At 63.1% G+C, this 56718-nt stretch carries 53 protein-coding genes, 1 pseudogene and 1 riboswitch (1 of these 55 only partly in view); of the genes and pseudogenes, 20 read left to right on the forward strand and 34 right to left on the reverse strand.

Annotated elements, in window-relative coordinates; translation table 11 throughout:
- Positions 1-363: 363 nt before the first annotated feature.
- A complete protein-coding gene (locus MHY08_RS08355) occupies positions 364-678 on the reverse strand; it encodes a multidrug efflux SMR transporter (RefSeq protein WP_005327239.1) in 315 nt (104 codons plus the stop codon).
- A gap of 8 nt (positions 679-686) precedes the next feature.
- Positions 687-752: riboswitch (guanidine-III (ykkC-III) riboswitch) on the reverse strand.
- Positions 753-783: 31 nt separating this feature from the next.
- On the opposite strand from MHY08_RS08355, the gene MHY08_RS08360 reads away from it, so the two are divergent.
- Together MHY08_RS08360 and MHY08_RS08365 are read left to right on the forward strand one after the other, a co-directional pair.
- The gene (locus tag MHY08_RS08360; protein WP_239236243.1) at positions 784-1632 is read left to right on the forward strand and encodes an NAD(P)-dependent oxidoreductase; all 849 of its coding nucleotides are present in this window, start codon (positions 784-786) and stop codon (positions 1630-1632) included.
- 116 nt (positions 1633-1748) lie between these two features.
- A complete protein-coding gene (locus MHY08_RS08365; RefSeq protein WP_239236246.1) occupies positions 1749-2786 on the forward strand; it encodes an HNH endonuclease signature motif containing protein in 1038 nt (345 codons plus the stop codon).
- A 70-nt stretch (positions 2787-2856) separates the two neighbouring features.
- Here the strand turns inward: MHY08_RS08365 and MHY08_RS08370 are convergent, their stop codons facing one another.
- From MHY08_RS08370 to MHY08_RS08410, 9 genes are all read right to left on the reverse strand, one after another.
- Positions 2857-4236 (reverse strand): protoporphyrinogen oxidase, encoded by a 1380-nt coding sequence (locus MHY08_RS08370; RefSeq protein ID WP_239193837.1) that lies wholly within the window; start codon positions 4234-4236, stop codon positions 2857-2859.
- Positions 4237-5271 (reverse strand): uroporphyrinogen decarboxylase, encoded by a 1035-nt coding sequence (gene hemE / locus MHY08_RS08375; protein WP_239236248.1) that lies wholly within the window; start codon positions 5269-5271, stop codon positions 4237-4239.
- A gap of 37 nt (positions 5272-5308) precedes the next feature.
- Complete coding sequence (locus tag MHY08_RS08380; protein ID WP_239193833.1) at positions 5309-5800, reverse strand: tellurium resistance protein TerC; 492 nt, start codon at positions 5798-5800, stop codon at positions 5309-5311.
- Positions 5797-6549, reverse strand: coding sequence for a hypothetical protein (locus tag MHY08_RS08385; protein ID WP_239236250.1), 753 nt, complete (start codon positions 6547-6549; stop codon positions 5797-5799). The genes MHY08_RS08380 and MHY08_RS08385 overlap by 4 nt, the downstream gene beginning before the upstream one ends.
- A gap of 9 nt (positions 6550-6558) precedes the next feature.
- Positions 6559-7542, reverse strand: a complete 984-nt coding sequence (gene hemB, locus MHY08_RS08390) for a porphobilinogen synthase (protein WP_239236252.1) — start codon at positions 7540-7542, stop codon at positions 6559-6561.
- A gap of 28 nt (positions 7543-7570) precedes the next feature.
- Positions 7571-9247: a uroporphyrinogen-III synthase gene (locus tag MHY08_RS08395; RefSeq protein WP_239236253.1), complete on the reverse strand. Its 1677-nt coding sequence runs from the start codon at positions 9245-9247 to the stop codon at positions 7571-7573.
- Between the two features lie 208 nt (positions 9248-9455).
- The gene (gene hemC, locus MHY08_RS08400) at positions 9456-10343 is read right to left on the reverse strand and encodes a hydroxymethylbilane synthase (RefSeq protein ID WP_204610347.1); all 888 of its coding nucleotides are present in this window, start codon (positions 10341-10343) and stop codon (positions 9456-9458) included.
- Positions 10344-11678, reverse strand: coding sequence for a glutamyl-tRNA reductase (locus MHY08_RS08405; protein ID WP_239236254.1), 1335 nt, complete (start codon positions 11676-11678; stop codon positions 10344-10346). It lies immediately after the preceding gene.
- A 73-nt stretch (positions 11679-11751) separates the two neighbouring features.
- Positions 11752-11994: a glutaredoxin family protein gene (locus MHY08_RS08410; RefSeq protein ID WP_150851354.1), complete on the reverse strand. Its 243-nt coding sequence runs from the start codon at positions 11992-11994 to the stop codon at positions 11752-11754.
- Positions 11995-12082: 88 nt separating this feature from the next.
- Here MHY08_RS08410 and MHY08_RS08415 point away from each other — a divergent pair, with 88 nt between their 5' ends.
- A complete protein-coding gene (locus MHY08_RS08415) occupies positions 12083-13120 on the forward strand; it encodes an HAD family phosphatase (protein WP_204610349.1) in 1038 nt (345 codons plus the stop codon).
- 86 nt (positions 13121-13206) lie between these two features.
- Here MHY08_RS08415 and MHY08_RS08420 read toward each other — a convergent pair whose 3' ends face one another.
- From MHY08_RS08420 to MHY08_RS08440, 5 genes are all read right to left on the reverse strand, one after another.
- Positions 13207-13308 (reverse strand): 30S ribosomal protein bS22, encoded by a 102-nt coding sequence (locus tag MHY08_RS08420; RefSeq protein ID WP_003855542.1) that lies wholly within the window; start codon positions 13306-13308, stop codon positions 13207-13209.
- A gap of 250 nt (positions 13309-13558) precedes the next feature.
- The gene (locus MHY08_RS08425; RefSeq protein WP_005276651.1) at positions 13559-13747 is read right to left on the reverse strand and encodes a helix-turn-helix domain-containing protein; all 189 of its coding nucleotides are present in this window, start codon (positions 13745-13747) and stop codon (positions 13559-13561) included.
- Between the two features lie 225 nt (positions 13748-13972).
- Entirely contained in the window at positions 13973-14764 is a 792-nt protein-coding gene (gene proC / locus MHY08_RS08430; protein WP_005327218.1) for a pyrroline-5-carboxylate reductase, read from the reverse strand.
- A gap of 73 nt (positions 14765-14837) precedes the next feature.
- Entirely contained in the window at positions 14838-15944 is a 1107-nt protein-coding gene (locus MHY08_RS08435; RefSeq protein ID WP_239236255.1) for a tripartite tricarboxylate transporter TctB family protein, read from the reverse strand.
- A 9-nt stretch (positions 15945-15953) separates the two neighbouring features.
- Positions 15954-16883 carry a Ppx/GppA phosphatase family protein gene (locus tag MHY08_RS08440; protein ID WP_239193825.1) on the reverse strand — a complete coding sequence of 310 codons (930 nt, stop codon included), beginning with the start codon at positions 16881-16883 and terminating at the stop codon, positions 15954-15956.
- A gap of 33 nt (positions 16884-16916) precedes the next feature.
- Between MHY08_RS08440 and MHY08_RS08445 the strand changes: the two genes are divergently transcribed.
- Entirely contained in the window at positions 16917-17843 is a 927-nt protein-coding gene (locus tag MHY08_RS08445; RefSeq protein WP_239236256.1) for a hypothetical protein, read from the forward strand.
- On the opposite strand, the gene MHY08_RS08450 is transcribed toward MHY08_RS08445, so the two are convergent.
- From MHY08_RS08450 to mshA, 4 genes are all read right to left on the reverse strand, one after another.
- Positions 17840-18547 carry a response regulator transcription factor gene (locus MHY08_RS08450; protein WP_204610356.1) on the reverse strand — a complete coding sequence of 236 codons (708 nt, stop codon included), beginning with the start codon at positions 18545-18547 and terminating at the stop codon, positions 17840-17842. The two genes, MHY08_RS08445 and MHY08_RS08450, sit on opposite strands and share 4 nt — an antisense overlap.
- Entirely contained in the window at positions 18544-19806 is a 1263-nt protein-coding gene (locus MHY08_RS08455) for a cell wall metabolism sensor histidine kinase WalK (RefSeq protein WP_204610358.1), read from the reverse strand. The genes MHY08_RS08450 and MHY08_RS08455 overlap by 4 nt, the downstream gene beginning before the upstream one ends.
- A gap of 63 nt (positions 19807-19869) precedes the next feature.
- Entirely contained in the window at positions 19870-20616 is a 747-nt protein-coding gene (locus tag MHY08_RS08460; protein WP_239230466.1) for a phosphoglyceromutase, read from the reverse strand.
- Positions 20617-20655: 39 nt separating this feature from the next.
- Positions 20656-21921 carry a D-inositol-3-phosphate glycosyltransferase gene (gene mshA / locus MHY08_RS08465; RefSeq protein ID WP_239236258.1) on the reverse strand — a complete coding sequence of 422 codons (1266 nt, stop codon included), beginning with the start codon at positions 21919-21921 and terminating at the stop codon, positions 20656-20658.
- A 66-nt stretch (positions 21922-21987) separates the two neighbouring features.
- Here mshA and MHY08_RS08470 point away from each other — a divergent pair, with 66 nt between their 5' ends.
- The 4 genes from MHY08_RS08470 (at position 21988) to MHY08_RS08485 (ending at position 27521) form a co-directional block, all read left to right on the forward strand.
- Positions 21988-23703 carry a long-chain-fatty-acid--CoA ligase gene (locus tag MHY08_RS08470; protein WP_239193821.1) on the forward strand — a complete coding sequence of 572 codons (1716 nt, stop codon included), beginning with the start codon at positions 21988-21990 and terminating at the stop codon, positions 23701-23703.
- 1 nt (position 23704) lies between these two features.
- Positions 23705-24190, forward strand: coding sequence for a methylated-DNA--[protein]-cysteine S-methyltransferase (locus MHY08_RS08475; RefSeq protein ID WP_204610366.1), 486 nt, complete (start codon positions 23705-23707; stop codon positions 24188-24190).
- Between the two features lie 71 nt (positions 24191-24261).
- Positions 24262-25971: a long-chain-fatty-acid--CoA ligase gene (locus tag MHY08_RS08480; protein WP_239236260.1), complete on the forward strand. Its 1710-nt coding sequence runs from the start codon at positions 24262-24264 to the stop codon at positions 25969-25971.
- Positions 25972-25982: 11 nt separating this feature from the next.
- Complete coding sequence (locus MHY08_RS08485; RefSeq protein ID WP_239236262.1) at positions 25983-27521, forward strand: AMP-binding protein; 1539 nt, start codon at positions 25983-25985, stop codon at positions 27519-27521.
- Here MHY08_RS08485 and MHY08_RS08490 read toward each other — a convergent pair.
- Positions 27518-28816: a YihY/virulence factor BrkB family protein gene (locus tag MHY08_RS08490; protein WP_239236264.1), complete on the reverse strand. Its 1299-nt coding sequence runs from the start codon at positions 28814-28816 to the stop codon at positions 27518-27520. The genes MHY08_RS08485 and MHY08_RS08490 overlap by 4 nt on opposite strands.
- 71 nt (positions 28817-28887) lie before the next feature.
- Here MHY08_RS08490 and MHY08_RS08495 point away from each other — a divergent pair, with 71 nt between their 5' ends.
- On the forward strand, positions 28888-29364 hold the full coding sequence (locus MHY08_RS08495) for an S-ribosylhomocysteine lyase (protein ID WP_239230480.1): 477 nt from the start codon (positions 28888-28890) through the stop codon (positions 29362-29364).
- Positions 29365-29501: 137 nt separating this feature from the next.
- On the opposite strand, the gene MHY08_RS08500 is transcribed toward MHY08_RS08495, so the two are convergent.
- Positions 29502-30608: a UDP-N-acetylmuramate dehydrogenase gene (locus MHY08_RS08500; protein ID WP_239236266.1), complete on the reverse strand. Its 1107-nt coding sequence runs from the start codon at positions 30606-30608 to the stop codon at positions 29502-29504.
- A gap of 24 nt (positions 30609-30632) precedes the next feature.
- Between MHY08_RS08500 and MHY08_RS08505 the strand changes: the two genes are divergently transcribed.
- The 3 genes from MHY08_RS08505 to MHY08_RS08515 all read left to right on the forward strand — a co-directional run bounded on the left by MHY08_RS08505 (position 30633) and on the right by MHY08_RS08515 (position 32870).
- Positions 30633-31124 (forward strand): DUF2505 domain-containing protein, encoded by a 492-nt coding sequence (locus MHY08_RS08505; protein WP_179387320.1) that lies wholly within the window; start codon positions 30633-30635, stop codon positions 31122-31124.
- Positions 31125-31144: 20 nt separating this feature from the next.
- On the forward strand, positions 31145-31957 hold the full coding sequence (locus MHY08_RS08510; protein WP_239236268.1) for a class I SAM-dependent methyltransferase: 813 nt from the start codon (positions 31145-31147) through the stop codon (positions 31955-31957).
- A 64-nt stretch (positions 31958-32021) separates the two neighbouring features.
- Complete coding sequence (locus MHY08_RS08515; protein ID WP_239236270.1) at positions 32022-32870, forward strand: DUF2993 domain-containing protein; 849 nt, start codon at positions 32022-32024, stop codon at positions 32868-32870.
- Here the strand turns inward: MHY08_RS08515 and MHY08_RS08520 are convergent.
- The 10 genes and pseudogenes from MHY08_RS08520 to MHY08_RS08560 form a co-directional block, all read right to left on the reverse strand.
- Positions 32867-33394, reverse strand: a complete 528-nt coding sequence (locus tag MHY08_RS08520; RefSeq protein WP_239236272.1) for a deoxyribose-phosphate aldolase — start codon at positions 33392-33394, stop codon at positions 32867-32869. The two genes, MHY08_RS08515 and MHY08_RS08520, sit on opposite strands and share 4 nt — an antisense overlap.
- Complete coding sequence (locus MHY08_RS08525; protein ID WP_239236274.1) at positions 33394-33684, reverse strand: DUF2516 family protein; 291 nt, start codon at positions 33682-33684, stop codon at positions 33394-33396. The genes MHY08_RS08520 and MHY08_RS08525 overlap by 1 nt, the downstream gene beginning before the upstream one ends.
- 5 nt (positions 33685-33689) lie before the next feature.
- Entirely contained in the window at positions 33690-34127 is a 438-nt protein-coding gene (locus tag MHY08_RS08530; RefSeq protein ID WP_239236276.1) for a CGLAU_01105 family protein, read from the reverse strand.
- A 19-nt stretch (positions 34128-34146) separates the two neighbouring features.
- Positions 34147-35481 carry a DUF445 domain-containing protein gene (locus MHY08_RS08535; RefSeq protein ID WP_239236277.1) on the reverse strand — a complete coding sequence of 445 codons (1335 nt, stop codon included), beginning with the start codon at positions 35479-35481 and terminating at the stop codon, positions 34147-34149.
- 795 nt (positions 35482-36276) lie between these two features.
- Positions 36277-36621: a pentapeptide repeat-containing protein gene (locus MHY08_RS11805; protein ID WP_370658794.1), complete on the reverse strand. Its 345-nt coding sequence runs from the start codon at positions 36619-36621 to the stop codon at positions 36277-36279.
- 666 nt (positions 36622-37287) lie between these two features.
- Positions 37288-37999: pseudogene (locus MHY08_RS08540) on the reverse strand (IS6 family transposase).
- Between the two features lie 286 nt (positions 38000-38285).
- Positions 38286-38660 carry a hypothetical protein gene (locus tag MHY08_RS08545; RefSeq protein WP_239236278.1) on the reverse strand — a complete coding sequence of 125 codons (375 nt, stop codon included), beginning with the start codon at positions 38658-38660 and terminating at the stop codon, positions 38286-38288.
- A gap of 56 nt (positions 38661-38716) precedes the next feature.
- On the reverse strand, positions 38717-39466 hold the full coding sequence (locus MHY08_RS08550; RefSeq protein WP_005327185.1) for a succinate dehydrogenase/fumarate reductase iron-sulfur subunit: 750 nt from the start codon (positions 39464-39466) through the stop codon (positions 38717-38719).
- On the reverse strand, positions 39466-41481 hold the full coding sequence (locus MHY08_RS08555) for a fumarate reductase/succinate dehydrogenase flavoprotein subunit (RefSeq protein WP_201802305.1): 2016 nt from the start codon (positions 41479-41481) through the stop codon (positions 39466-39468). The genes MHY08_RS08550 and MHY08_RS08555 overlap by 1 nt, the downstream gene beginning before the upstream one ends.
- 15 nt (positions 41482-41496) lie before the next feature.
- Positions 41497-42252 (reverse strand): succinate dehydrogenase cytochrome b subunit, encoded by a 756-nt coding sequence (locus tag MHY08_RS08560; RefSeq protein WP_204610397.1) that lies wholly within the window; start codon positions 42250-42252, stop codon positions 41497-41499.
- 369 nt (positions 42253-42621) lie between these two features.
- On the opposite strand from MHY08_RS08560, the gene ramB reads away from it, so the two are divergent.
- A complete protein-coding gene (gene ramB, locus MHY08_RS08565; RefSeq protein ID WP_239236279.1) occupies positions 42622-44031 on the forward strand; it encodes an acetate metabolism transcriptional regulator RamB in 1410 nt (469 codons plus the stop codon).
- Positions 44032-44377: 346 nt separating this feature from the next.
- On the opposite strand, the gene lpdA is transcribed toward ramB, so the two are convergent.
- Positions 44378-45790 carry a dihydrolipoyl dehydrogenase gene (gene lpdA, locus MHY08_RS08570; protein ID WP_005327177.1) on the reverse strand — a complete coding sequence of 471 codons (1413 nt, stop codon included), beginning with the start codon at positions 45788-45790 and terminating at the stop codon, positions 44378-44380.
- Between the two features lie 534 nt (positions 45791-46324).
- On the opposite strand from lpdA, the gene MHY08_RS08575 reads away from it, so the two are divergent.
- The 7 genes from MHY08_RS08575 to rfbA all read left to right on the forward strand — a co-directional run bounded on the left by MHY08_RS08575 (position 46325) and on the right by rfbA (position 55108).
- Entirely contained in the window at positions 46325-47737 is a 1413-nt protein-coding gene (locus MHY08_RS08575; RefSeq protein ID WP_239236280.1) for an alpha/beta hydrolase family protein, read from the forward strand.
- A gap of 33 nt (positions 47738-47770) precedes the next feature.
- A complete protein-coding gene (locus MHY08_RS08580; RefSeq protein WP_239236281.1) occupies positions 47771-48850 on the forward strand; it encodes an alpha/beta hydrolase family protein in 1080 nt (359 codons plus the stop codon).
- A 45-nt stretch (positions 48851-48895) separates the two neighbouring features.
- On the forward strand, positions 48896-50221 hold the full coding sequence (locus MHY08_RS08585) for a M1 family metallopeptidase (protein WP_239193779.1): 1326 nt from the start codon (positions 48896-48898) through the stop codon (positions 50219-50221).
- Positions 50222-50362: 141 nt separating this feature from the next.
- Positions 50363-51841, forward strand: coding sequence for an HNH endonuclease signature motif containing protein (locus MHY08_RS08590; protein ID WP_239236282.1), 1479 nt, complete (start codon positions 50363-50365; stop codon positions 51839-51841).
- A 55-nt stretch (positions 51842-51896) separates the two neighbouring features.
- Positions 51897-52901, forward strand: a complete 1005-nt coding sequence (rfbB, locus tag MHY08_RS08595) for a dTDP-glucose 4,6-dehydratase (RefSeq protein WP_239236284.1) — start codon at positions 51897-51899, stop codon at positions 52899-52901.
- A gap of 2 nt (positions 52902-52903) precedes the next feature.
- Positions 52904-54259 (forward strand): dTDP-4-dehydrorhamnose reductase, encoded by a 1356-nt coding sequence (gene rfbD / locus MHY08_RS08600; RefSeq protein ID WP_239236286.1) that lies wholly within the window; start codon positions 52904-52906, stop codon positions 54257-54259.
- On the forward strand, positions 54260-55108 hold the full coding sequence (rfbA, locus tag MHY08_RS08605) for a glucose-1-phosphate thymidylyltransferase RfbA (protein ID WP_239236287.1): 849 nt from the start codon (positions 54260-54262) through the stop codon (positions 55106-55108). It begins immediately after the preceding gene.
- Between the two features lie 3 nt (positions 55109-55111).
- Here rfbA and MHY08_RS08610 read toward each other — a convergent pair whose 3' ends face one another.
- Both MHY08_RS08610 and MHY08_RS08615 read right to left on the reverse strand, forming a co-directional pair.
- Positions 55112-55726 (reverse strand): MBL fold metallo-hydrolase, encoded by a 615-nt coding sequence (locus tag MHY08_RS08610; RefSeq protein WP_005323087.1) that lies wholly within the window; start codon positions 55724-55726, stop codon positions 55112-55114.
- Positions 55726-56718 carry the 3' portion of an S-(hydroxymethyl)mycothiol dehydrogenase gene (locus tag MHY08_RS08615; protein WP_005327163.1) on the reverse strand. Its footprint extends 93 nt past the window's final position, so the window shows 993 of its 1086 coding nt (coding positions 94-1086); its start codon lies off the right edge, out of view — the gene reads right to left on this strand; the stop codon is at positions 55726-55728. The genes MHY08_RS08610 and MHY08_RS08615 overlap by 1 nt, the downstream gene beginning before the upstream one ends.

Here is a 56718-nt window from a genome sequence, read left to right on the forward strand (position 1 = left end):
GCCTCGGGAGGACGCCCCGGTTCCCTCGCCGCCGACCGAGCCGCCTTCGCCATCGACCGCGGCGCCTTCGCCTGCGGACGCGGCACCCACTCCTTCGTTTAGGCCAGCACCCAGTCCGGCTCTGGGCTCGGCTCGTGCTCCCCAGCAACAGCCCGCGCCAGCACCCCGCCCGCAACCTGCGGCGCCGGCCCCACGCCCACCCGCGCGGGACAAAATCGGCCTGCCGAACCTCAATATTCCGCCGCACGAGGTGCGCGGCCGCATCGAGGACGCGGTGCCTGATATGCCGGCAGTGCCCGCCGTGCCTGCGCCCGCCCCGCCGCCTGCGCCGCCGCTGCCTCCCGCGCCGCGGATTCCGGGCCTCTAACTCACCGCTTTCAACCCCACGATGCCGCCGATGATCATGGCGAGGAATAGCACCTTCCACACGGTGGCGGCCTCGTGGCCGGCGGCGAAGGAATAGATAACTGCCACCGACGCGCCAACGCCCGCCCACACCGCATAGGCCGTGCCCACCGGGATGCTGCGCATCGCCCACGCCAGCCCGCCCATGGAAATCGCGCAGGCCACGAGGAAAATAAGCGAGGGCCACAGGCGCGTAAAACCTGCGGACTTATCCAGCGCCGCCGCCCACACGGCTTCGAATGCGCCGGAGAAAATCAAGATGAACCACGCCATAACTGCTTCCTGGCCGTCTTGTCGCGTTGCCGGGTACGGCTCCCTCGTCCGGGGCTCGCGCAAGACGCGGCGAACCTGCACCCAATGATGGCACACTAGAAAACCATGAAGATTGCATTTCTTGGAACTGGCCGCATGGGAACCGAACTAGCCCGCCGCCTGCTCAAAGAGCAGGACGGCATCGAGTTGACCGTCTGGAACCGCACCGCCGAGCGCGCCCAGCCGCTGGTGGAGGAAGGCGCCGAGCTTGCCGCCTCGCCCACCGAGGCCGTGGCGAACGCCGAGGTCATTATCACCTCTCTCTTCGGGCCTGACGATGTCCGCGAGGTCGTCATCGAGCCGCAGCTCATCCCCGCCGGCGTGACCTGGATCGACACCACCACCGTCTCGCCCAACGATGCCCGCGAATTCGCCGCCGCCGTGGACACCTACGTCCACGCCCCGGTCGTCGGCACGCTCGGCCCGGCCCGCGAGGGCAAGCTCGGCGTCTATGTGGGCACGCCTGACGACGCCCGCCGCGAGCAAGCCATGTCCCTCGCCGAGTCCTGGGCGGGCGAAGACAAGCTCATCGGAGTGGAAGCGGCGGCTACGGCGGCCATCGGAAAGCTGCTGGCGAACCTCGCGCTCGCCGTCACCGCCGAGGGCCTGCTCGAAGCCCTGCAGCTCGGCGAGTCCGAGGGTCTGGACTCCGAGGTGGTGCTGCAGATGCTCGATATCACCGGCCTGTCCTTCATCGCCAATATGAAGGCGCCGTTTATCACCGGCGAGCGCAATACCGACCCGGGCGATTTCACCGTCGACGCCCTAGCCAAGGACGCCAAGCTCATGGAGATGACCTCCACCAAGCCGCTGCCCGCCCTGACCGCAGCCATCGGCCGCTTCGAGGAAATGCAGGCCATGGGCCACGGCGATCAGGACTTCTCCTCCATCTTCGTCTTCCGCAATAAGGGCTAGTTATCCACAGGCCCGCCGGGCGTGCGGGCCAAAATTCGCCCTGTGAGCCCTAGTTATCCACAGGTTCGCGCGCTCGCCCTCGCACAGGTTGCGCGCCGTGGCTTAGGCTGCGGGGCATGACAGCTCTTCAGACCTATCTCGCGGCCCTGGCGCCCGGCATCGACATCGTTGCCGGGTGCGCCGGCATGTCTGAAGACCAGCTGCGCGCTGCCGGTGCGCCCAATAAAACAGCCCGCACTTTGCTCACGCTTGCCGACGCCCTCTTTGCCCCCACCTCCTTTGCCCGCCTGCAGCGCCAGGCGGTTACCGCAGCCCGCGACCGCGCCCACCCGCTGCCCACGCTGGAGGTAATCGAGCGCTACGCATCCCGCGCCAAGACCAAGCGCGACGCCTGGCGCCTGCGCGTGGAGCTGTGCCGCACCGCCGCCGATACCGATGAGATGGAAAAGCTGGCGCGCAAGAAACTGCGCGAGCTCAATCCCCCGGCCCCGCCGCGCCCCGGCGTGCGCATCCGCCGCCGCAAGGACGCGCCGTGGACCCTCGCGATTACCGGGCCTTCCTCACTCATCGCGGACTTGGAATCCAGCTTGGACGAGGACGCGCCTCTCGATTCCGTTGCGGAGCTCTTCTCCCCTTCCGGCGCCGCCCCAGCCACCCGTCCAACCATTACAACCAATGCAATTATCACGCTCGACGAACTCGACCGCATCATCGATGGCGACGGCGAGGAAATCACCATCCAGCTCACCAACGGCGCCCGCCTCACCGGCGCGGAACTCGTCTCGCGCACGCTGGCAGAGCGCGGCCTTATCACCCTCGTTCACCCCTTCGAGGGCGCGGTCAACCTCTACCGCACGGAACGCATGGCCAACGAGAAGCAGCGGCTCATGGCTGCTGCGGAAAATCCGGTATGCCCCTGGGACGAATGCAACTATCCGGCGGATAAATGCCAGGTGCACCACTTGCAGGCGTGGCGGCACGGCGGCGATACCAATATGGCAAACCTCGCCACCTGTTGCCCGTACCACAACGGCGTCAACGACGATGACCCGAATGCCCCACCGGTGCGCGGGCGCCTCGTTCGGCGCCGAGGCCGCGTGGTGTGGCAGCCACCCTGGGCTGACACCGCGCCAGCACCGCCATCGGCCCACTAGCCTCTAAACCGCCAGGCAGCAGGATGCCCTGCTGCCGCATTGGCATGCCCGCAGCTAGCGAGCCCCGCAGCTAGCGAGCGATACGAGCCGCAGCGGCGCGGGCGTCCGCGATGACATTGGGTACGCCAACCCCGCCGGCCCAAGCGCCGGTGGCATCGATGCCCGGCGTCGCCGCGAGGGCGCCGCGCGCGCCGGCCACGGTTTCCAGGTGGCCGGCATCAAAGCGTGGCAGGCCGCCGAACCAGCGCTGGGTGAAAATCTCGGCGACGCCCGCGGCGCGGCCGTCGAAGCCGGTGAGGCGCTGGAGGTCGTCGAGGGCATAGTCGACGAGGTCATCTTCCTCGGCGCGGACGATGGCGTCGTCGCCAAAGCGGCCGAAAGAGGCGCGCACCAAGGCACCGCCGCGCTCGGCCAAGTGCGGCCACTTGCGCGAGGACAGCGTGAATGCCTTGGCGTGAACGTCGTCTTGGTCGGTGGCAACGAGGATGCCGGAGTTCTGTGGCAACGCGTTGCCGGACGGGTCCGTGTCAGACTCGAACTTCAGGCCCACGACTGCCGACGCCGCCAGCTTCACGCTCTTCAACCGCTCCGCCGCCCGCGGGGACACCTTGGGGAGCAGGCGCGCTGCGGTCGGGGCCGGGGTGGCCACCAGCACGCGGTCGAAGGGGACGGTATCGCCGGGTGCGCCGGCCAGGCGGAATTTCTCGCCCTCGCGAGTGATGCCGGAGATGAAGGTATCGAGGTAGATCTTGGCGCGGGATTTATCGGCCAGCGTCTCGTAGAGTTCTGCGTAGCCGCCGCGGAAGGTCTGAAAGACGGGTCCGCCGCTGCTCGGCTTGGCCGCGCGCGCTTCTTCCAACGAGCGGACCGCGGCCGAGAGGGTGACCGGGCCGCGCGCGGAGAGCGCGTCGAGCGTCTCGGCCAGCGCCGGGATGGTCGCGCGCACACCCAGGTCATCGGCCGAGCAGGAGTACACGCCGCCGAGGAGGGCGGAGATGACGTGGTCAACGAGGTCGTCGCCAAACTGCTGGCGCACTAGGCGGCCGACGGAGACGTCGCTGCCGGCCGTCCACTCGAAAGGCTCCTCGTTATCGATGCGGCGGGCAGTCTCGGCCGAGACCAGGTGTGCAACCGGCTCCGAGTGCGAAGGAATGCCCATCATCCCGCCGCGCGGCAGCGGCTTAAGCTCCCCGGAGTACACCAACGAATGCAGGCCGGAGGGCTCAACCAGGCTGTCACCCAAGCCGAGGGATTCGATAAACTCCACGGCGTCGTGGCGGCGGGCGAGGAAAGCCTCGGCACCCATATCGGTGGGTCCGCCATTAAACGGCACGGAGTACAGCTTGCCGCCGATACGGCCGGCGGCCTCGAAAACCTCTACGTCGTGGTCGCGCAGCTCGTAGGCGGCCGTCAAGCCCGCCAGGCCGGCGCCAATAATGGCAATACGCATTTAGCCCTCCTCGTGGATGATGGATACGGCGCGGGTGATTGCCTCCGCGTCGGTAGTTGGCAGGACCCCGTGGCCGAGGTTCCAGATATGGCCGTCGATATCGCCGCGCTCGCGGGCCCGGTCGACCTCGCCGCGGATGGTGCGCACGGCCTGGCGCACGGCGTCGTCGCCGGCAAAAAGCATGGCCGGGTCGAGGTTGCCCTGCAACACGCGGGCGCTTACGCGCTCGGCCGCGGCGTCCATGGGCACGCGATAATCGACGCCCATAACTTCCGACCCCGCCTCCGACATAGCCGGCAAGAGCTCGCCGGTGCCGACGCCGAAATGGATGCGCGGGATAGTCACGCCGGCCAGGATCTCCCGGGAGTACGGCAGCACGAATTCGCGGTAGTCACGCTCGTTGAGGTAGCCGGCCCAGGAATCGAAAAGCTGCATGGCGTCAATGCCGGCGTCGACCTGCACCTGCAGGAAGCGGGTGATGGTCGGCACCAGACGGCGCATGAGCATGTGCCAAGTCTCCGGATCGGCGTGCATGAGGGCCTTGGTGCGCTCGTGGTTCTTGGATGGCCCGCCCTCAACGAGGTAGCTGGCCAGCGTGAACGGCGCGCCAACAAAGCCGATGAGTGCTTGGGTTTCGGTGAGCTCGGCCAGGATGCGGGCGATGCCCTCGGTGACCTCGGGGACGTCGGTATCCAGCAGCGGCAGCTTGCCGACGTCCTCCCTACTCCGCACCGCCTGCTCCATCACCGGCCCACGGCCCGGCACAATATCGACTTTGACGCCCGCGGCCTTGAGCGGGACGACGATATCGGAGAACAAGATGGCGGCATCGACGTCGTGGCGGCGCACCGGCTGCAGGGTGATTTCTGCCAGCAGTTCCGGCATGAAGCAAGAATCGAGCATGCTAATCCCCTCGCGGGCGGCGCGGTACTCCGGCAGTGAGCGGCCGGCCTGGCGCATGAACCAGACTGGAGGGCGGGAGGGGGTGCGGCCGAGGGCGGCGTCGATAAGCGGGGCACGATTGAGTCGAGACATGCCCCAATTATGAATCAACAGTTGGAGTGAGGGCTAATTAGCCACGCAAGCTGCGGTCCTTGATGAAGCGGTTAGACTGCGGCTGGAAAAGCAGCGCGAGGGCGACGATCAAGGTGATGGGGATAATCAGCAACCCGAGCCCACCGATGCCGAGCGCGAGGGCGGCGATATTGGTAAAAAGCGCGAACGCGATGACCACGGTAATGATGCGGCGCGCCCACTTGGACCCGCCGGCCAGCTGCGCTGCGAAGAGCGCAAGCAGGATGGCGCCGACGGCATTGGTCACCGCGACAAACAGGCGATTGGAATGGAGGTACTCCGCGACCTGCGCATTCTGCGGCTCCACCTGTGGCCCGCCCGAGCCGAAGATGCCCACCATGCCGCTGACCAGCATGATCACGGCGCTGACGACGAGCACCCAATATGCCCAGCGCAGCGGTCGCGGCCACGCGTCGAGGTTCTCCTTGGCGGAGGTGTTTCGGGCCGCGCGGTTATAGTCGCGGGGTCCGGGCCGCTCGGTGTTATTCATCGCTTGTCCTCCCTGTCGGCACGGTCGGCGCGGTCGGCACGGTTGGTGCGGTCGGGGTGTTCGCGCTTGCTGTCGTCACGCTTGCCGCGCTGGTCGTCCTTGGAGCGCGTGCGCTCTTCCTCGGCGCGCTTCTTCTCGCGCTGCGCTTGCTCGAGTTCTTTTTCCAGCTCGCGCATCTGTTCGAGTTCGCCGGTGTAGTCCAAGGTCTCGGCCCGCACGGAGAAAATCAGGCCGAGCACCGCCGCGACGCCGACGAGAATTTGCACCATGCCATCGGCGGCAAAGAGCCAATCGGGCACGTCCGCGCCGGCTGGGGTGACCATGAAGGTCAGCAGGATGCGGAATCCGAAGTAGATCGAGAAGGCGAACCACACGCGGCGCGAGGTGCCGGCCCGCTTGCTGCGGTTAGCAAGGGACCGCAACAGGAAGGCCAACAGCACGATAATCGCCAGGGATATGGCCGCTGAGAGTGCGACGGAGCCGTAGGCGGCGGTGCGGAGGAAGGCGTCGGAAAGCTGGGCTTCATCCACGCCAGCCGGTGCGGACTTAGCCATCTCCTTGGCCTGTGACATGAGTACGTCGTGGTTGAGCAGCGTGAGCACCACGTTGAGCACCTGGTGCACGGCCTCGCCGCATAGCGCGCCCAGCCACAGCCACAGCATGTACGTCACGGACTCCGGCCGCTGCTGCTGCCGCGGCGGGCGTTGCGTGCGAGGGGCAGGGGCGGGCGACGGGGGCGTAGCAGTCACAGGGATCCTTTACTTGAGCAGGCGGGCGGCTTCGGTAGCGAAGTAGGTCAGAATCTGGCCGGCGCCGGCGCGCTTGAATGCGGTCAGCGACTCGAGCATGATGGCTTCGCCGTCGATCCATCCGTTGGCGGCCGCGGCCTTGACCATCGCGTACTCACCAGAGACCTGGTAGACCGCGACCGGCACGGGAGAAGTCTCCGCCACGGCCGAGAGCACGTCCAAGTAGGGCAGACCGGGCTTGACCATGACGAAGTCCGCGCCCTCTTCGATGTCGAGCTCGGCTTCGAGCAGGGATTCGCGGAAGTTGCGCGGATCCTGCTGGTAGGTGCGGCGGTCGCCTTCCAGGGAGGAACCGACGGCATCGCGGAACGGGCCGAAGAAGGCGGAGGCGTACTTGGCGGAATAAGCCATGATGGCCACGTCCTGGTGGCCGGCCTCGTCGAGATCGGCACGGATGGCGCCGACCTGGCCGTCCATCATGCCGGACGGGGAGACGATTTGGGCGCCGGCGCGGGCTTGGGAGCGGGCCATGTCTTGGTAGAGCTTGACGGATTCGTCGTTAAGCACGCGGCCTTTGTCATCCAGCACGCCGCAGTGGCCGTGGGAGGTGAACTCGTCGAGGCAAGTATCGGCCATAACGATAAGGTCGTCGCCGAATTCCTCGTGCAGGCAGGAAATGCCGCGGTTCAAAATGCCCTGCGGGTCCCAGGCGACGGAACCGGTATCGTCCTTGTCCTCATCGAGCGGCACACCGAAAAGGTCGATGCACGGCACGCCGGCCTCCAACGCCTCCTCGGCCGCGCGGCGCAGGGAGTCGAAGGTGTGCTGGTAGACGCCCGGCATGGAGGGAATCTCGCGCGGGGCGTCGAGTCCGTCCACGATGAACATGGGCAGAATCAGGTCCGAGGGGCGGACCTCGGTTTCGGCCACGAGGTTGCGCATCTGCGGGGTGGTGCGCAGGCGGCGTGGGCGGCGGGCTGGGAAGGTGCTCATTGGGTACTCCTTAGAGCGAGACTAAAACTTATGCCTTGTCGACCTTAGTAGCCTTCTTGCGCGAGCGGCGTTTCTTGCGCGGCGCGGGCAGGTTTCCGGCGGCGCGGAGGGCGGCGACGTGGTCTGCGAGGGCGTCGACAAGCGCGGGCACGTCGGCGACTTCGGGCACGACATCGACGCGCAGGCCCATCTCTTCCGCGGCCGCTCTTGCCGACGGCCCGATACACGCAATGATCGTCCGCTGGTGCGGTTTGCCTGCAATGCCCACCAGATTGCGCACGGTGGACCCGGAGGTGAAGGCGACGGCGTCGAAGCCGCCGGTCTTGATCATGTCGCGGATTTCGGCCGAGGGCGGGGCGGCGCGGACGGTGCGGTAGGCCACGACGTCATCGACCTCCCAGTCGAGGGCCTTGAGCCCGTCAACTAGGGTGTCGGCCGCGATATCGGCGCGCGGGAGCAGGACGCGGCCGACGGCGTCGATGTCTTCTACGAAGTTGGGGAAGACATCGAGCAGGCCCTCGGCGTTCTGCTTCTTCTTGTGTGGCAGAAGCTCCGGAACCATGCCTTTGGCGCGGATGGCGGCCGCGGTTTTGGTGCCCACGGCCGCGAGGTGGACGCCGGCGAAATCGCGGGCGTCGAGGCCGAGCTGGGCGATTTTATCCCACACCGCGGTCACGGCGTTGACGGAGGTGAAGACGATCCACTTGTAGCGGCCCTCGACGATGCCCTTGATGGCGCGGTCCATCTGCGCCGGATTGCGCGGCGGCTCGATGGAGATGGTGGGCACGTTTTGCGGGATAGCGCCGTAGCCGGCCAGGCGCGCGGACATCGGGCCGGCCTGCTCCTTGGTGCGTGGGACGAGCACGCACCAGCCATAGAGCGGGCGGTTTTCCCACCACGAGTACTTGGTGCGGTCGTCGATGCTGCGGCCGAGGGTGACGACGAGCGGGCCGGTGAGGTCCGCGTCGAGCTTGCCCATGGTGCCCAGCGTGGTCTCGTAGGTGCGCTGCAGGCGGGTGGTGCCGTGGACAGTGACAAATGCCTCGGTCTCGGCCGGCATGCCGCGCTGCTGCAGCTCGTCGGAGATGACCGGCAGGTCTTCCTTGGTGGCTTGCAGGACGATGGGCTGGGTGGCGTTGGCCAGCGCGTCCCAATCGGCGCCGTCGGTAACGTCGGCCTCGGTATAGGTCGAGCCGAGCGCAATGCCGGCAAAGGACGGCACGGTGGATGGCAGGGACATGCCCGGCACCACCTGGAATTCCAGGCCGGCGGACGCCACGGCGTTGATCTCGGCCTTGATGGACTCGCGGTGCAGCGGGTTGCCGGTGACCAGGCGGATGACATCCTCACCATCGGCCTCGACCAAGCACTCGCGCAGCTGGCCGACGATATCTTCGGCCGGCTCGTACAACACCGCGGCCGTTGGCGGCGCGGGGCGCGGCGGTTTGCGGCGCGCGCCCTTGGCTTTGGCATCGGCGCACATTTGGGCGTATTCGGCCTCGGCGGCGTCGAGAAGCTCTTGCGGAACGGGCAGCGCGGCGGCGACGGCATCGCGCACGCCCTGCATGACCTGCGGATCGGTCACGGCGATGGCACTATTTGCCAGAACCTCGCGGGCGCGGACGGTCAGCAGGTCGGGATTACCTGGACCAGCGCCCACAAAGACGATCTTGCCCAATTGGGTGTCTGGCGCGGCATTGCTCATAAAGTTCTTTTCTAAAATCGGGCGCGCGGCACCGCGCACGGACATGATCGCATGCGGTGTGGTTCCCCGCGCCGGCGGTGGGTGACACGGTCTTAACGGCCAAAATCCCAGGCCTTGCGTCCTGGGATGCCCTTAAAGGGGGCCGGATCATTGCGGGACAATGATCTGTGGTATCTACACCTTAAATTATTAGCGCCTAAAGGCGAAATTACTTGCCCAGCAGCTCGGCCGCGCCACCGGCGAAAAGCTCGTCCGAGACGCGCGCGCCAAGATCGGCGGCTTCGGCCGCGGAGCCGGAGGCGGTGGCAGTGAGCTGGCGGGATCCGTCGAGCGCGAAGACGCCGCCGCGCACGGTGAGCTGGTCGCCGTCCCAGCGCGAGGTGGCGGCCACCGGCGCGGTGCAGCCGGCCTCGAGGCGGGCCAGCACGGCGCGCTCACCGGCAGCGGCGGCCGAGGCACGGTCGTCGACAATGGCGTCTAGGGCCGCGGCGGCCTCGGTGCCGGCCACGGCCTCGATGGCGAGTGCGCCCTGGGCCGGCGCCGGCATGAAGACGGAGGGTTCGAAGATTTCGGTGGCGCGGTCTGCGTAGCCGCCGCGCAGCAGGCCGGCGTAGGCCAGCAGAACGGCGTCGAGCTCGCCGTCGGTGACCTTGGACATGCGGGTATCGATGTTGCCGCGCAGCGGGCGAATCTCCAGGTCCGGGCGGAGGGCGGCCAGCTGGGAGATGCGGCGCGGTGCGGAGGTGCCCACGCGCGCGCCCTGCGGCAGCTGTGCCAGGCTCAGGCCATCGCGGGCGACGAGCGCCTCGCGGGAATCCTGGCGCTGCGGCACCACGAGGCGGAAGCGTTCATCGGGCGCGGTGGGCAGGTCCTTAAACGAGTGCACGGCAATATCGCACTCGCCGGCATACAGCGCCTCGCGCAGCGCCTGGGTAAATACGCCGACGCCGATGCGCTCGACCGGCGCCATATTGACGTCGCCGGCGGTGGTGACGATGTGGAGCTGGGAGTCAAAGCCGGCGTCGATAAGCCAATCGCGCACATGGCCGGCCTGGGTGGTGGCGAGCTTGGAGCCGCGGGTACCAATCTGAAACATTTAGGCCTCCTTAGTCATGGTGGGCAATTCATTGACGGCCACGGACACACCGGAGCCTTCCAGCTGCAGGCCAAAGAGCTCCTGCAGGGCGCTTTCACTGCTGACACTGCTTTCCGACGCCGCCAGCTTCTTCGCCCTAACCGTCGGTTCATGCAGCAGTTTATCGGCCACGCGCTTGAGCGCGCGCTGAACGTCCTCGAGCTGCTTGCCCGCGAGCTCGGGGTGCTTGTGCTGCAGGCGCGCGGCCTCGCACTCGACGAGATCGGCCGCGCGGCGGTGCAGGGCGCTTACGGCCGGAGCGACGTCGCGCACGCGCTGGGCCGAGGTATAGGCCGCCAGCTCCTCGTCGACGATGTGGCGGGCCTGCGCGTGCGGGCTGGTGCCGGCCGCGACATCGGTATCGGCGGCCGAAAGCGACTTGCTCAGGCGCTCGATATTGACCAGGTCCACGCCCTCGGCCGCGGCGGCGGCATCGTCGATATCGCGCGGCAGGGAGAGATCGATGAGCATGAGAGCGCGGCCGGCGGGGAGGTCGGCGGCCTCGATGGTGAAGTTATCGGCGCCGGTGGCGGAGATGGCAAGGTCGACGTCGGAAAGCGCGGCGGCGCGCTCAGAAAAGTCCACGACGCGGGTGGCAACGCCCGCCTCCTCGGCGTGGCTGGCCAGGCGCTCGGCACGCTCGCGGGTGCGGTTGGCCAGCACCAGCTCCTTAACCCCCAGCCGGCCGGCGTGGGTGGCGGCGAGGGACGCCATGGCGCCCGCACCAAGGATCAGCGCAGTCTTGCCGGTCAGGTCCCCGGCGTCGAGGCGCTGCAAGGCCTGGTCGAAGGCGAAAGACACCATGGAGGCGCCGGCCTCGTCGATATCGGTCTCGGAGTGCACGCGCTTGCCCGCCCGCAGCGCGGCCTGCGCCAGCGCGTGAATGCGCGGGCCGACCGTGCCCTGCTCGGAGGCGGACTGGTAGGCGCTGCGCACCTGGCCGATGATCTGCTGCTCGCCCACCACCATGGAATCCAGGCCGGAGGTCACGGACATCAGGTGCTCGGCCGCGGCGTCGGCATAGCGCACGTAGAGGTAGTTGCGCAGCTCCTGCTCGCCCACGCCCGACACCTGGGTGAGCACGCGCACGACTTCCTGCACGCCGGCGTGGAAGGAGTTGGTGACGGTGTAGACCTCCATGCGGTTGCAGGTGGAGATAATCATCGCCTCTGACAGCGGCTCGGCCGCCACGAGTTGCCCGCAGGCGGAATCCTGGACCGCACTATCCATGCTCAGCTTTTCCAGCAGCGCCACCGGCGCCGACTGGTGGGACATGCCCACGACGAGCACGCTCATGCACAACACTCCTCAACCCTTTGATTGATTTTAATCCTCCAAAAGACTACCCGTCGGTGTCGCGGATCCCGAATCAACCGGCCAGCTCGGCCGCTAACTCCTCGTTGTCTACTTCCCAGCAGGCAAACTCTTCGCCGTCGATGACCACGACGGGCACGCGGTCACCGAATTCCATGGCCAGCTCCGCGTCCTCATCCACGTTACGCACGGCAAGCTCCGCGCCTGCCTGCTTGACGACGGGGGTGATCTGCTCCCTCACGCGCGCGCAAGAACCGCAGGTGGTGCGCACCATGAGCTCGACGAGATGCTGAGACATATTCTCCTCACAAGGACGGCGGCGGTGGAAACCATTACTATGGACACGTTAGTCCACCCCGCGTTTGCGAAAGCTGTTTGTCTCACTCGTGTCCGCTACCACTCCCCCAGGGTTCCCCGAATCCCCTCGCGACTTCTTGGCCAATTGGACCGCCTCGCGCGGTAACCTGCGCAATTTCTTGGAGACCCAAGCGCTCGCCCCGCTGGACGAGGAATCGCAGCGCACCGCCGGTGAAGCCGCGGCCGCCGCGGCGCTGGAGGAATTTGGGCTGGAGCTGGAGGATTTCGCCTCCGGCGTGGACTCGGTCACCGGTTCCTATGACGCGGCCGGCGCGCAGCGCATCACCGCCCAGGACCCGGACGTGCCGGTGGATGTGGGCGCGGCAGCGTTTTTCGACGTCGATAACACCCTCATCCAAGGCTCTTCCCTCGTGGAATTCGCCTTTGGCTTGGCGCGCAAGCGCTACTTCCGGCTTTCTGAAATCCTGCCGATAGCGTGGAAGCAGCTCAAGTTCCGCGTCTCCGGCAGCGAAAATGCCAAGGACGTGGCCGTGGGCCGCGCGCAGGCACTGGAGTTTGTCAAAGGCCGCAGCGTCGACGAGCTGGTGGATTTGTGCGAGGAAATCGTGGACGCCTCGCTGGCCCGCCGCGCCTACCCCGGCACCACGCAGCTGGCGGAGATGCACCTAGCCGCCGGCCAGCAGGTGTGGCTGGTCACCGCCACCCCGGTCCAGCTGGCACAGGTGCTCGCCCGGCGCTTCGGGTTTACAGGCGCGCTCGGCACCGTCGCGGAGGTCAAGGATGGCAAGTTCACCGGCAGGCTGGTCGGCGATATCCTCCACGGGCCCGGCAAGAAGCACGCCGTGGCCGCGCTCGCGACCATCGAGGGCCTCGATCTCTCGCGCTGCACCGCATACTCGGATTCGGCCAACGATGTGCCCATGCTGTCCATGGTCGGCACCGCCGTGGCCATTAACCCGGACCGCAAGCTGCGCGATATCGCTGGCGACCGCGGCTGGCTCGTGCGCGACTATCGCTCCGTGCGCCGCGCCATCCGCACCTATGGTCTGCCGGCGCTGGCCACCGCCGCCTTCTCCTATGGCGGCTGGCGCTACTATCGGCGGTAGCGAGGGCGGGAGCGGGCGCTGGGGGACGTCGGCAAGCATGCAAAAACCCTCCGCGCAAGGGCGGAGGGCAAGAAGCGGGCTGGGGTTTACTTGCCCAGCTTACGACGCTGCACGCGGGTGCGGCGCAGCATCTTGCGGTGCTTCTTCTTGGACATGCGCTTGCGGCGCTTCTTAATGACGGAACCCATGGAGTCCTCACTTTCGTGTAGTACGTACTGTCAAACTTGTCAGCGCTAAAACGGCGAAGGTGCACTCTTGCCGCCGTGGCCACACGGACCGCGGGCCACATCAGCGAGCCGACACGAATGCACACCATCTTACCCAGCACCCAGCCCGTGACCAAAAAGGGTCCGCGACAACAACAGTGAGAAACAACAGCGCCCACCACCGCTGACCACGAGGGCCAACAGAGGTGGGCGCTGTCTGTGCGGCGCGAGCCTAGGCTCCGTAGACGGAAGCCTCCAGGTACTCGTTGACGGCAGACTCGTGAACGCGGAAGGAGCGTCCGACGCGAACAGCCGGCATTTCGCCTGCGTGAACCAAACGGTAGACGGTCATCTTGGAGACGCGCATAATCTCGGCGACCTCCGCGATCGTCAGAAAGGTTCCCTTTTCTTCATTTGCCATATATATCTAACCCTTCAGCTCGTTACGCGCTGTAGGCTTCCCCTCCCACAGGACTTCACGCACGTGCTTGCCCTAGCCTATCGTGAAACATGTGACTAATGCGACCCAAGTGCCAAATTTTTTCACAGCATTCATTAGGGTTTCCCCCAAAAGCGCTGCTTAACACCCGCCCCAACACTCCCGGGTGGGTACACCCCCACCACGGGGAGGTCGCACACGGCGGCGCTAGCCGAGCTCCTTGGCCTTATCGGAGCAGGCCTCTGCCGCGCGGTAGAACGCGCCGCGCAGGCCGGACTCCTCCAGCTCGCGGACGGCGGCCGCGGTGGTGCCGCCCGGCGAGGTTACGCCAGCGCGCAGCTGGGTGGCCGAGCGGCCGGAGCTAGCCAGCATCTCACCAGAGCCGGCTGCGGCCTGGGCGGCAAGCTTCTCGGCGACGTCGCGGGGAAGGCCGAGCTGCACGCCGGCATCGACAAGCGCTTCTGCCACAAGGAAGAAATAGGCCGGGGAGGATCCCGCCAGTGCGGTGGCGGCGTCGATATTCTTCTCCGGGATGACCGCAACCTCGCCGACGGCCTCCAGCAGCTCGCGCACGCCGTCCATCTGGGCGTCGCTCACGTGCTCACCGGCCGCGCAGGTGCACATGCCGCGGCGCACCAACATGGGGGTATTGGGCATAACGCGCACCACCGGCACACCTTCGCCCGCCGCACCCTGCAGCTGCTCTAGCGTCAGGCCCGCGGCCATGGACACGACCACGGCATCCTTGGCCGGCTCAAGGCCTTCGAGCAGGTCCAGGATGGCGTAGGGCTTTACGCACGCGAAGATATAGTCCGCGCCGTCCACCGCCGCCGCATTATCGCTGGTGGTGGCAACGCCATAGGCATCCTGAAGTTCCTTGCTGCGGGATTCGGTGCGGTTGGTGACCGTGATATCCGAGCCCGCAAAGCCCGATGCTACGAGTCCCGAGGTCAAAGCCTCACCGATTTGTCCGCCGCCTAAAATTGCAATCTTTGTCATAGTCTCCACCATGCCAAAAATGCGGAACCCCGGCTACCACGTGGGGTAACCGGGGCGTCGACAAGCGAGGGGCTTAGAGCATAACCAACAGCAGCGGGCCGAAGGTCAGGATAAGGCCGGTAAAGCCGGCCAGGAACATGGAGAACCCATCGCGCGCGGTGCGCAGGGCGTGCGTCACGCCCACCATAATTGCGGTGACGCACAGCGCCAGGATGGCGACGACTAGGCGCGGGAAGCTATCCCACAGAATCTCAAAGCCCTTGAAGATGACAATCGCCAGCAGGATGCCCGCGACAATCATCAGCAGGATGGACACTGGGTTGAGCTTCTCGTGCTCTTCCTCGATCCACTCTTTGTCGTCCTCGACCTTGGGCAGGTTGCCGGTTTCCTCGGCATCCTTAGCGACGCCCGCCTTCTTCGACGCCGGCACCGCCGCGGCGGCCGCTCCAGCGCCGGCTGCCGCAGCTCCCGCTCCGGCTGCCTTTGCGCCCTTGTCGGCCTTCGGCTTTTCAGCAGCGGGCTTCGCTGCGGTGATCTTGTCCGCGCTGGCCTTGTCTGCGGTCGGCTTCTCCGCTGCAGGCTTGGCCGTACCTGCCTTCGCCGCGGCAGGCTTGGTGGCAGCAGACTTGGCGTCGTCCGTCTTCGCCTTATCCACGCGCTGGATTACCGCGGTGTCATCGGCAGAAGGCTGCTTCTTCTTTGCGGTGGGCTGTGCAGCCGATGGGGCGGACGCGGCCGGCTGTGCGGTCTGCGCTGGCTTGGCGGCAGCCTTGGCTGCGGGCTTGTCCGCAGATTTAGGAGCAGCCTTTGGTTCTGCCTTTGCGGCGGTCTTCGGTGCAGCCTTCGGCGCGGCAGGCTGAGCAGCGGTCGTGGCTGCGGACTGAGAAGCAGGCTTGTCGGCGGACTTCTTTGCGGAGTCGGCATCGGTCGCGTCGGCAGCCTTGGGGGCGCGGATGACGGGGGCACCCTCGTCGATGGAGACGGAGGTGTGCTTGGCCTCGGCAGGCGAAGCCTCGACCTTCTTGAGGTTGCCGGTTAGCTCGGCAACGGAGATGCCGCCTTCATCGAGGCTGCGGCGGTGGCGGCGCGAACGCTTTTCGTCCTTGCCGCCCTTCTCGCCGCGGGCCTTTTTATCGCGAGCCAGCAGCTCTGCCACGGTCAACTTGTTCTTGTCAGCCATGATCTCTTCCTATTCCAATCCCTTGTCGGTCCGGCGCAAAATGACGCCCTCACGCAGCGCCCACGGGCAGATTTCCAGCTTCTCGATGTCCAAGGCTCGCATGGATGCCTCGGCTACCAGAGCGCCGGCAACGATTTGGTGCGATCGGTTAGAACTTACACCTTCTAGGTCCGCTCTGTCTGCCGCAGTCATGCGAGAGATGAAGGAAATTAACTGGCGCAGACCCGGTGCAGTCAACGTGCGCTTGACGTATGGGCCGGCAGACGAAGGTGCGGCGCCGGTCAGGCGGGCCAGCGTACGGAAGGTTTTGGAGGTACCCACGGCAAGGCCAGCGGGGCCCATAGCCTTCATCTGCTGGGCGGCGTCCTCAAGCTCCGCATCAATAAAATCGCGCAGCGCGCTTACCTTTTTCTTCTCTGGCGGGTCGGTGTCGAACCAATTATGGGTCAACCGGCCAGCGCCCAGGTCGAGGGAGAAGGCAAGGTCGGGGTGCTCGTCGGTACCGGTGGACAGCTCTAGCGAGCCGCCGCCGATGTCCAGGTTGGTAATGCGGCCGGCGGACCAGCCGTACCAGCGGCGCGCGGAGAGGAAGGTCAGTTGGGCTTCTTCCACGCCGGAGAGGATCTGCAGGCGTACGCCGGTCTGCTTTTCCACCTCATCGAGCACGGCCTCGGAATTGGGTGCAGAGCGCACCGCCGAGGTAGCAAAGGCGATAAATTCCGCGCAGCCCAGCTTATCGCCCAGCTCGCTCGCCTCCGCTACGGCGCTGACCAGCTTCTTTACACCCTTTTCATGGATGTTGCCCTTCTTGTCCAGCTGTTCTACCAGCCGGAGCGGGGTCTTCCAATCGCTCATCGGAGTGGGCCGCCCGCCCGTCGCGGCATCGACCGCAACGAGGTGGACGGTATTGCTTCCGACGTCTAATACACCTAATCGCACACTAATAGCGTAGTAGGTCTACCGTGGTTAGGTGTGAATCGCCCAAAATCTGACACGGTATACCTAGGTTTTCCCGCGAGCTCGCCCGCGGCGGCGTCGATAAGAGCGGGCCGCGAAGAGGCCCCCGATTTCCCGCGGGAGTGGTTCGAATTTACCAACCCGAACGACCCGCACCACGTCTTTTCTATCGACCTAACATGGGTGGAATCGCACTACAGCTGCCAATTTGGGACGTCGGCATGCCGGGGCATCGATAAGAGCCAGCCCGAGGTGGGCTGCTGCGTGCATGGCGCCTATATGGCCGATGAGGAAGACCGCGACCAGCTTTACGACGCCGTCTCGCGCATGCCCGCCAAGTATTGGCAGCTGCGCCCAGCGGGGGTAGATGAGTTCCTCGCGCAGGACGCTACGGACGAGTTGGAGCCATGGCTAGAGTGGGACGAGCTCGACGGCGAGGACGGCGAACCGGAACCGGCGCTGAAGACCCCCATTGTGGATGGCGCGTGCATTTTTGCCAACCGCGCCGGCTGGGCAACGGGTACAGGCTGCGCGCTGCACCAGTGGGCTGTCGATGCCGGCGAGGAGCTCACTGTGGTCAAACCCGAGGTGTGCTGGCAGCTACCGCTGCGCCGCTACGAAGACTATGAAGAGCGCCCGGATGGCCAGGAGATTTTGCGCACGCAGATCGGCGAGTATGACCGTCGCGGTTGGGGCAATGGCGGCGAAGACTTTGATTGGTATTGCTCGGCCGATGCCGCCTGCCACGCCAACCCGCTGCCGATGTGGCAATCGCACGAGGACGAGCTGGTAGCGCTCATGGGCCGAGAGTCCTATGAGATTTTGGCCGCGCACTGCAAGGCCCGCGCCGCGGCGGCCGAGCACGGCGTCCAGCTCACGCAGCACCCGGCCAGCGTGAAGGCCGGGAGCCTGCAGGCAGGAAGCCAGCAGACGGGGAGCTAGAGCTCGAATTTATAGCCTAGGCCGCGCACCGTAACCAGGTGCTTCGGGCGGGAGGGCTGCTCCTCGATCTTGGAGCGCAGGCGCTTGACGTGGACATCGAGCGTCTTGGTGTCGCCAACATAATCAGCGCCCCAGATGCGGTCAATGAGCTGGCCGCGGGTAAGTACGCGGCCGGCGTTGCGCAGCAGGTACTCCAGGAGGTCGAATTCCTTGAGCGGCATGGATACCGGCTCATCCGCAACGGTAACGGTGTGGCGTTCCACGTCCATCTTGACGCGGCCGCCCTCGAGGATCTGCTCGGCTACGTCTTCCTCCGCCTCGGTATCGGCACCGGGGCCGGAATCGTGGCCGCGGCGCAGCACCGCGCGGATGCGGGCGATGAGTTCGCGGGAGGAATAGGGCTTGGTCACGTAATCATCGGCGCCCAGCTCGAGGCCGACGACCTTGTCGATCTCGGAATCGCGCGCGGTCACCATGATGACCGGCACGGACGAGGTGGTGCGCAGCTGCTTGCATACCTCGGTGCCTGACATGCCGGGCAGCATGAGGTCTAGAAGGACGATATCGATGTCGTTAGCGGCAAACTTTTCCAGCGCCGTAGGGCCATCGTGCGCGATGATCGGCTCGAAGCCCTCCTTGCGGAGGAGGAATGCCAGCGGATCTGCCAGCGACTCTTCATCTTCAACGATGAGGATGGTGGTCATTGTGCTTTATCCTTTCGACGTGCTGCGACGCGTGCTACTGCACGCGGGAGCCCAGGCGCCGCCGCAGTGACGGCATCCTTTTTCTCATTATCCTTCATGCCAGCATCCTGCGCTGGCTTTTCTTCTCTGTAGATAGGCAACTCAATAGTGAATGTAGAACCCGTACCGGGCCGGGACCACAGTTTGATGTTGCCGCCATGGTTGGCCACCACGTGTTTAACAATTGCTAATCCTAGGCCAGTGCCTCCGGTCTGCCGCGACCGGGCTTGGTCTACGCGGAAGAAGCGCTCAAAAACACGTTTTTGATCATCCGGTGCGATACCGATGCCGCGGTCGGTGACGCGGATGAGCACGACCCCACCGTCCACGACTTTTTGGGAGACCGATACCGGCATCTTCTCCGGCGAATAGTTAATCGCGTTGGAGATGAGGTTAGATAGTGCGGTAACCAGCAGGGACCTATCTCCTTTGACCTGCACGCCGGCGGAGGCGCCCCGGTTGAGCTCGATGGAGCGGGCCTCCGCAGCCAGTTGGTTGCGCGAGAGTGCTTCCTCGATGAGGTCATCGACTGCCAACGGTTCCATCTCTGGCAGCGCCTCAGCGCCTTGCAGCTTGGACAAGGAAATAAGCTCGCTGACCATATCGGCCATGCGGTTGGCTTCCTTGTAAACCTTATTGCCAAAGTACTCCACGGTTTCCTGGTCACCGGGGTCTTGCAGCAGGGCCTCGGCCAGCAGGGCAATGCCGCCGACGGGGGTCTTGAGCTCGTGGGAAACGTTTGCCACGAAATCGCGGCGGGCGGATTCCATGCGGACGTTTTCGCTCTCATCGGTGCCGTAGATGATGACAAAGCGGCCGTCGTTAAGCGTCAGCGGCTTAATAACCGCCTTGAACTGGGTGACGCGGTGGCCCGTGCGGCGCTTGGGAATGGCCAGATCGACGGTGCGGGTCTCCTTGTCCTCGAAGACCTCCTGCGCGGTCTGCCACACGTCCGGGTTCACGGCGCGATCATGCACCAGGGACATCTCGTGGGCGGCGGGATTGGACATGACGATTTCTTGGCTGCGGTCCAGCACCGCCAGGGCCGTCGGCGAGCCCTGCACGGCCAAGTGCAGTACCTGGCTGACCGTCGTGACCTGGTTGGCCTCGGCATCGGTGGCTTGGCGGTAGTGCGCAATGCGCCCGCGCAGCCAAGAAATCGCCGGCAGCGCCAACCCGCAGGCCACCACGCCGGCAACGAAGGAAAGAATCAATTCCACGTGTCTACCCTATCCACCACAAAGTCCCCAGGGAATACTCCCCGGGGACTGTGGCGCAGTTTCTTACTTACCGCCCTGCGCAGCAACGGCAGCGGTACCGGCAGCGGCGGCTTCCGGATCCAGGTAGGTGCCACCTGGGTTTACTACGGAGCCGTCCTCGGTGATCTCATACACCAGCGGGATGCCGGTCGGGATATTCAGGCCGGCAATATCGTCATCGGAAATATTGTCCAGGTGCTTAACCAGAGCGCGCAGGGAATTGCCGTGTGCGGCGATGAGCACGGTCTCGCCCTTCTTGGCGCGTGGGAGGATTTCCTCCTCGAAGTACGGCACGAAGCGGGCGACGACGTCCTTCAGGCACTCGGTCTGCGGGACCTTGTCCAGGTCCGCGTAGCGCGGGTCATTGGTCTGGGCGTACTCGGAGTCATCGGCCAGCTCCGGCGGGCGCGTGTCATAGGAGCGGCGCCATGCCATGAACTTTTCCTCGCCGTATTCTTCCTTGGTCTCGGCCTTGTTCAGGCCCTGCAGAGCGCCGTAGTGGCGCTCGTTGAGGCGCCAATCGCGCACCACTGGGATCCAGTGGCGGTCGGCGGCGTTGAGTGCGATATTTGCGGTACGGATAGCGCGGCGCAGAAGAGAGGTATAGAGGACATCGGGCAGAACGCCTTCCTGCGCGAGCAGCTCACCGCCGCGCTTGGCTTCCGCCTCGCCCTTTTCGGTCAGATCTACATCAACCCAGCCAGTGAACTGGTTGGACTCGTTCCACTTGGATTGGCCATGGCGAAGAAGAATCAGTTTTCCGTTAGTCATGCCTCCAGCATGCCACGAAATTATTACCGGCGTCGGGGTTTAATCCCCAATCGCCCGCCGTTGATGGCAATCCGGGACCTCGATGCGGCTGGCCTCGTCATAGATTTCTGCGAGCGCGGCGGCGGAGCTGGCCCAGCTAAAGCGCGCGGCGTGGGCGACGGCGGCTTCGCCCATGGCGATGCGCATGGGGTCGTCGTCAAGCAGGCGGGCTAGAGCATCGGCCCAATCAGACGGATCATGCGAGTGCACCAGCAGGCCAGTCTCCCCGTCCGCTACGGCGATGGGCAGCCCGCCGACGGCCGCGGCTACCACCGGTGTGCCAGAGGCCTGGGCCTCCAGCGACACTAGGCCGAAGGACTCGTTATAGCTAGGCACCGCCACGATATCGGCCGCGCGGTAGACCCCCACCAGCTCCTCTGGCGGGCGGGCGCCCAAGAAGCGCACGCGCTTATCGACGCCCAACTCGCGCGCCAATTCCCTATAGGCCTCCGGCGCCGTATTGGCCCCCGACGGGCCGCCACAAATGACCACGCGCAGGTTGCGGGTCGGTTCGCGGCGGAAGAGCTCGGCCGTGGCGCGAATGAGGACCTCTGGCCCCTTGAATTTTTGCAGGCGCCCCACAAAGGCCACCACCTTGGTGTGCAGTGGAATGCCCAGCTCGCGGCGGGAGCGCTCCGTATTGCGGTCCGTGCCCGGGGTAAAAAGCTCGACGTCAGCGCCGGGCGAGACCACGCGAATGATGTCGCACTCGGCGTCGTAGTGCTCGGCTAGGTCGCGGGCCTCCTGCTCGGTATTGACCACGAGCAGGTCCGCGTTATCCACCAGCTGCTGCTCGCAGATGCGGCGGGCCTCGGACTCCAAGGTGTCATCCGCGGTCCGGGAGGCGTTTTTCACCGCGGCGAGGGTATGGGCCGTGTGGATGAGCGGGATGCCCCAGAGATCCCGCAGCAGCCAGCCCACCTGGCCGGAGAGCCAATAGTGGGAGTGAATAAGGTCATATTTCTTGCCCTGCCACTTGGCAAATTGCACCATGCCGCCCGCGAAAGCGGCCAGCTGGGTGGGCAGATCCTCTTTATCCAGGCCCTCATACGGACCGGCGACGATATTAATAACGCGCAGGTGGGGCTCAACCTCAATGATTTCGCCCTGGCTAGGCCGGGTAGCGCGAGTGTAGACGTCCACCTCGATTCCCCGGCGGGCTAGTTGGCGGGCGATATTGAGGACGTAGACGTTCATACCGCCGGCGTCCCCCGAGCCGGGCTGCTCAATGGGGGACGTATGCATAGAGATCATGGCGATGCGCATGGCGCTCAATTCTACCGGCGCTATACTGGCCCCTGCCAGAAACCTACGCTACCGAAAGGTATAGTTTTGTCCGCATACGAATCACAGGCTTGGCTCCAGTATTACCCGGAATGGACACCGCACCACCTCGAGTATGGCGAGACCACGCTGCTGGACATTTACGACAATAATCTTGAGGTCAACGGCGATAAGCCGGCCACCTACTTTTTCGGACGCACCCAAACGTATGCGGAGCTGGACCGGCAGGTTCGCGCTGCGGCCGCTGGCCTGAAGGCCTTCGGTGTGCGCCCCGGTGACCGAGTCGCCATCGTGGCACCGAACTCGCCGCAGTACATCGCGGCGTTCTACGCCATCTTGAAGCTGGGCGCCCAGGTGGTGCTGCACAACCCGCTCTACACCGCCCACGAGCTGGAAGGGCTCTTCCAGGATCACGGCGCGCGCATCGCCATTGCCTGGGATAAGGCAGCGCCGACCTTGGAGAAGCTGCGTGCGACCACCAACCTGGAAACGGTCGTGTCCATCAACATGATCAACGCCATGCCTACCTTGCAGCGCGCCGCCCTACGCCTGCCCATCCCGCCACTGAAATCCAAGCGCGAGCAGCTATCGTCCCCGGCGCCCAATACCGTGCCGTGGGAGACCCTGGTGGGCAATGCCATCGGCGGCGACGGCAGCGATATCACCACGCCGGAGGACGTGGACAAAGACACCATCGCGCTGATTATGTACACCTCTGGCACCACCGGCGCCCCGAAGGGCGCCATGCTCTCGCACGGCAACCTGTTTTCTAACATCATGCAGGGCAAGGCGTGGGTTCCTGGCTTGGGCGATAAGCCGGAGCGTATGCTGGCCGCCCTCCCCTTCTTCCACGCCTATGGCCTAACTATGAACGTCACCCTTGCGCAGTTCATCGGCGGCGAGCTTGTCATCCTGCCTAAGCCGGATATGTCGCTCATCATGCAGTTGATGAAGAAGCACACCCCGACCTGGGTACCGGGCGTGCCGACGCTCTACGAGCGCATCGTGAAGGCCGCCGAGGATCAGGAAATCCCCATCAAGGGTGTGCGCGCGGCCTTCTCCGGTGCGTCTACCCTGCCTTCGGACACGGTCAACAAGTGGGAGAACTACACCGGCGGCCTCTTGGTGGAGGGCTATGGCCTCACGGAGTGCTCGCCGATTATTGTGGGCAACCCCATGAGCACCGACCGCCGCCCGGGCTACGTGGGCATTCCGTTCCCGGATACCCAGGTGCGCATTGCCAACCCGGATAACCTGGACGAGACCCAGCCGGACGGCGTTGAGGGCGAGGTGCTGGCCCGCGGCCCGCAGATCTTCAAGGGCTACCTCAACAATGAAGAGGCCACCGAGGCCGCTTTCCACGGCGAATGGTTCCGCACCGGTGACATGGGTGTCATGGAAGAAGACGGCTTCATCCGTCTGGTCAGCCGCATCAAGGAAATCATCATCACCGGCGGCTTCAACGTCTACCCAGGCGAGGTGGAAGAAATCCTGCGCGAGCACCCGAGCATCGATGACGTCGCCGTGGTCGGCCGCCCGCGCGAGGACGGCTCCGAGGACGTCGTGGCCTGCCTCGACCTCGCCGATGGCGCCGCCTTGGATCCGGAGGGACTCAAGGACTACTGCCGCGAGCGCCTGACCCGCTACAAGGTCCCGCGCACCTTCTATCACTTTGAGGAGCTGGCCAAGGACCAGATGGGCAAGATCCGCCGCCGCGAGGTCCAGGCAGACCTCATCCGCCGCCTCGAGGCCGAACAGAATTAACATGTTCCGCCTTATCGATAGCCCCCTCGGACCCCTGTGCTTGCAGGCGAGCCCGCGGGGGCTTTCCCGCGTCGACATCACTGCGGCCAGCACCCCGCAGGAAGCGGTGGGCGGTGTGGATGAAGGGGGCGTCGATAAGCGCAGCGCGGACGTGCTCGACGCCGCCCAGGCACAGCTCGCGGAGTATTTCGCCGGCCAGCGCCACGCCTTCGAGTTACGCCTCGACCCGCCTGCGACGACCGACTTTCGCGCCGCAGTGCATGCGCAACTGGCCGAGATTGGCTATGGGGAGACGGTCACCTACCGCGACGTCGCCAAGCTGCTGGGCCGGCCCGGCGCGACGCGGGCCGTGGGCAGTGCGTGCGGCGCCAATCCCCTGCTCATCGTGCGACCATGCCACCGTGTGCTGCGCAGCGACGGCGGGCTCGGTGGCTATGCGGGTGGTCTGGATGCCAAACGTTTTTTGCTGACACTAGAAGAAAACTAGAGGGATTCCTCATATTTGGATATGCTATCCCCTCAGAAATAGTTTTTGTAGCCAAACGAAAGGTTTTCCGCGTGTCCGCTTCCCCCTCCCGAGCCTGGCTCGAGCACTACAGCGATTGGACCCCACACACGCTGGACTATGGCGATAAAACCATCGTCGACTACTACCGCAATAACCTGCGGGTCAACGCCAATAAATCCGCCACCTACTTCTTTGGAAAGACGCAGACCTACGCGGAGCTCGATACCCAGGTGCGCGCCGCGGCGGCCGGGCTCAAGGCTTTTGGCATTCGCCCCGGCGACAAGGTAGCCATCGTGCTGCCTAACTGCCCCCAGCACGTCGCGGCCTTCTACGCGGTGCAGCTGCTTGGTGCCACCGTGGTCGAACACAACCCGCTCTATACCGCCCCGGAGCTAGAAGGCTTGCTCAATGACCACGGCGCGCGCGTGGCCATCTCCTGGGATAAAACCGCCTCCACGCTAGAAAGGCTGCGCTCGACCACCCCGCTGGAGACCATCGTCTCCGTCAACATGGTCGATGCCATGCCACCGCTCAAGCGCCTCGCGCTGCGCCTACCCCTCCCGCCGCTGACCGCCAAGCGCGAACAGCTCACCAGCCCCGCGCCCAATACCGTGGAGTGGTCCACCCTCATCGGCGCGGCCATTGGCGGCGATGGCTCGGACCTCGATGTCCCTGAGATCTCCCAAGACGATATTGCGCTCATCCTCTATACCTCCGGCACCACCGGAAAGCCCAAGGGGGCACTACTCTCACACGGCAACCTCATTGCCAATGCCATTCAGGGCAAGGCCTGGGTGCCACAGATGGGCAAGAAACAAGAGCGCTTCCTCGCTGCACTGCCCATCTTCCACGCCTACGGCATGACCACGCTGTGCATCTTCAGCATCTACCTTGGCGCCGAGCTCATCCTGGTTCCCTCCCCGCAGATGCCGCTGATCATGGACATAGTGAAAAAGCGCACGCCTACCTGGCTGCCGGGCGTTCCCACGCTGTATCAGAAGATCATGGACGCGGCGGAAGAAAAGGACGTCGACTTAAGCGGCATCCGCAATGCCTTCTCCGGCGCCGCCACGCTGCCTGTAGAGATTGTGGAGCGCTGGGAGGCCATGACCGGCGGCCGGCTGGTGGAGGGCTTCGGCATGACGGAGACTTCCCCGGTACTTACGGCCAATCCCATGAACGGCAAGCACCGCCCAGGCTATGTAGGCGTGCCCTTCCCGGATACGGAGGTGCGCATTGCCAACCCTGAGAATCTGGATGAAACCCAACCCGATGGCCAACCGGGCGAGATGCTCGCGCGCGGCCCGCAGATTTTCCAGGGTTACTTCGGCAATGCCGCCGCTACCGAAAAGACCTTTCACAACGGCTGGTTCCGCACCGGTGATATGGCGCTCATGGAACCGGATGGCTATATCAAGCTGGTCAGCCGCATCAAGGAAATCATCATCACCGGCGGCTTCAACGTCTACCCCGCCGAGGTGGAAGAGGCAGTTGCCCAGCATCCCGACGTCGTGGATGTCGCCGCCGTGGGCCGCCCGCGCCAGGATGGCTCCGAGGATGTCGTCGGCTGCGTCACCCTGCGCGATGGCGCGGTACTCGATCCAGAAGGCCTGAAGGAATTCTGCCGCGAGCGCCTGACTCGCTATAAGGTGCCGCGCACCTTCTACCACTTCGAAGATTTGGCGCGCGACCACCTGGGCAAAATCCGCCGCCACCAGGTGCGCAAGGACCTACTCGAGCTGCTGGAGGCAAAGGCCTAAACTTAGCGGCTATGGCAGATATTCATTACGGCGCTACCTTGACGGATTTCCTCGCGGCGGCCGTCGCGAGGTTTCCCCAGCGCCCCGCCACCTACTTCGCTGGCCACACGCTCACCTATAGCGAGCTCGACGCCCAGGTGGCGGCCGCGGCCGGTGCCCTGCGCGAGATGGGCGTGCGCCCCGGCGACCGCGTGGCGCTCCTGCTGCCCAATTGCCCGCAGCACGTGGTGGCCTTCTTCGCCATCCTGCGCCTGGGCGCGGTGGTGGTGGAGCACAATCCGCGCTATACCTCGCACGAGCTCACCCCGCTGCTCGCCCACCATGGCGCCCGCGTGGCGATTGCCTGGGAGGACATCGCCCCCACCGTTTCTGCGCAGGTAGAGACCACCATTACCGTTTCCCTCACCGAGCCACTTCCCCTCAGCGGCACCCCGGTGGAACCGCACCCTGCCGCGCTTGCCGACGCCGCCCTTATCCTCTACACCTCCGGCACCACCGCCCGCCCCAAGGGCGTGGCCTTAACCCACGGCAACCTCGCGGCCAACTGCCTGCAGCTGGAAACCCAGGCCCCGCTGCGCGCCGGACACGAGCGCTTTCTAGCCGCGCTGCCCATGTTCCATTCCTATGGACTGACGATGAGCGTGTTGCTCGCGGTACGCTGCGCGGCCGAGATCATCCTGCTGCCTGCCCCACACACCGACGCGGTGACCAAGGCGCTTGCCGCCCGCCGCCCCACCTGGATGCCGGGCGTGCCCACCATCTACGAGCGCGCCATGGTGGCCACTCCCGCGGCCGCAGACACAGCCGCGTCCGACGCGCCCGCGGATCTTGGCGGGGTGCGCTACTCCATCTCAGGCGCGGCCTCGCTTCCCTCGCGCATCATCGAGCCATGGGAGGCGCGCACCGGCGGCATGCTGGTGGAAGGCTATGGGCTTACGGAGACCTCGCCCGTACTGACTATCAACCCCCTCGATGAGACCCGGCGCGCCGGCACCATCGGTCTGCCGCTGCCGGATACGCAGCTGCGCATCGGCGATCCTCACGACCTCAGCCGCACCCAGCCGGATGGCGAGCCCGGCGAGATCCTCGCCCGCGGCCCGCAAGTCTTTAGCGGCTACCTTGCCGACGCCCCCGCCACCGCCGCCGCCTTCCATGACGGCTGGTTCCGCACCGGGGACATGGGCGTGCGCGAGCCTGACGGCCATATCCGTTTGGTGGGCCGCATCAAGGAAATCATCATCACCGGTGGTTTCAATGTCTATCCCGGCGAGGTCGAGGAGGCTTTAACCTCCCATCCTGATATCGCCCAAGCCGCGGTCGTGGGCATTCCTCGCTCCGATGGTTCTGAGGATGTAGCCGCCTGCGTAGTCCTTGCCCCCGGCGCGCAGCTCGACGAGTCCGCCTTGCGCGACCATTGCCGTGGGTTGGTGGCGCGCTATAAGGTCCCGCAGCGCTTCTTTGCCATGGATGAGCTCGCCGGCGATCAGCTGGGCAAGCTGCGCCGCCGCGATGTCCAGCGCGATCTCCTCGCGCTGCTCAACCAGGGCTAGCTTTCTTCCCGCTCTCCCCGGCGCACCGCCTGTTGGTAGATGCGCTCAGAACGCTTCTCAAGGTCGTGCTGGGCGCGGGCTTGGGACTTAGCGGCGGCGTCGGAACGCGGCGGGGCCTGGATATGACGCGCGGCGTGCAGGCCCAGTTGCAGCTCCTTGGCGCGCAGGATTTCCGCATCGATCTTGATGCCTAAAATGAGCATCGTATTAGATAGCCACACGGCCATGAATACGGCCATAATGAGGCTGAAGGCGCCGTACACGCTGGCACCGGCAAAGCGCTGGGCATACAGCGCAAATGCTCCCCACACCACCACATTGGTGCTAAGCGCCACCACGGAGCCGAGGGTTATCCACCGAAAGCGCGCCGGCCGCACGTTCGGGGAAAAGTGATACAAGATAGCGATCAAGCTCAGCACGATCACCACGGTGAGTGGGAAGCGCAGCCAATTCCACACCGGCATGAAGATTCCGCCCAAAAAGTCCGCGGTGCCCTGCATCTCCAACTTGCCCGCGAGCGGATCGATAACGCCGCTCACGATGGTATCGCGCAGCAGGTTAGCAAAGAGGACGATGACCGCACCGATGACGAGAACAATGGTCAGCCCCCACATCAGCGCCCAGGTGCGGATGATTCCACGGCCTTCCACTCGCCCATAGACGGTATTGGCCGTGCGCGAGAAGGCGCGCACATAGGCCGAGGCGGCAAAGAGCGAAATCAGCACGGATACCACCAGCGCGAAGGTACCTTGCGCCGTGGAACCAATGATGGAGCCAACCAATTTCTCGGCCTGCTCCGTCATGGAACTGGGCACGTAGTCCGCAATGAATTGCGAGGTTAATTCGTGCACCTCGGCACGCCGCGAGGAGAAAATGAGCGTGGCGATGGAATAGGCGGCCAGCACCGTGGGGGCAAAGGCCATGAGCGTGAAGTACGTCATCGTGGCCGCACGATCCATCAAGGCATCATGGAAGAAATCGGCCCACACGCGGCGCACCACCAGCCCCCAGCTTTCCTTACGCAAGCGGTTGCCGCGGGCCAGGGGATCTACTTCCTCGGTATGGCCCGCAATCTTGACCACGGTGGGCGCGGTGCTGGGCACGATCTTATCCGCCCCCTCGTACTCGGATTCGCTCACCGGAGTGGCCGCGGCGCTCGACGGAGTGCCGGCAGGCTGGCGGCCGGCGGGCTGCTCGCCGGCGGGCCGCTCACCGTCAGGCTGTACGGCAGAAGGCAAGTCCCCAGGGGTGCGTGCGGCGCCGGGGGCCTCGGCGGCGTCGTCCAGAGTGCTCATATTATCCCAGCGTATGCGGTAAAGAATCTATTTCAGGAAGTGACACTCAACCGTGATTACACTGGAGAAGCATGACTGAACAGAATGACACAAAGCTCAACGTTAAGTCCTTCGAACTCGACCACCGCCTAGTCAGCGCGCCATATATCCGCGTGGCCGACCGCACGGATTTGGGCGGCGGCGTCGAAATCATCAAGTATGACCTGCGTTTCTGCCAGCCTAACCAGGACCACCTGGATACCAAGGCGCTGCACTCGGTGGAGCACATGATGGCAAACTTCATGCGCAACTACACCGATAAGCTCATCGGTTTCGCCCCGATGGGCTGCCGCACCGGCTTCTACGCCATCACCAACGGCATGGAGCAGGACGAGCTGCTGCGCGCGGTGGAAGGCGCGCTCAACGATATTCTTAACGCTACCGAGGTACCGGCCGCCAACGAAGAGCAGTGCGGTTGGGGTGCGCACCACAGCTTGGAGGGCGCGCAGGAGGCGGCCCGCGCATTCCTGGGCGCTAAGGATGAGTGGCTCCAGGTCATGGCCGCCTAAGCGAGTCGCCGGCGCGATAGGCGTCGAACTGAAAAAGCAGCCACGATAGACCCGAAAACCGCGTGGTAAAGGGCGCTATCGTGGCTGCTTTGTAGGTTTTATTCCCCAGAGACTCGGGGCGAAAGCGCGCTCGCGCGCTACTCGTCGAGGGAAAGGCCTATCCACACGGGTTCTGGCACGAGTTCCACGCCGAAGGTCTCGTGGACGCCGTCACGGATGGTGCGGGCGAGGTCCACGATATCGGCGGCCGTGGCCTCGCCGCGGTTGGTCAGCGCCAGCGTGTGCTTCGTCGAGAGCGTGGCCCGGCCGGAGCCCGGATAGCCCTTAGCAAACCCGGCGCGGTCAATGAGCCAGGCGGCAGACAACTTTTCCCGGCCGGCCTCGGCAGAGGGGTGGCGGGGCATGGAGTCTACGGTGGCGTCGCCAAGCGAGGTACGGACCTTGGCCTGGACGGCGTCGGCAAGAGCGGAGTCCACCACCGGGTTGGTAAAGAAAGAGCCGGCGGACCAGGTGTCATGGTCGGTGGGGTCGAGCACCATGCCCTTACCGCGGCGGAGCTTGAGGACCTCCTCGCGGACCTCGGCCACGGGGCGGCGCTCGCCCGGGTTCTGGGTGAGCTGGCCAAAGCGCAGTGGGCGGGAAAGGCCCTCGGTATCGAGCTGGAGCTCCACCTCCAGCACCACGGCGCGGCCGGTGAATTTTAGGTTGGAATAGCGATAGGCCAGCTCTAGATCGGAGGCGGGGACCCACTCATCGGTATCGGTGCGGCGGTTATAAAGGCGCACGCGGCTAAGGACCTCGGAGATTTCCGCGCCGTAGGCACCCACATTCTGCACGGGGACCGCGCCCACGGTGCCGGGGATGCCGGAGAGGCACTCGATGCCGCCTAGGCCAAGCTGCACGGAGCGGGCCACCACGTCATCCCAGACGGCACCCGCCTGTGCGCGCACCATTCCGGTCTCGGTGTCCATGGAAACCTCGTCGAAGTCGAGGATGACCGCGACGAGATCCACGGCGCCATCGGCCACCAAGAGGTTGGAGCCGCCGCCAACGACGATGAATTTCACTTCGGTGTGATCAAGGGCACGCACCACGGCAACGGCGGCCTCCGGCTGCGAGCAGCGCAGTGCGGCCTGCGGTTTTCCGCCTACACGCAGCGTAGTCAGGTCCGCGAAGGTGGCGGCGGGGTCCAGTTCTACGCCGTCGATCTCTGTGAGCTGTTGCGTCAAAGATTTATCAAGCACGCCTACCAAGGTAGTCTGTTAGGCATGTCAACCCGTAGTGAAAACACCGTAACCATCAATCAGCCCATCGAAAAGGTTCACAAGGCGCTGCTCACCAAGGAATACTGGGAGTACATCGTGGCCAACCTCTCCCCTGAGGCGGGCCAGGTGCACGACTTCAGCGATAACGTAGCCACCCTCTTCGAGGTTCTGCCGACCACCCTGCTGCCAGAGGCAGTGCGCGCCATGGTCTCCCAGGACCTGAAGGTCAAGCGCGTGGTTACCGTGGGCGAGCTCAACGGTGAGGCTGCTGACGTTAACTACACCGCGGACGTCAAGGGCACCCCGGTTGATTTCAAGGGCGATATCTCCCTGGCCGGCGAGGGCGAAATGACCAAGTTGTCCTACGTCAACGAGATTTCCGTCAATATCCCGATGATGGGCGCCGCCATCGAGCCGAAGGTAGGCGAGTCCCTGGGCGAGCTCTTCGATAACGAGGGCAAGCTGACCGAACAGTGGATTTCTGAGAACGCCTAAGTTCTAAAGCCCCAGAATCTATGGCCGACCACGCACATAATCTGCGCGCTAGCGCAGCTGCGGGTCGGCCTTTTGGCGTTATTACCCGCGGCACCACCAACCACAACCGGCTGCGCCGCTGCGATAGGTGGATGCTCGCGCACCCGGAGATTTCCGCGCTGCTGCGGCATGTGGATACGCCGCTGGCGCTGGATGTGGGCTACGGGGCCTCGCATGCGACCACCGTGGAGTGGGCAGGGTGGCTGCGCCGGGCGAATCCGCAGGTCGACGTACGCGGATTAGAGATCCACCCGGACCGGGTGCTGCCGCCGCGCGATGGCGTGCGCTTCGAGCTGGGCGGTTTTGAGCTGGCCGGCTACCGGCCGCAGCTGGTGCGCGCGTTTAATGTGCTGCGCCAGTATGACGTGGACCAGGTGGAAGAGGCCTGGCAGACGGTGTGCTCCCGCCTTGCCCCGGGCGGCTTCTTTGTGGAGGGCACCTGCGATGAGCTCGGCCGGCGCGCGGCCTGGTTGCTGCTGGATGCCCATGGTCCGCGGACGCTCACCCTGGCGTGGGACCCGTTCGATGTGGCGCGCCCTTCCGATATTGCCGAGCGCCTGCCCAAAATCCTCATCCACCGCAATGTGCCCGGCGAGCCCATCCACGAGCTGCTTCAGGCCGCCGACGAGGCTTGGGACCGCGCTGCCGGCTGGGCGCCTTACGGTCCGCGCGTTCGCTGGCGTAGGGCACGCGCCATGCTTGCCGACGTCCCCTTTAACATCCACCCCGTCCGCCGGCGCCTGCGCGATAATGTACTGACCGTGGACTGGGAATCGGTGGCGCCGCAAGGTTAAAAATGTACTGCTAACTTCGCCGCAGACTTTGCCCCGCACCGTCTCATGCGCCACACTGGTACGCATGGCTTCGAAGAAATCGGCGGGTTCACTCGCCTGGAAAATCATCATTGGCATCCTCGTAGCACTCCTCGTGCTCATCTTGCTGGCCGAGTTTGGCCTGCGCTGGTTCATCGGCCACCAGATGACCTCGCAGTTCAACGAGGCCGCTGAGCAAGAGGGCATCCAGGTCAAAGAGGACCCCTCCGTCAGCTTCGGCGGCAGCCCGCTCTTGTTGGGGCTGTTTCAGGGTTCCATTTCCCAGATGGATATGACCACGCCGTCCACCCTGCAAATCGATGGCACCGAAATCAAGGGCCAGCCCGCCTCCGAGATCCACGTGGAAGATATGAGCACCGACCAAGACAATCCGGTGGCCGGCAAGCTGCGCGCCTCTACCACCGTGCCGGATGACTACCTGCTGGCGTCTTTCCAGAAGGGCATTTCCGAGCAGGCCGGCAGCGACAAGGTGGGCAATATGGTGGTCACGGAGATTACCGCCAATGAGCAGGACCATGTGCTGGACGTGAAGTTCGCCGGCGGCCTGGCTAACCTCTCGCTGGAGCCCACTGCCCACGATGGAAAGCTCGATATCCGCGCCACCGAGGCCTCTATCTTCGGCCTCGAGCTGCCGGACCAGGCCACCGAAGCCATCTCCTCCGCGCTGCAAAACGGCATGTCGGATCAGTTCGTGGGCTCGGACATGAACGTCGATTCCGTAGAGGTGCTCGATGGCGAGCTCAAGCTCACCATCACCGGCACTGATGTTCCGATGAACGACATGGATAAGCTGGCCGGCGGCGAGGGCACCACCGGCAATGGTGGGGCCAACAATGGCGCGCCGCAGCAGGACGCGCAGAAGGAAGCCGCCTAAACCAAAGCAGCGGGAAATTCGAGGACCGGAAGCGTGGCAGCGGCCAACGCCGGTCCTTTTTTCATGCCTTCTTCACCGGCACCGGAATCCGCGCGCTCCGCGGCCGCAGCCTCGCTGCTGCGCACAATAAGGCGCTGGTAGCCGGCCTGCTGTGCAGCCATAACCGCAGCATCCGCGGCATCGGCCGCATCTGCGCCCACAGCCTCCGGCACGATGAGGCCCAAGCGGGCCGGATCGGGGCAGGCCTCGCGGATGGCGATGAGCTCGGAGAGCACGGCATTGGCATCCGTCACGATCTCATCGAGGCTGACCCACACCTCGCTGGCGCCCGATTGGATGGCCAAGCGCGCCTCAGAGGCCTTAATGAGCGTGTGGTGGCGGCCGGTGGGATAGCCAGCGACGGAGATGATATCGGCCGCGCCGGCCCCCGCGGCAATAGAAACGTGGTGTGGGGAGACCACGACGGTGTTATCGGCGGCGCGGTCCTTGACCATCGCGGCCGGGGCAGCAAGCAGGTTAAGCATTAGTAGCTGTAATCGCCGTTGATGATGGCCTTGAGCTGCGGGCGCACATCAAACCAGTACACGCCGGTAATGACCGCGCCGATCCAGGACAGGAATGGCATGCCGGTGGCCATCGCTACCGCCGAGCCTGCCAGCAGGCCAACCCACACCCACTTGCCCTGACGGTCGCCGGCGCGGAAGGCGTCCTCGCGCGTGGCGGCGGCAAGCACCGCACCGACGATGGCGGTCAGGGTGAGGATTTGGAAAATGATGGCATCAAAGCGGAATGCGAGATATAGAAGGATGTCCATGCAGATTAATTCTTCGGGTCGTCGGTATCGATTACTTCGCCATCGATAATATTATCGCCCTGCGAAGGAGCCGAATTCTGGCCGGGGCGCGGCGCATTCTTCTGTTCCGCGCGGCGGGCCTGGGCGGAATTATAGGCGTCCATAACGCCCCCACGGGTCTCTTGATAGGCGGTAGAGAACTTGCCCTTGGCATCAGCGAAAGAGGCGGACTCGCGGGTGCCGTCCGCGGCCTTCTTCAAGGAAGCCCCAAATTCCTTCGCGGTGGCGGTGGCCTTATCTACCAGGCCATCCTTGCCAGTGCTGCCATAGGGGCTCTCCGGCTGCGCGCCTTGAGCGTGCTGGGTGCGTTCTTCTTGCAGACGGCCACCGAAGTCCTTGGCTACCTCAAAAGCAGCGCTGCCGGCGTCCTTCAAGGAATCGAAAATCTTCTTATTATCACTCATTGCTCATTACTCCTTTTATCTAAGCACCAAAGATAAGGTGGTTGATCGCGAATATCACCAATCCTGCCAGGGAACCGACGATAGTGCCGTTTAAACGAATAAACTGCAGGTCCTTGCCCACCATGAGCTCGATATTGTGGGAGGCTTCCTCCGCATCCCAACGCTTGATGGTCTCCGGGATAATCGCGATAATTTCCGGCGCGAATTTCTCCACCGCGTAGCGCGCGGCCTTGTCCACGAGCGCATTGGCCTGGGCCAAGAACTCGGAGTCCTCGAGCAGGCGGTGCGCCAACTCCTTTACCTTCGCCGTAATCTTCTGGCGCAGGAAGGACTCCGGGTCATTGAGCTGGTCAATAAACGTGGTGGATACCGTACGCCACATGGCTGCCGGCGCCTGCTGCGCTTGGTCGGAGGCGAGCATTTCTTGCTTGATGCCCTCGATGCGCCCGCGCATGTCCTCGTCCCATTGCAAGTCCGAGGCCAGCTTGGACAGGTTGCGGCGAATGGCCAGACGAGCCTCGTGGTTGCCATTTCGGCGCACCTCATCGGCGAATTCCACGAGCTCGGTATAGACCTTCTCCCCCACCATCTCGCGGGCAAAGCGCGGCGCCCATCCCGGCATGCGCTCGTCGATGGCGGTGACCACGGTGGGCTCCATGCTCAGAATCTTGCCGTGCGCCCACTCGATGAGGTCGTCTTCTAGCGGACGGGCCTTGCCGTCTGCAATATAGCCCTCCAGCAACCTCCCCAGCGGCGGGCCCCACTCGGGCTCGGCTAGGCGGTCCATGACTTGGGTGCGGATGAATTGCTCTGCTTCTTCGGGGTCCAAATCTGCGACCACGCTGGCCGCACGCTCGCCTATCCACGCGGAGACTTCCTCCGCCTTGCCGGGCTCCACGCCCTGGCGCGCCAGCCATAGCGGCAACTCCGCCTCGCGAACCTTGGCGCTAAGCGCATCCGCGGTAAGGAAGTTCTCCTCCACAAAGTCACTTAGAGCATCGCCCACGCGATCCTTATTATTCGGGATCAGCGCCGTATGCGGGATGGGCAGCCCCATCGGCCGGCGGAAGAGCGCGGTCACCGCAAACCAGTCTGCCAAGCCACCCACCATGCCGGCCTCCGCCGCTGCACGCACGTAGCCCACCCACACTGGAGCCCCGCTTTCCGACGCCTGCCACCACGAGCACCCCAAAAAGATCACCGCCGCACCAATCAGGAACGACAGCGCAATCGCCTTCCACCGCCGCAGGTCCGCCCGCCGCGCCTCCTGATTGCCAGCCTGCGGCACGGGAGCAGCACCCGACGATGCCGTTGCCGTAGCCGTTTCTAGGCCTTCGTCCGCACGGTGCGTCATGAGTTCTCCTTGAAGTTGTGAAGGTGTATTCGGGCTTCGGCCATTAAGACTAGTGCGTACTTAAAAGCACTCGACCTCTGCCTTCAGTAATTAAGTTTGTGGACGCCAAAGAATCTGAACTGAAGGGCACCAGATTTTGTTCTGTTAGAGAAGATAAATACCCACTAGCACAAACACTAACTTCGTTTGTCTAAGCAGGCGGTCTTAATGGGGTTGACTAGGTCGCTTCCGAGGCTAAGGATAAGCTCTTCGATGCTGCCGAGGGTATGAAGGATAAGGCCAACAAGGTTATCGGCGGCCTTGAAGGACGACTAATCCTCGGCCTCCTCGTCTCTGTCTCTGCACATCGCTGCGCTGACACTCTGCTGGCGCAGCGAAGTTATTGATCAAGAGTACGTGCGCATCACGAAACGCGGTGACGTGTCCGAGCAGCAGAAGGCTATCCCCCTCGAAAGCGATTGTTGGATAGAGCCCAACCGTAGTGTCATAACCACATCCCCAATTCCAACTTTCCCGGAAGCAGCGTCAGAGGCTTTTAATGCCCAGAAGTACGCAAAGTAAAAATCCGCCCAGGTTCACCCAGAGACACGCATTATCATGTCGATTTGCCCCTTGCTTTCATCTTCTCTAGGGAAACCAGCAGCTAAAACCACAAAATCAGAACATATGCTTTAGCATATGTTCTGATTTATGGCGGGCTCGGCGAGTGCGCTGATTTACCCTCACCTTGCGTTGTTTACACGTTTTCAATGCTCATTATAAAGAAGGGTTCAAACGGAATTCGTGTAGGCGCAATCAAGGGCTATAAAATATCGCATTCCTTGCATCCAAACCTGTACATCCAGAGAATTGCCTTGGATTGGCGGTAACAGGTACTAGATATGCGTTAGTAAGATTAGCGCGCGTTAATGTCGCTCCACGAAGGTCTGACTCGCTAAGAATTGCGTTCGTAAAATCTGCGTCGGTGAAATCTGCCGATTTCAAGTTAGCCCATGCCATCATGGAGCCGCGGAACGAGCATCCTTTGCATATGCTTCCTTCGAGATTGATATCCGTCAGGTCATAGTTGGACATATCTTTTCCGGAAATGTCTTTACCAGCGAGTCCCGTGACCCACGTTTGGGGCATTGCTCTATACATCTTTTACGTGGTCCGATCTGTTTCGATTGTGGGACTGGCCTATGGCCAACAATATAAATGCGTCTAAAAATACGTTTACTAGGGACAACAAATCGATGTAACCATAACCTAACCCTAGAAATCCTGATAGACCTAGGACAAACGCTAGACAGGTGCTTAAAGAGGCTGCAATAAAAACCCATTTAGCGGTGGTTGTTCTGTACCTGTATAACGCGCACCAAATAATTAGGGTGATTCCAATTAAAACAAGAACTTTGCTATTTTCCATGTCTACTCACGGTGAAAAGCGAAACTGTATTTCTTGTCTCTAGCATCAAGTTGCATACGGGAATACGATGTTTGGAGAGTATTTTCCTCCGAGGGCTCGGATGGTAAGGCATCGACCTGTATTAGTGGCGTGAGCTGCTACTGCGGCAGCGCCTGCGCACGCACCTTTGGCTAGCCAGGTGCCTAGGCCAACTCCTACTACTCGACCGGCGCAGTAAGCGGTTCCTATGGCGATCCCGCTCGTCTCATCTTTGGAAAAGACTAGCTCTTGTCCGATTTTCTTTCCCCAGCCATGAACGTCTCGGATATAGGGATCTGAAAGGTGCTGTTGCAAAGTTGGGTGGAGAACCGCGAACACTCCTTTCTTCGTCGCCTGGCCAGCATTATGGCCCAGCCTGCTCAGATATTCTGGAAGACCCGGTTGATGATCACCGCGTCCGGGTTCGGTTGCCCGTAGGCAAACATCGTGCCTTGCCCTTTCCGCAATGAGTGCATCGCCTCCATCCCTTTCAACGTCCGATATGCAGATGTCCGGCTCTTAAACGCGCCTTTCGGCCCGAGGATCCGCTTCAGCCGACCATGGTCGCCTTCCAGGATGTTGTTGAGGTATTTCACCTGCCGGTGTTCCACTGTTGGCGGGCAGATTCCCTCTGACTTCAACTCGGCGATTGCCCTGGCTAGTGAGGGTGCTTTATCGGTGTTGATCACTCTGGGATACCCGGCTGACGCATTGGATCTGACGGCCTTGGCCAGCAAACACTTCGCTGCGGCCACGTTCCGCTTCGAAGAGAGGTAAAAGTCCAGGGTCTGACCACCGGCGGTGATCGCCCGATAGAGATAGCACCACCTGCCGCCGACCCGGATATAGGTCTCATCCACCCGCCAGGAACTGGCCTGCCAGTCAGGTACCTGCCGGTACCACCGTGTTTGCTTGTCCAGCTCAGGGGCGTATTTCTGGACCCAGCGGTAGATCGTGGTGTGATCGACCGGCACGCCCCGCTGAAGTCATCATTTCCTCCAGATCGCGGTAGCTCACCCCGTAGCGGCAGTACCCCCGCACTGCCCACAGAATGATGTCACGGGGGAAATGACGACCGGAGAAGATACCCATGGCTGTGATTATTTCACGTCGCTCTTCCTACTGCCCCAACTTTGCAACAGCACCCACTGATCCGCCTTCGTTCAACTACGAACGCGGGGAGCACCTCTCGATCGCGATCTGGGGGGGCGTTGAAGCAACGGTAAGGAGGGAGGCGTCGGCAAGCGCAGCTTAAAGCAACGCTATGTTGGCGACTTCTTGGGCCTTTGGCTCAAGATATGCAACAACCCCCGCTTCCCTGCATGGCATGCATGCTGTGGGGAGTAGGGGTTGTTGGTGCTTGGCTTAAGAGCGAATACTAGTTAGCGCGGCCGGTTTCCTTGCGGTACTTGCGGTAGTAGCGGCGGCCGTAGTGGACGCTGCCGACTGCAGCAATAGCCACAGCCACCAGAGCGATGAGGCCGACGATGATGGTCAGGGAGTAGTTACCCTCACCGGCAGTGCCGATGGGGTTGTCCCACACACCAAGGCCCCAGATGAGGATGCCAGCGGCCGGGAGGCAAGACATGATCAGACCCATGCCCACCCAGGTGGAGGTGCGCAGAAGGGAAGAGTGAGGAGCACCGAAGGATACTGGATCGTAGCCCTCAATGTAGGTGTCCTGAATCTTGCCGGAGAACTCCGGGTAGGTCTCGCTGGTGTAGTCAGCGACTGCGTGGGTGTTATCGCTCATGGCGGAGTCTTTCTGTCTTTCTCTCGTTCCTAGTATTCCTACGGAATAACCTTAGCTTAGTCGTCCTTGCCACGGAAAGCAGCACGTGCACGTTCGCGGGTAACCGCGGAAACCGCGGTCAGCGGAACGCCGGCCGGGCAGACATCAGCGCACTCACCGTAGAGGGAGCAGTGGCCAAAGTTGGCTTCCAAGTCGTCGACCATGTTGCGGGCACGGCGGCCACGCTCTTCCTTGCCCAGCGGCATGAGGGAGAGGTGCACCAACTTTGCGCCGGTAAACAGGTGAGCCGCACCGTTCGGGCAGGCAGCAACGCAGGCACCGCAGCCAATGCAGGCAGCGTGGTCCAGCGAGTACTCGGAGGTCTCATGGTTGATGTGCATGGTATCCGCATCCGGAGCGGTGCCAGCGTCCATGGAAACGTAGCCGCCCTGCTCCATTACGTGATCCAGAGCCGCGCGGTCCACGATCATGTCCTTAATGACCGGGTAGGCAGCGGAACGGAATGGCTCCAGCTTGATGGTCTGGCCATCGGTGAAGTTGAACAGGCGCTGCTGGCAGGCAGGGGTGTTCTGACCTGGGCCGTGCGGGCGACCATTGACGGTCAAACCACAGGTACCGCAGATGCCCTCACGGCAGTCGGAAGCGAAGGCGAAGGGCTCTTCGCCGCGCTCAATGTAGCCCTCGTTAACGTGGTCCAGCAGCTCCAGGATGGACATCTGCTCAGAGGCGTCATCCACCTGGACGGTCTCGAAATGGCCTTCTTGGGTCGGTCCGGCTTGACGCCAGATCTCAAGTGTCAGTTTCATTACTTGTAGTTCCTTGTCATCAGCGGGATCGAATCAAAGTACAGCGGCTCGGCGTGGCGGATGAACTCGTTCTTATTTGCGCCCGGCTCCCATGCGGAAACGAAGCACCAGTTCTCATCATCGCGTTCTGCCTCGCCGTCCTCGGTGAGGTGGTCCTCGCGGAAGTGAGCGCCACAGGACTCATCGCGGTCCAGAGCGTCAACACACATGAGCTCACCCAAGTCCAGGTAGTCGGCAACGCGCAGGCCGTACTCCAGCACCTGGTTCATGTCATTGGCCTCACCCGGAATGCGGACATTAGCCCAGAAGTCCTCGCGCAGCTCGCGGATCTTGGTGATCGCGGCCTTGAGGTCCTCGACGTTACGGGACACGCCGCAGCCATGGTAGAGGATATCGCCCAGCTGGCGGTGGTAGTAGGACGGACCGTGCGGGTTCTCACCGCGCACACCCATGAGGCGGTCGATGCGCTCCTGGGACTGTGCCAGGGTTGCCTGTGCCTCTGGGGAATCCTCGGCCAGCTTCTCCTCGTTGAGGTGGTCAGCCAAGTAGTTCGGGATGGTGAATGGCAAGGTGAACCAGCCATCGACGGAAGCCGAAAGCAGGGAGTTTGCACCCAGGCGGTTAGCACCGTGGTAGGTCCAGGAGCACTCACCGGCGGCAAAGAGGCCGTCGATGGAGGTCATCTCGTTGAAGTCCGTCCACAGGCCGCCCATGGTGAAGTGGCAGGTCGGGGCGATGCGCATCGGGGTCTCATAGGCGGACTCGCCGATAGCCTCTTCGTACATCTCGATCAGGTTGGAGTAGCGCTCGCGGATCTTGTCCTTGCCTAGGCGCTCGATGGCGTCGCGGAAGTCCAGGTACACCGAGTTGTGCAGCGGGCCAACGCCCAGGCCGGCATTGATCTGCTGGGAGATGGCACGGGAAGCAACGTCGCGCGGAACCAGGTTGCCGAATGCCGGGTAGCGGCGCTCCAAGAAGTAGTCGCGCTCTTCTTCCGGAATGGTATTCGGGTCGCGGTCGTCGCCCTCCTTCTTCGGGGACCAAATGCGGCCGTCGTTACGCAGGGACTCCGACATCAGGATGGTCTTGGACTGCCAATCGGAGTTGACCGGCAGGCCCGTCGGGTGGAACTGCACGAAGGCCGGGGAAGCCAGGTAAGCACCGCTGTCGTACGCACGCATCATGGCGCTGGCATTGGAGTTCTTTGCCAGGGTGGACATGTGGTAGACGTTGCCGTAGCCGCCGGTACCCAGCACAACTGCGTGGCCGGTGAAGGCCTTGAGCTCACCGGTAATCAGGTTGCGGGTAACGATGCCGCCGGCACGCTTCTTGCCGTTGTCGTTGTAGACGATGATGTCCTGCAGGTCGTTGTGAGCGAAGAGCTCCACGTTGCCCAGGCCAATCTGGCGGTACAGCGCCGAAGTGGTGGACAGCTGCAGCTGCTGACCTGTTTGGCCACGGGTGTAGTAGGTACGGGAGACCTGCACACCACCGAAGGAACGGGTAGCCAGGGTGCCGCCGTACTCGCGAGCGAATGGGGCGCCGATGGCGTTCATGTGGTCAATAACGCGGACGGACTCGTTTGCCAGGCGCCAGCAGTCGGACTCGCGGCAGCGGTAGTCGCCGCCCTTCACGGTGTCCTTGGTGTGGCGGTAGGCGGAGTCATTGTCCACCTTCTTGGCACGGGAGGCGTTGACACCACCCTGCGCGGCAATGGAGTGCGCGCGGCGCGGGGAATCGTGGTAGGTGAATACCTTTACCTTGTAGCCCAGCTCGCCCAGTGCGGCCGCAGCGGAACCAGCGGACAGGCCGGTGCCAACTACGAGAACCTCAAACTTGCGGCGGTTCAACGGGGAGACCAGCTGCATGTGGTCCTTTTGGTGGGACCACATATCCTTCATCGGCACGCCGTGCGGCTCATGGGATTCCAGGATGTTGCCGGCGGATACGCCCGGAACGATGGACTGTGGGTGCGAGAACTTAGGGTGCTCGCGCTTGAGTTCAGTATTAGTCATGGGTTTCTAACTCCTTTAGCTGACCAAGCCCAGGGCAACGGACAAAGGCATAACGATGTTGCCGATGCAGACAACGGCCGGGATGACGTACGCCAGGATCAGGAAGGTCTGACGCCACTTAGCACCGGTGATACCCAGGTCAGAAGCAGCAAGGCGAATGCCGTGGGTGAGGTGCAGGAACAGGAAGCACATGGCGATCACATACACGATGGTGACCGGCCAGCGGCTAAAGGTTGCAATCATATTGGCCTTTACCGCACCCTCCACAAAGTCACCTGGGGCGATGGGCTGTACGCCCATGGTCAGGTCCAGCAGGTGGAAGATGATGAACAGCAGCAGAACCAGGCCGGAGACCAGCATGGTCTTGGTGGCGAAGGAATCCAGGCCACCCATGAGGTTGCTGCGGCTGAACTTGCCGCGGGATGCCTTGGAGCGGGTGGTCAAGGCAATCGCGCCGTAGATGTGGGCGATGATGGCAACCAGCAGGACGGCGCGAATAATCCACAATGCGCCCTCATGCGGGAACAACGGCTCGCCCATGGAGCGCAGGAATGCACCGTATTCATCTAGTGCTTCTTCGCCGCCGTTCGCCGGCAAGTACAACTTCAGGTTGCCGGCCATGTGGCCAACAACGAAGAGGGCGAAGAGCAGGCCAGTGACGGCCATGATGAGCTTCAGAACCCAGGAGGGCACTCCCGGCTTCTGGCGGATTGGTTCGTTAGTAATGTGGCCGTGAGTTACTGCCTCACGGTCCGGATTTCTTAAAGTCATGACACCTCCATTGTCGCCCTCACTTTAACTGGGCTTAACCGCTGGTTACTAGTCAATTCCTGCGGCGTTTCACCTAACGGTACGGCGGTACGGTTAAAGTCATAATTCTTTTAGGTAAGGGTTGCCTTAGAAGCCTTGGGGCAAAACGTCACTACCTTGGCTGCTCGGAATTCCGCAATATTGACGTTGCGTAATTCCCTCCGCAGTTGTGAACTTGCTCACCCAGTGTTACTAGAGTGACCGCCTTACCCCTTTATGTGTCAAACTTTCGCATGAAACCCACATGTAGCCCACAGGCGGGTGAACATTCTTCGCAAGATCTTTGCAATTAGGGTGCACACCCGCAGGCCAGCCAGTAACCTTGCCGGCATGAGTAAGACGTATGTGGGATCCCGCCTTCGCCAGCTTCGCCGTGAGCGCGATCTCAGTCAGGCTTCCCTCGCTGCGACGCTGGGTCTCTCCGCCAGCTACGTCAACCAGATCGAACACGACGTCCGGCCGCTCACCGTCCCGGTGCTCCTTCGCATCACCGAGGTCTTCGGCGTCGACGCCACCTTCTTCTCCCGCGACGATGACTCCCGCCTTCTTGCCGAGATCCAGGACGTCATCCAAGACAAGGAGCTCTGCCCCTCCCCTGTCGAGCTGCAGGAGCTCTCCGAGCTGGTCTATAACCACCCCACCGTGGCCCGCACGCTGGTGGATGTCCACCGCCGCTACCGCAATGTGCGCGATAAGCTCTCGCTGGCCACCGATGCCCGCCGCACCACCGAGGCCACCCAGGCCCTATCCATGCCGCACGACGAGGTGCGCGACTTCTTCTACGCCCGCCAGAACTACCTGGACAACCTAGACCACCATGCAGAGCAGCTTGCCGACGCCCTCTCGGTCACCCACTTCGGCATCCGCGACACCGAACACGCCCTGGCCCAGCGCCTGCGCGATCGCCACAACGTAGATATCCACATCACGTCCCAAATGGATGGCACGCTACACAGCTTTAACCGCGAGACCGGCGAGTTCCGGCTCGCGTCGCGCCTGAGCGAAGGCCAGCGCGCCTTCCGCATGGCCGCGGAGCTGAGCTTCCTCGAGGCCGGGGAGGACATCGCCGCCTTAGTGGAGGAGGAGCCGTTTACCTCGGATGCTTCGCGCAACCTCGCACAGCGCGGCTTGGCCAGCTACTTCGCCGCCGCCACCGTGATGCCCTATGCACTGATGCATTCCGAAGCCGAGCGCTCCGGCTACGACGTGGAATACCTCTGCCAGGTCTTCGGCGTGGGCTATGAATCCGTGGCCTCCCGCCTGTCCACCCTGCAGCGCGATAACCTCCGCGGCATTCCTTTTACTTTTGTCCGCGTCGACCGCGCAGGCAATATGTCCAAGCGCCAATCCGCCACCGGCGTGCACTTTTCCAATAACGGCGGCACCTGCCCGCTGTGGAATGTCTACGAGACCTTCACCCAGCCCGGCATTATCTCCCGCCAGCTGGCGCAGATGCCCGACGGCCGCAATTATCTGTGGATCTCCCGCGCCGTGCAACACCACCAGGGTCGCTTTGGAGATACCAATAAGCTCTTCGCCATCGGTCTTGGCTGCGAGGCCCGCCACGCCGACCGCACCGTCTACGCCGAGGGGCTCGATCTCAGCGATCTCTCCTCGGCAACCCCTATCGGCTCCGGCTGCCGCACGTGCCCGCGCGAGAACTGCGCGCAACGCGCCTTCCCACCCATTAATGAAGTCATCAACGTCGACGCCCACCGCTCCGCAGTTGCACCCTACTAGCGTCTTGGGCGCCAATCGACCTACTCGAAAACTACTCGAAAGCTACTCGAAAGCTACTCGAAAGAGCTCGTTTCGAGTAAATAACGTTATGACCTGCCGGTTTGGCAGCACTCGAAGCCTACTCGAAGCCTACTCGAAATCTACTCGAAAAATTTTCGAGTAGCAGTGAGGGTTGCGCGCGTTATGCACACAAAGAGCATCGGCACCGCTGATCCTCCTGCTCCGTGTGGGCGGAGGAGGATCAGCGGTGCCGATGCTGTTGCCGTTGTGGTGTGCCGAGGTCCTATCCTCCCGCCGCTGCTGAGGCGGTGGTGGGAGAAAGGCCGACGTCGGCAAGCAGCCCTGCTTAGAGGTTAATCATGTGGCCGCCAATACCCTCGGCAGCTTCCTTCATGGCCTCAGAGAGGGTCGGGTGAGTGTGAACGTTGCGTCCGATTTCCTCAGCGGTGAGGTCGAAGCGCTGCGCCAGGGTCAGCTCCGGCAGCAGCTCGGATACGTTGGAGCCCACCATGTGGCCGCCGATGAGCTCGCCGTACTCGCCGTCCGCGATGAGCTTGACAAAGCCGGCGGTCTCATTGAGGCCGGCAGCCTTGCCGTTAGCGGAGAACGGGAAGGTAGCGACCTTAATGTCGCGGTCCGCGAACTTCTCCTTGGCAGCCTCTTCGGTGTAGCCGAAGGAAGCGACCTGCGGGTTGCAGAAGGTAGCGCGCGGCATATTCATGTAGTCACCCAAGAGCTGGGTCTCCACGCCGGCGATGGTCTCTGCAGCGACAACGCCCTGGGCCTCAGCAACGTGCGCGAGCTGCAGCTTCGCGGTGACGTCACCGATGGCGTAGATGTGGTCGACGTTGGTGCGCATGGTGTCATCGATGGCAATCGCGCCGCGCTCGGTGAGCTCAACGCCGGTATTCTCCAGGCCGAAGCCCTCGGTGCGTGGGGCGAAGCCGATGGAGATCATGGCGCGGTCCACGGTCAGGGTGTCCTGCTTGGAGCCGTCCTTGGACTCGACCTCAACGGTGACATTATCGCCGTTGTCCTTCACGGAGGTGGTCTTATAGCCGGTCAGCAGCTTGACGCCGAGCTTCTTGTACTCCTTGGCAATAGCCTTGGAGACGTCCTTGTCCTCGTTCGGCAGGACGCGGTCCATGAACTCCACGATGGTGACGTCTACGCCATAGTTGGACAGAACATAAGCAAATTCCATGCCGATGGCGCCGGCGCCGACGATGACCATGGACTTCGGAGCCTCATCGTTGAGGATCTGCTCCTCGTAGGACACGATGTTGCCGCCGAGTTCAACGCCCGGCAGGGACTTGACCACGGAGCCGGTTGCGATGATGCAGTCATCGAAGGTGACGGTCTTGCCCTTGTCATCACCATCGGTGATTTCGATGGTCTTATCGTCCTTGAAGGAGCCAAGGCCGTTGATCTCGGTGATCTTGTTCTTCTTCATCAGGTAATGGACACCCTTGACGATGCCCGCGGAAACCTTGCGGGAACGCTTGTGGGCAACACCGAAGTCGAAGGAGACATCGCCGGAAATACCGAAGTCCTTGGCCTCGTGGTTGAAGGTGTGGGCAACCTCAGCGTTCTTCAGCAGCGCCTTGGAAGGGATGCAGCCTACGTTGAGGCAGACACCGCCCCAGTACTGCTTCTCGATTACGGCAACTTTCTTACCAAGCTGAGCTGCACGGATGGCGGCCACGTAGCCGCCAGGGCCCGCGCCGAGTACTACTACGTCATAATGTTCATTAGTCACGCCCTTTAGGATACGTAACTTTCCCCTCCATGTCGCGCATTGGGTCACACTCTTGTGCCCGAGTACCCCACGCTTCGGGGGGTAAAACGCGCAAAGGCCCTGCACGGTGGCGTCGGCAAGCGCGCGACGCCCCCAGGCAGGGCTATGGGCTCGGTGTTTTAGAACAGGCCGAGAGCCAGCGCAGCGGTGGAGGACATGGAGGAACCGGTGTGCAGGAACTGGCCCAGAACTTCGTTGATGGCCACGAGGATGGAATCGAAAACGTTCATTATGCTTCTTTCTGTGTTTTTACTTACCTAGAGCGAGGGATGGGCCCGCGGATGGGGACCGCATTATTCACACGTTTAGTACTAGCGGAGATTGTAGCGCCACCGTTACATACGCGCTGCGTTCAGAATTATGACACACAAACCACATGCGTCACAGGTTTTGCTACATTAAAAGGGCTATTAAGGCATAGAGTCTTGCTAACACTCCCGCTATGCGGAACGATACCTACTGAGAAGATTCTCTTAACTCGAGGAAGCTAAAAATATGCATACTTTGCGCTCTATCGGCTCCAGCGTCGCAGGCATCGCCGTCGCGGCAGGAGTCCTCTCCGCCCCTCTCGCCTCCGCCGTCGAGCCGGCCGAGATCCAGGGTGACGCCACCCCGTCCACCATCCGCGAGGTAAACCTCACCGACTCGGCGGATGCGGAAAACATCAACTACGCCATCACCACCGAAGGCGAAAACCGCGTGGTAGATATTGCCAAGCTGAAAGATAAGGACAAGTGGAAGGGCTATGCCTTCGGCCACAAGAGTGGCCAGGACAAGCACTACGGCAACCACGTTAAGGCCCTGACCGCCACCTCCGCCGCGATGGGCGGCCGCGAGGTTCCGCTGGCGGTCATCACCCCGGACGGCAACTTTGATAAGAAGCGCCCCACCTTGTACCTGCTCAACGGCGCCGGCGGCGCCGAGCAGGGCATGGACTGGCTGACCGCCACTGCTAACCACGACATCGACCCTGAGGCCGAGGGCGTACAGGACATGGTGGACTTCTACACGTCCAAGGACGTCAACGTGGTCATCCCGCAGGCCGGCGCCTTCTCCTACTACACCGACTGGGTATCTTCCCCGAATAGCGGCTACCTCAAGGGCCCGCAGAAGTGGGAAACCTTCCTCGCCAAGGAGCTACCGGGCGCACTGGAAGAGCACATCGGCGGCAATGGCAAGCGCGCGATTGCCGGCATGTCCATGTCCGCTACCTCTTCCCTGCTGCTGGCGGAGCACAACCCGGGCTTCTACAACGCCGTGGGCTCCTTCTCTGGCTGCGCTTCCACCTCTCGCCCGCTGCCACGCCTGTACACCCAGCTGACCGTCAACCGCGGCGGTGGCTCGGCCGATCAGATGTGGGGCGCTATGGGCAGCGAGTACAACGTGTACAACGATGCCTTGGTGAACGCTAACCCGAATAACCTGGGCAAGTCCGAGACTTATGTTTCGGTCAACTCCGGCCTGGGCGGCGCCAACGACTGGGGTGTTCCGGGGTCTTCCACCCTCATCGTTGAGGGCGGCGTCATCGAAGCCGCGATGAACTCCTGCACCCATGACCTCAAGGCCAAGATGGACTCCCAGGGCATGAAGGCGGACTGGAACTTCCGCAATACCGGCACCCACTCCTGGCCGGGCTGGCGCAATGACCTCTTCACCTCCTGGGCAACCTTCGAGCGTGGCTTTGCCAAGGACGCTGCAGAGGCACCGGCCGAGCCGGAGGTAAAGCCCAACGAGCTTTCCATCGAGGCACCGCAGGCCGAGGAAGATGCGCAGGTTAAGGACGCCCCGAGCGCCGCTGACCAGTCCCCGGATAAGGACTTTGTCGAGGGCAAGGACGCAGAGGGCGCAGAGGCTCCGGACGCTGCGGAGGCTGCAGCGGCCGCCGAGGCTGCTGTCGCTGCCGAATAATCAGGAATTCAATAACTACAGGAAAGAAGCACTATGAAGCGCCTAAGCTCCATCCTTGCCGGCACCGCAGTGTGCGCAGGCTTGGCTTGCGCCCCAATGGCGGGGGCCGCACAGCTCACCCCGCAGCAGGTAGCGGGCAACGCCGCCCAGTCCACCCTGGCCCCACTGGAGGTCACCCCAGAGCTGGAGCAGCAGACCTGGTACCAGAAGTACAAGGACGATCCGCGCGTCGAAAAGCTGCAGGCCACCTCCCCAGCCATGAACGGCCGCCAGATTCCGCTGGCCGTCATTCGCGCAACGGATGAGAACCGCCCGACCATCTACCTGCTCAACGGTGCAGGCGGCGCGGAGCAGGACATGGACTGGCTGAAGCTTTCTGACGCCGTCGATTTCTACCACTCCAAGAACGTCAACGTGGTCATCCCGCAGGCCGGTGCTTTCTCCTACTACACCGACTGGGTATCCGAGCCGAACTCTAAGTACCTCAAGGGCCCGCAGAAGTGGGAAACCTTCCTCACCAAGGAACTGCCGGGCGCCATCGAGGGCCACATCAAGGCCGATAATCACCGCGCTGTCGCGGGCATGTCCATGTCCGCCACCTCCTCCCTGCTGCTGGCGGAGCACAACCAGGGCTTCTACGACGCCGTCGGTTCCTACGCCGGCTGCGCGGCTACCGCTTACCCGGTAGAGCACAAGGCCGTTGAGCTCACCGTCAACCGCGGTGGTGCGACCACGGAGCAAATGTGGGGCCCGTTCGGCTCCCCCACCAACCGCTATAACGACGCGATGATGAACCACGAGAAGCTGCGCGGCACGGATCTGTACATCTCTTCCGGTTCTGGGTTGGCCGGAGAAACCGATACGTATTCTTACTATACGAATCAGGGAGCTAACCCTGCTATCGCTGCTGTGGGCTCCGCTCGGCTGCAGGTCGAAGGTGGCGCCATCGAGGCTGGCGTGAACTACTGCACCCACAACTTCAAGGCCAAGCTGGACCAGGCTGGCATCCCGGCGACCTACAACTTCCGCAATACCGGCACCCACTCCTGGCCGCACTGGATTGCGGACCTCAAGGATTCTTGGCCGGTCTTCGAGCGCGCTTTCAATAAATAAGCTCGTTTCTTTCCACGGCTAAAAGGGCGGTAGGCTTGCAGCATTATGAAGTTGCTTCCTACCGCCCTTTCGCGTGCCCACACTGATCCTTATACCGGCGTGGATTTTAATCTCGGTTTCGAGGTTTCCCACTACACGCTGGATCTGACCTACCGCGTGGAGCCCAACCTGCTCCACGGCGAGGCTATTTTGGCCATCCGGGCCGATGAAGATTTGGCGTCCCTGACCCTAGATCTGGGCGGGGCGATGGTGGCTCGGCGCGTGACCGCAAAGGGTGCGCCGCGGGTGGCTAAATTCCGCCAGTCCTCCGGGAAGCTGCGCCTGCGCTTTGCTGAGGAGATTGCGGCCGGCACTGAGTTTGAGCTGGTGATTCGCTATGGCGGCAGCCCGCGGCCGATCCGCACCACCTGGGGCGAGATTGGCTGGGAAGAAACCGAGTCCGGTTCGCTGGTGGCCAGCCAGCCCAATGGCGCGCCGAGCTGGTTCCCCTGCGACGATACGCCTTCTGCCAAGGCACTCTATGACATCATCATTACGGCCGATGATCCCTTCATCGTGGTATCTAATGGTGACCTTGTCTCCCGCCGGGCGGGCGGTTCCACCACGCGCTGGCACTACCGCACCCGCGAGCCCATGGCCACCTATCTGGCGACGGTGCAGGTAGGAGAGTTCTCTTCTTTCGATTTGGGACCTTCCACGCGCGCTTGGGCGCCGGCCGCGCTGCGCGAGCGCGTGCTGAACGAGTTTGCCCAGCAGCAGGAAATGGTGGACTTCTTCTCCTCCCTCTACGGCCCGTATCCCTTTGCGGATTATCAGGTGGTCATCACGGAAGATGAGCTGGAGATTCCACTGGAGGCGCAGGGCCTCTCCATCTTTGGCTCCAACCACATCAAGGGCGACCACGCCTTCGAGCGCCTCATTGCCCATGAGCTTTCCCACCAGTGGTTTGGCAATTCCGTGGGCCTGGGCGAGTGGAAGGATATTTGGCTCAATGAGGGTTTTGCCTGCTACAGCGAGTGGCTATGGGGCGAGCACAAGGGCGAGACCACCGCGCGCGAGGCAGCACGTTCCCACTACAACGTCCTGGGACGCAAGGCGCAGAACCTCACCGTTTCCGATCCGGGTGCGCGCGATATGTTTGATGACCGCGTGTATAAGCGCGGGGCCTTGACCGTGCACGCCATTCACCGCCTGCTTGGCGACGCCTTCTTTACCACCCTCCGCAGCTACCTCACCGAGCACCAACACTCGGTGGTAGAGCCCCCCATGCTGCTGGATGCCTTCCGCGCCGCCGCTCCTGACGCCGCGCTTTTCGACGCCACCGTAGACACCTGGCTTAACCAGAAGGCCCTTCCTCCCTTCCCGAGTTAGTGGCTTTGGCCCCGTTTTGTGGGGTTTTGCCTGCGTTTGTTTGGGGAATGTCTAATCTATTGACCAATCCTTTCTTTCCTGTTGACGGGGCGTTTTATCTGGGTAAGATAGAACATGTAAACGAAAAGGAAGGGAGGGATCATGCAGACCACCAAGCACGCGGAGATAGACTCCGCCATCGCACAGGTTGCCACTGGGCTCACCCAGCTGCGCAGCCTCATGCAGGATCCTTCCGATCTGTCCTTCGAGCTTCTTCATTCGCATTTCGAACACTTGGAGCGGGCGCTAGGCAATAAGTCCACCATCGACGCCGCCTTCGCTTTCATCGCGGAGCGGGATGACGCCGGCCGCCGCGTTGGTTCTTCCAAGGCCAAGGACTACCTGACCACGCGCCTAGGCCTTACCGATGCCGAGGCCGCCGCCCGCCTCCGCAATGGACGCAACCTCTTCGCACCCATCCCCGATCCGGAGCCCACTCCCCCTGCGGACCCCGATGCGGACGATGCCGCACGCGCCCGAGCCGAAGAGGAATCCCGCCGCCGCGCTGACCGCGAGCGCCGCGAGGAGGAGAAGCGCCGCAAGAAGCTCTTTGAGGAAGATCCTATCCCCGAGCGCATCCTCAACCTCATCGAAAACGAGCTGCGCAGCCTCAGCAAGTACGCCATCCCCGGCCCGAGCGAACTGCGCAACCAGGCTCTCGAGCAGGCCAAGCGTCGTTCCTTCGATTCCCTGCGCGAGTGGCTGCGCAAGGCCATCCGCAAAGCGAATAAGCACGCTCTCAACCCAGCAGGCGAGCCCGACCCACACGCCGCTACCCGCAAGCGCCGCTTTAGTATCTCGCGCCAGGATGCTGACGGCGGCGTGCACATCTCCGGCTATCTCGATGCCTCCGCAGCTGCCATCCTCGCCAGCGCCTTCGCGCCCGCCAAGAATAAGGGCAGCGCGGACCTCAGTCCCGAGGACGATACCCGCACCTATGCCCAACGCATGGCGGACCAATTGACCGCTGCGCTATCGAGTTATCTTTCCGCCACCCAAAAGAACTCCGACGGTCTCGGCTCCTTCTTCGTCGCCACCACCCTGGAGGAGCTGGAAGCGATGGGCGGAGATACCCGTTTCGCCACCAGTACCGGCATCGAGCTCACTCCGCTCGACCTCCTCCGCCTCGGCGGCGCGCGGCACGATTTCTTTTGTGCCGTGGATGAGAAGGGCTTCCCCCTCGAGCTTGGCCGCACCAAGCGCACCGCCTCCCTCTGGCAGAAGCTAGCGCTAGCGGCCTCCGAACTCGTCTGCACACACCCAGAATGCAACCGCCCGTGGCAGGACTGCGACGTCCACCATCTCCAAGCCTGGTCCCACGGCGGTGCCACCGACCTCAAGAACCTCACTCTGTTGTGCCGCCGGCACCACGTGGACAATAACGACTACCGCGATGGCCGCAACGGAATGGGACACGCCGAACGAGACCCCGACACGGGCCGGGTAGGATACCGAGCCGCCCACACCAACGGCTTATCGCCCACCGTGGAGGTCAACGAGCACCCCGCCGCGGAACAAGCCCCGGCCCGCAGGCTCACTGATCCGCCTTCGCCACCGCCGTCGCCCCCGGGCGCGGCCTGACCGGGGCCCGCGGCCTGCCACAGCCGCGCGCCCGACTGCCCTACACTGGATAACCATGCAAACGATGCTCGTCACTGGCGGCGCCGGTTTTATCGGCGCCAATTTCGTGCGCCTAATATGCCAAGCGCGCCCCGATACCCGCGTTACGGTGCTCGATAAGCTCACCTACGCCGGAAACCGCGCCAACCTCGCCGGCCTCGATATCGACCTCGTGGAGGGGGATATCGCCGATCCCGCCACCGTAGAACCGCTCGTCGCCGCTGCGGATGTAGTGGTTCATTTTGCCGCCGAGTCCCATAACGACAATTCTTTGCGCGACCCCTCGCCCTTCATCCACACGAACCTCGTAGGCACATTCACCCTTCTGGAAGCCTGCCGGAAGCACGATACCCGCCTCCACCATGTCTCCACTGACGAGGTTTTCGGAGATCTGGAAATCGGGGCAGACACCAAGTTTACTGAGGAGACCGCCTACGCTCCCTCCAGCCCGTACTCAGCCACCAAGGCGGGGTCTGACCACCTCGTGCGGGCATGGGTGCGTTCTTTCGGACTGCGAGCCACCATCTCAAACTGCTCCAATAATTACGGGCCTTACCAGCACATCGAGAAGTTCATTCCCCGCCAAATCACCAATATCCTCTCTGGACACACGCCCAAGCTCTATGGCACGGGCGAGCAGGTGCGCGATTGGATCCACGTCGATGACCACAACGAAGCGGTGCTCGCCATCCTCGAGCGGGGCCGCATCGGCGAGACCTACAATATCGGCGCGGACCAGGAAGATATTAATAATAAGCAGGTCATTGAGCTGATCTGTGAAATCATGGGCCATACCCGCAATGGGCGCGCACTTTATGAGCACGTGGCGGACCGCCCCGGCCACGACCAGCGTTATGCCATGGACGCCGCCAAGCTGCGTCGCGAGCTGGGATGGACCCCGCGGTTCACGGATATCCGCGCCGGTCTCGAAGACACCATCGCGTGGTATCGCGATAACGAGGGCTGGTGGAAGCCCGAGAAAGAAGACGTGGAAGCCCGCTACAAGCAGCAAGGACAGTAGATATGCGTATTACCGAAACCGCCATCCCGGGGCTGCTCATCATCGACCTCGACGTGCACGGCGATAACCGCGGCTGGTTCAAGGAGAATTGGCAACGCGAAAAATTCACCGGCCTCGCGCCCGAGCTCGCGAGCTTCCAGCCGGTGCAGAACAATATCTCTTTTAATCACGCCGGTGCTACGCGCGGCCTGCACGCTGAGCCGTGGGACAAGCTCGTCTCGGTGGCGCAGGGCAAGATTTTCGGCGCATGGTGCGACTTGCGCGAGGGGTCAGATAGCTTTGGCGAGGTCGTCACCCACGAGGTAGGGCCGGAGACTGCGGTGTTTGTCCCACGGGGCGTCGCCAATGGCTTTCAAGCTCTGGAGGAAACCTCCTACTGCTACCTGGTGAATGAGCACTGGTCGGCCGAAGCTCGCTACGCCGCGGTGAACCTCAACATCGTGGACTGGCCGCTGGAGCCCACCGAGATTTCGGAGAAGGACAAGCAGCACCCCGCTCTTAAAGACGTGAGCCCGATGCCCGCCCGGCGCATCCTCGTCACCGGCGCGAACGGGCAGTTGGGGCGGGCGCTCAAACGCCTGCTTGCCGATGCTGAATTGTGTACCCACGCCGACTTCGATATCACCGACCCACCAGAACGGAATTGGAAGCAGTACTCCGCCATCATCAATTGCGCGGCGTATAACGACGTCAACGGTGCCGAAAACGACCGCGCCGCCGCCTGGGCCGTCAATGCGGAAGCGCCCGCACGGCTGGCGCGCATCGCCGCGGAGAACCAACTCACGCTGGTGCATGTGTCGAGCGACTATATCTTCGATGGGGCGAGCGAGGTCCACTCCGAGGAGGAGCTACCGTCGCCGCTGAGTGCATACGGGTCGTCGAAAGCCGCGGGCGATACCGCCGCGCAGACCGCGCCGCAGCACTACGTCATCCGCACCTCGTGGGTGTTCGGCGAGGGCGAGAATTTCATGTCCACCATGCGCCGGCTGGCCAATAAGGGAGTGGAGCCGAAAGTCATCCATGACCAGCGCGGGCGGCCCACGTTTGCCGAGGACCTTGCCAAGGGCATCGTCCACCTGCTTAAATCCGGAGCGGAGTACGGCGTGTATAACCTCTCCAACTCGGGCGATACCGTGGGCCGCGATGAGATTGCCATGGCCGTGTTCATCGGGCTCGGCCACGACCCGGCCGAGGTCACTCCGGTAAGCACCGAGCAATACCGCGAGATCGCGGGCCCCGAGGCGCCGCGCCCCAAGGAGTCGACGCTTGCGCTAGATAAAATCGAGGCTACGGGCTTCAAGCCGCCGAATTGGCGCGCGGCCCTTGCCCTGTACTTGGCGCTGTACCCGGAGGATTAAATGAAAGGCATCATCCTGGCCGGCGGTTCCGGCACGCGGCTCTACCCGATTACCAAGGGCATCTCGAAGCAGCTCATGCCCATTTATGACAAGCCGATGATTTATTACCCGCTCACCACGCTCATTCAGGCGGGTATTCGGGAAATCCTCATCATCACCACCCCGGAGGATGCGGGGGCCTTCCAGCGACTGTTTGGCGATGGATCGCAGCTCGGGCTCATGATCGATTACGCGGTCCAACCGCGGCCGGAGGGGCTCGCGCAGGCCTTTTTGATTGGCGAGGAATTTATTGGAGACGACAGCGTCGCGCTGGTGCTCGGCGATAATATCTTCCACGGCTTCGGCGGCGAGCTCGCCCACTGCCAAGATCCGGAGGGCGGCATCATCTTCGCCTACGAGGTCTCGGATCCGCAGCGCTATGGCGTTGTGGATTTCGACGCCGCAGGCCATGCGCTGAGCATCGAGGAAAAGCCAGAAGTGCCGCGGTCGAACCACGCGGTGGTGGGCTTGTACTTTTATGACAATTCCGTCGTGGAGATAGCCAAGGGCATCGAGCCCAGCGGCCGCGGTGAACTGGAAATCACGGCGGTAAACGAGGAGTACCTGCGCCGCGGCGAGCTCAATGTGCAGCGCCTGCACCGCGGCAGCGTGTGGCTCGATACGGGAACGGTGGACTCGATGAGCGAGGCCTCCGCCTACGTCGAGGTGATGCAAAAGCGCACCGGCATCGTTATTGGCTCACCAGAAGTGGCCGCCTTCGAAGCGGGCTTCATCGACCGCGCCCAGCTAGAAAAACTCGCCGAGCCGTTGCTTAAGTCCGGCTACGGCGAGTACCTGCGGGCGTACTAGAGGCTAGTAGCCGCGCTCGATGTATTCGTCGATGCGCGCGGCCTCCGCGCCCACCGTGGTGGCGTCGCCATGCCCTGGCAGGACCTTGGTGTCCTCCGGCAGGGTGAAGACGACGTTCTTCAGCGACTCGATGATCACATCGAAGTCGGAGTACTTGCGGCCGGTGGCACCAGGGCCGCCGTTGAAGAGCGTATCGCCCGACAACAGCGTCTCGCCCACGTGCAACACCACGCAGCCCGGCGAGTGGCCCGGGGTGTGGTAGACCGTGATCTTCTCGCCGCCAATATCGAACTGACCGCGATCCGCCAATGGCGTGTATGGGGCATCGCCATTGGACTCCTGCCACAGCATGTCATCGTCCGGGTGCAGGTAGACCTCGGTATCGAAGCGCTTTGCGGCCTCGGGGGCGAGCTCGCAGTGGTCATTGTGCGCGTGGGTGAGCAGGATACCTTCCACGCGACGGTCGCCAACGAGCTCTGCTACCGCATCCAGATCGTGGGAGGGGTCCACCACGTACACGCTGGAGTCATCACCCACGACGTAGACGTTATTGTCCACGTCCCACTCGCCGCCATCGAGGCGGAACTTGCCAGAAGTAACCGTGCTATCGATACGCATTAGAACTCCACCACCGAACGCAGAACCTTGCCGGACTTCATGGTGGTAAAGGCCTGCTCGACGTCGTCAAGCGCAATGCGCTCGGTGACGAACTTGTCCAGCGGGAAGTTGCCGGCCTTGGACAGCGCTACGTAGGCGGGGAAATCGCGCTCTGGGAGGCAATCGCCGTACCACGCAGGCTTGATGGAGCCGCCGCGGCCGTAGAGGTCGATGGCCGGAATGTCCACGTGGTCGGTGAGGTTCGGCACGCCCACCATGACCATGCGGCCGGCGTGGTCGCGGGAGTAGAAGGCCTGGCGCCAGGTGGGCTGGATGCCCACGGCGTCGATAGAGACGTCGGTGCCGAAGCCGCCGGTGAGCTCGCGGACCGCGTCAATAACCTCCTGCTCCGAGAGATCCTTGGAGCAGATGGTGTCGGTCGCGCCGAACTCGCGAGCGGTTTCCAGCTTGGACTCGTCGATGTCCACGGCGATGATCTTGGCCGCGCTCGCCAGCTTGGCACCCGCAATGGCAGCCATGCCAACGCCGCCGCAACCAAAGACAGCGACGGACTCGCCGAGCTGGATATCGCCGGTATTCACGGCCGCGCCGAGGCCCGCCATGATGCCGCAGCCCAGCAGGCCAGCGGCAGCCGGGTCGGTGTCTTCCACCTTGGTGCACTGGCCCTCGTGGACCAGGGTCTTCTCGGCGAAGGAACCGATGCCCAGCGCAGGGGTGAGCTCGGTGCCATCCTCGAGGGTCATCTTCTTGGAGGCGTTGTGGGTATTGAAGCAGTACTTTGGCTCGCCCTTCTTGCAGGCGCGGCACTCGCCGCACACGGCGCGCCAGTTCAAAATGACGAAGTCGCCTTCCTCCACGTGGGTGACCGCAGAACCTACAGTCTCCACTACGCCTGCGGCCTCGTGGCCGAGCAGGAAGGGGAAGGCGTCTTCAATATCGCCATCGCGGTAGGCAAGGTCGGTGTGGCACACACCGCAGGCCTGGACGCGCAC

Source organism: Corynebacterium sp. ACRPJ (assembly GCF_022347345.1).
Lineage (GTDB): Bacteria > Actinomycetota > Actinomycetes > Mycobacteriales > Mycobacteriaceae > Corynebacterium > Corynebacterium tuberculostearicum_D.

What these genes read in the sequence shown, in the direction of transcription:
- MHY08_RS08355 (WP_005327239.1), bottom strand. Translation starts at nt 678, where the DNA reads ATGGCGTGGTTCATCTTGATTTTCTCCGGCGCATTCGAAGCCGTGTGG.
- MHY08_RS08360 (WP_239236243.1), top strand. Translation starts at nt 784, where the DNA reads ATGAAGATTGCATTTCTTGGAACTGGCCGCATGGGAACCGAACTAGCC.
- MHY08_RS08365 (WP_239236246.1), top strand. Translation starts at nt 1,749, where the DNA reads ATGACAGCTCTTCAGACCTATCTCGCGGCCCTGGCGCCCGGCATCGAC.
- MHY08_RS08370 (WP_239193837.1), bottom strand. Translation starts at nt 4,236, where the DNA reads ATGCGTATTGCCATTATTGGCGCCGGCCTGGCGGGCTTGACGGCCGCC.
- hemE (WP_239236248.1), bottom strand. Translation starts at nt 5,271, where the DNA reads ATGTCTCGACTCAATCGTGCCCCGCTTATCGACGCCGCCCTCGGCCGC.
- MHY08_RS08380 (WP_239193833.1), bottom strand. Translation starts at nt 5,800, where the DNA reads ATGAATAACACCGAGCGGCCCGGACCCCGCGACTATAACCGCGCGGCC.
- hemB (WP_239236252.1), bottom strand. Translation starts at nt 7,542, where the DNA reads ATGAGCACCTTCCCAGCCCGCCGCCCACGCCGCCTGCGCACCACCCCG.
- MHY08_RS08395 (WP_239236253.1), bottom strand. Translation starts at nt 9,247, where the DNA reads ATGAGCAATGCCGCGCCAGACACCCAATTGGGCAAGATCGTCTTTGTG.
- hemC (WP_204610347.1), bottom strand. Translation starts at nt 10,343, where the DNA reads ATGTTTCAGATTGGTACCCGCGGCTCCAAGCTCGCCACCACCCAGGCC.
- MHY08_RS08405 (WP_239236254.1), bottom strand. Translation starts at nt 11,678, where the DNA reads ATGAGCGTGCTCGTCGTGGGCATGTCCCACCAGTCGGCGCCGGTGGCG.
- MHY08_RS08410 (WP_150851354.1), bottom strand. Translation starts at nt 11,994, where the DNA reads ATGTCTCAGCATCTCGTCGAGCTCATGGTGCGCACCACCTGCGGTTCT.
- MHY08_RS08420 (WP_003855542.1), bottom strand. Translation starts at nt 13,308, where the DNA reads ATGGGTTCCGTCATTAAGAAGCGCCGCAAGCGCATGTCCAAGAAGAAG.
- MHY08_RS08425 (WP_005276651.1), bottom strand. Translation starts at nt 13,747, where the DNA reads ATGGCAAATGAAGAAAAGGGAACCTTTCTGACGATCGCGGAGGTCGCC.
- proC (WP_005327218.1), bottom strand. Translation starts at nt 14,764, where the DNA reads ATGACAAAGATTGCAATTTTAGGCGGCGGACAAATCGGTGAGGCTTTG.
- MHY08_RS08435 (WP_239236255.1), bottom strand. Translation starts at nt 15,944, where the DNA reads ATGGCTGACAAGAACAAGTTGACCGTGGCAGAGCTGCTGGCTCGCGAT.
- MHY08_RS08450 (WP_204610356.1), bottom strand. Translation starts at nt 18,547, where the DNA reads ATGACCACCATCCTCATCGTTGAAGATGAAGAGTCGCTGGCAGATCCG.
- MHY08_RS08460 (WP_239230466.1), bottom strand. Translation starts at nt 20,616, where the DNA reads ATGACTAACGGAAAACTGATTCTTCTTCGCCATGGCCAATCCAAGTGG.
- mshA (WP_239236258.1), bottom strand. Translation starts at nt 21,921, where the DNA reads ATGCGCATCGCCATGATCTCTATGCATACGTCCCCCATTGAGCAGCCC.
- MHY08_RS08475 (WP_204610366.1), top strand. Translation starts at nt 23,705, where the DNA reads ATGTTCCGCCTTATCGATAGCCCCCTCGGACCCCTGTGCTTGCAGGCG.
- MHY08_RS08485 (WP_239236262.1), top strand. Translation starts at nt 25,983, where the DNA reads ATGGCAGATATTCATTACGGCGCTACCTTGACGGATTTCCTCGCGGCG.
- MHY08_RS08490 (WP_239236264.1), bottom strand. Translation starts at nt 28,816, where the DNA reads ATGAGCACTCTGGACGACGCCGCCGAGGCCCCCGGCGCCGCACGCACC.
- MHY08_RS08495 (WP_239230480.1), top strand. Translation starts at nt 28,888, where the DNA reads ATGACTGAACAGAATGACACAAAGCTCAACGTTAAGTCCTTCGAACTC.
- MHY08_RS08505 (WP_179387320.1), top strand. Translation starts at nt 30,633, where the DNA reads ATGTCAACCCGTAGTGAAAACACCGTAACCATCAATCAGCCCATCGAA.
- MHY08_RS08510 (WP_239236268.1), top strand. Translation starts at nt 31,145, where the DNA reads ATGGCCGACCACGCACATAATCTGCGCGCTAGCGCAGCTGCGGGTCGG.
- MHY08_RS08515 (WP_239236270.1), top strand. Translation starts at nt 32,022, where the DNA reads ATGGCTTCGAAGAAATCGGCGGGTTCACTCGCCTGGAAAATCATCATT.
- MHY08_RS08520 (WP_239236272.1), bottom strand. Translation starts at nt 33,394, where the DNA reads ATGCTTAACCTGCTTGCTGCCCCGGCCGCGATGGTCAAGGACCGCGCC.
- MHY08_RS08525 (WP_239236274.1), bottom strand. Translation starts at nt 33,684, where the DNA reads ATGGACATCCTTCTATATCTCGCATTCCGCTTTGATGCCATCATTTTC.
- MHY08_RS08530 (WP_239236276.1), bottom strand. Translation starts at nt 34,127, where the DNA reads ATGAGTGATAATAAGAAGATTTTCGATTCCTTGAAGGACGCCGGCAGC.
- MHY08_RS08535 (WP_239236277.1), bottom strand. Translation starts at nt 35,481, where the DNA reads ATGACGCACCGTGCGGACGAAGGCCTAGAAACGGCTACGGCAACGGCA.
- MHY08_RS11805 (WP_370658794.1), bottom strand. Translation starts at nt 36,621, where the DNA reads ATGTATAGAGCAATGCCCCAAACGTGGGTCACGGGACTCGCTGGTAAA.
- MHY08_RS08545 (WP_239236278.1), bottom strand. Translation starts at nt 38,660, where the DNA reads ATGAGCGATAACACCCACGCAGTCGCTGACTACACCAGCGAGACCTAC.
- MHY08_RS08550 (WP_005327185.1), bottom strand. Translation starts at nt 39,466, where the DNA reads ATGAAACTGACACTTGAGATCTGGCGTCAAGCCGGACCGACCCAAGAA.
- MHY08_RS08555 (WP_201802305.1), bottom strand. Translation starts at nt 41,481, where the DNA reads ATGACTAATACTGAACTCAAGCGCGAGCACCCTAAGTTCTCGCACCCA.
- MHY08_RS08560 (WP_204610397.1), bottom strand. Translation starts at nt 42,252, where the DNA reads ATGACTTTAAGAAATCCGGACCGTGAGGCAGTAACTCACGGCCACATT.
- ramB (WP_239236279.1), top strand. Translation starts at nt 42,622, where the DNA reads ATGAGTAAGACGTATGTGGGATCCCGCCTTCGCCAGCTTCGCCGTGAG.
- MHY08_RS08575 (WP_239236280.1), top strand. Translation starts at nt 46,325, where the DNA reads ATGCATACTTTGCGCTCTATCGGCTCCAGCGTCGCAGGCATCGCCGTC.
- MHY08_RS08580 (WP_239236281.1), top strand. Translation starts at nt 47,771, where the DNA reads ATGAAGCGCCTAAGCTCCATCCTTGCCGGCACCGCAGTGTGCGCAGGC.
- MHY08_RS08585 (WP_239193779.1), top strand. Translation starts at nt 48,896, where the DNA reads ATGAAGTTGCTTCCTACCGCCCTTTCGCGTGCCCACACTGATCCTTAT.
- MHY08_RS08590 (WP_239236282.1), top strand. Translation starts at nt 50,363, where the DNA reads ATGCAGACCACCAAGCACGCGGAGATAGACTCCGCCATCGCACAGGTT.
- rfbB (WP_239236284.1), top strand. Translation starts at nt 51,897, where the DNA reads ATGCAAACGATGCTCGTCACTGGCGGCGCCGGTTTTATCGGCGCCAAT.
- rfbD (WP_239236286.1), top strand. Translation starts at nt 52,904, where the DNA reads ATGCGTATTACCGAAACCGCCATCCCGGGGCTGCTCATCATCGACCTC.
- rfbA (WP_239236287.1), top strand. Translation starts at nt 54,260, where the DNA reads ATGAAAGGCATCATCCTGGCCGGCGGTTCCGGCACGCGGCTCTACCCG.
- MHY08_RS08610 (WP_005323087.1), bottom strand. Translation starts at nt 55,726, where the DNA reads ATGCGTATCGATAGCACGGTTACTTCTGGCAAGTTCCGCCTCGATGGC.